This is a genomic window from Hymenobacter cellulosilyticus (genome assembly GCF_022919215.1).
In the GTDB taxonomy this organism is placed as follows: domain Bacteria; phylum Bacteroidota; class Bacteroidia; order Cytophagales; family Hymenobacteraceae; genus Hymenobacter; species Hymenobacter cellulosilyticus.
This window is the reverse complement of sequence record NZ_CP095046.1, coordinates 2,524,202-2,578,996: the sequence shown is the minus strand read 5'-3', so window position 1 is coordinate 2,578,996 and position 54,795 is coordinate 2,524,202. Positions and strand designations below refer to the sequence as shown.

Genomic DNA, 54,795 nt, shown 5'->3' with positions numbered 1-54,795 from the left:
GGCTGCCGGTGCTGGAAGTGGCCGTAGATGCTCAACCCCTGCACAGCTCCAACGGCGCCACGCCCGACGATGCCCAGAAGCTTTTTCAGCTGGAACTGCAGCGCAACCTGATGGATGCCAAGGACACGACCACCTACGGCACGGTCCGGCTGCACATTACCAAGGCCACGGCCAAGCGCACGGCCCGCGGCCTGCACATCGTGCAGCTGGCGACCCTACTGACGCCGGCCATGCTGGGCATTCCGATTGAATACTTCCAGGCTACGGCTCAGGCAGAGCTGCAGATTGTAGATGTCAAGGGCAACGTGCTGGCTACTTACAAGGGCAAGGGCGCTTCTAAAATCCGGGTGGCCTTCTACCACGGCTACTCCCAGAAAGGAGCCCCTCGTTTGGCTGATATCGAGGCAGTTCGGCAGGCGCTGAACGAAATCCGGCCCCAGCTGGCGGCCGACGCCGGTACCTTGCGCGAGCAGCTCATTCTGGTCAGAACGGCCGGGGTTGTTACCATCAGCGACGTGCCGGGCTCTATTCTTGCGGCCCCGGATCCGGCCGCAGCCGACTCGACCAAAACCAAGTAAACGGGTTGGTTTCCCAATTCTCCAGCCCAGTATAAGCGCAAAGGCGGCCCCGACGGGCCGCCTTTTCTGTTAGGTCCCTGCTACCAAAAAAACGGCCGCCGGGAAGCGCAAAACAACGCGGCGCAGGTGCAACCTTTGGGTCAGTAACGGTTCCTTTGGCGCGTAGCGCGCCTCCGGGAAGTGTTACGGCTCATTCACTTACTTTTCCTCGCATGAAACACTCCGTCCAGACCTGGCTGCTCGCTGCCGGTCTTCTGGCTGCGCCCCTGGCTCAGGCGCAAAAAAAGGCTGCTCCGGCAGCCGCTACGCCGGCCGCAGCCTCCGCTACTGCCCCGGCTTTTCCCTACCCCATGCAGCAGAAGCAGTTGGCCAACGGCATGAACGTGGTGACCGTCCCGTTCGACTCGCCCGGCCTGGCATCCGTGTTCCTGGTGGTGCGGGCCGGCTCCCGCGACGAAGTGGAGCCCGGCCACACGGGCTTTGCCCACTTCTTTGAGCACGTCATGTTCCGGGGCACCGAGAAGTACAGCAAGGAGCAGTACGACCAGGTTCTCAAGTCGGTAGGTGCCTCGGCCAACGCCAATACGTCGTTGGACCGCACCGTGTACCACATGACCGGCAACGCCACCATGCTAGAGAAAATGCTGGAAGTGGAAGCCGACCGGTTTCAGCACCTCAAGTACGCCGAGCACGACTTTAAGGCCGAAGCCGGCGCCGTGAAGGGCGAGTACACCAAGAACTCGGCCTCGCTCTACACCCAGCTCAACGAGAAAGTGGCCGATGCCGCCTTCGACAAGCACACCTACGAGCACACCACCATGGGCTTCTTTAAGGATGTGGTGGACATGCCTAACCAGTACCAGTACTCCCTGCAGTTCTTCGACCGGTTTTACCGCCCCGAATACACCACCCTGCTGGTGGTCGGCGACGTGAAGCCCGAGCAGGTAAACCAGCTGGCCGACAAGTATTTCAGCATGTGGAAGCGTGGCTCCTACCAGCCTGCCATTACCCAGGAGCCCGAGCAGACGGCCCCGCGCTACGTGCACATTCAGAACGCCAACTTCCCGCCCCTGGTAAGCCTGAGCTACCGCGGCCCGGCCTTCAACGACCAGAGCAAGGATTTGCCCGCCCTGGATATTCTGACTACAATGCTGTTTTCGGACAACTCCCCGCTGTACCAGAAGCTGGTGGTGAAAGAGCAGAAAGTGCGCTTCGTGGGCGGCTCGCCCAACTATACCCGCGACCCGTACCTGACTTCTATCCGGGCTTCGGTGGTAAAAGCCGCCGACATGGCTTACGTGAAGGATGAGATTACCAAAGCCTTGGAAGACTTGAAAACCACGCCCGTGGACGCCAAGCGCCTGGCTGATACCAAGTCGGCGCTGAAGTACAGCTTCCTGATGGGCCTCGACTCGCCCGACCAGATTGCCAATGGCCTGGCCGAGTTTATCTGGCTGACCGGCAACCCACAGAGCCTGAACAACTTCTACGCCCTCTACGACCAGGTAACGCCCGCCGACATTCAGGCCGCAGCCAAGAAGTACTTCGTGCCCGAGCACCTCACCGTGGGCACCATTGGGCCCAACGCTACCGGCGGCGTGCAGTAAGGCGCGGGTTTACATTCTCTCTTTCTCCTCGATTCTTCTTCCAATGAAACATACTTTTTCCCGCCTGCTGCTGGCGGCCGCCCTGCTGGGCCCAGTTGGGGCGAACTTGGCGCAAGCCGCCGATGTGGTAGAGCTGCGTCAGCCCAATGCCTCGAAAGTGGTAGTGAAGCTGCAGTTCCGCAACGGCTCCTCCGCCGACCCCGTGGGCAAGGAAGGCCTGACGTTTCTGACCAGCCAACTCGTAACGGAAGGCGGCACCAAGGCCATGACGGCGGCTCAGCTCAAGGACTTCCTCTACCCGATGGCCACCAATTACTACGCCACCACCGACAAGGAAGTCACGACCTTTACCTTCGAGTTTCACAAGGACTTTACCGACAAGTTCTACCCCGTGCTCCAGGGTCTGATCCTGACGCCCAGCTTCACCCAGGAAGACTTTGACCGGCTCAAGTCCAACCAGCTCAACTACGTGGAGCAGGTAATCCGGGCTTCGTCGGATGAGGACTACAGCAAGTTTGCCCTCGAAGACCAGCTCTTCCGCGGCACCCGCTTCCAGCACATGACCCGCGGCACCGCCGCCGGCGTGCGCAGCCTCACCCTGGACGACGTGAAGAAGCACTACGCCGCTGCTTTTGGCAAAGACAACCTGACCATCGGTATTGCCGGCAATTACCCGGCTTCCTTTGCCAAAAAGCTCAAGGACGACCTGGACAAGCTGCCCAAGAGCACCGCTAAGCCCGTAGTACCCACCGTGGCCGCGCCCAAAGGCATCCAGGTAGAAATTATCAGCAAAACCGACGCCCTGGGCTCGGCCGTGTACGCCGGCTTCCCCATTCAGACCACCCGCGCCAATGACGACTTCGCGGCTTTGATGGTAGCCAATTCCTACCTCGGGGAGCACCGCAAAAGCTACGGCCGCCTCTACGACAAGATCCGCACGACCCGCTCGATGAACTACGGCGACTACAGCTACATCGAGTGGTACGAAAACGGTGGCCAGAACATGCTGCCCGTACCCGGCGTGCCCCGCCACGCCAACTACGCCAGCCTGTGGCTGCGCCCGGTGCAGATTGCCGAAGGCCTGCGCAAGCAGTATCCCACCGAGTTGGGCGGCCTCACCGTGGGCCACGCCCGTTTGCCCTGCGCCTGGCCGTGCGCGAAATGGATAATCTGGTCAAAAACGGCATGAGCAAGGAAGACTTCGAAATCACCCGCACCTTCCTGCGCTCCTACGTGAAGCTCTACGGCACCACGCCTTCCAAGCAGCTCGGCTTTCTGCTCGACTCCAAGTTTTACGGCCGCAAGGACTACCTCAAGGAGCTCGACGGACAGTTTGCCAAGCTCACTCTGGACGACGTGAACAAGGCCATCAAAAAGCATTGGCAGACGCAGAACATGTACGTCACCATCGTCACCGACGACAGCGAGGTCCAGCCCCTGGCCGACGTGCTCAAGCAAAACACCCCCTCGCCCATGAGCTACGCCAAAGTGGTAAGTGAGGGCCTACCCAAAGAAGTAGTAGCTGAAGACGCCCAAGTGGCCAACTACAAGCTGAACGTGACGGAGGTGAGAATTATTGATACCAAAGACACGTTCAAGCCCGCCGGTAAGTAGCCAGCATCTTGAATTCCGAATATAGCAAAACCGCTCCGGCATAAGCTGGAGCGGTTTTTTTCGTTTCTGATTAAACGTTGCCGGCCCCCGGCCATCTATGAATCTGAAAACAGCAACAACGGCTCATTCTCTCATTATGAAAGCAACCCTGCTTAACTTTCTGTCCCTGCTATTACTCGTGCTGCTCACGGGTGCTACTGCCCAAGCCCAAGGCTCCCGCCCCGACAAGCCCGGCCGCCAGGAAATTCAGGCCTACTACCAAGCCAACGTGCTGCCTGTGGTGCGGCAACAGCGCCAAAAGCTGGAAACCCAGCTCGCTGCCGATGATAAAGCTCAGCTGGCTACCTACCGCAAAGAGCTGCACGATCTGCGCCAGCGCCGCCAGGGACTTGTCCAAAGCCTGAAAGCTGCCGGTACCCCCAAAGCCCCCTGCTCTGACCCATGCCCAGAAGCAGCAGTTGCAGGAGCTACGCTCAGCTAACCGCGAAATTATGGTGAAAGTGGGCCTGCTCGCCAAGAAGTACGAGGCGCCCCTGAGCCAGCTCAGCCAGGAAATTCAGCCCCAGAAAGACAAGTGGGCCGCCGACCTCAAGGCCATTGCCGCCAAGAATGCCACGCCTGGGCAGCTGGAGAAGCGCCAGGAGCTGGGGCACGGGCTCCGCGGCCACGGCCAGCTCAGCCAGTTTTTCCGGCCCGCCAAGTTTTTGCTGCTAGACCCCAACGCCCCCACTCCTTCTGCCTCCGCTGGCGCCGGAGCCGGCCTGAACGTGTATCCAAACCCCGCCGTAGCCACCAACCAGCTCGAGTACTCCGTGAAAAAGGCGGGCCCGGTGACTATTGAAATTCTGGACGGGCGTGGTAATACCTTGCGGCCTGTGGTGCAGAATGAAGAGCAGGAAAAAGGCAGCCACACGCTGAGCACCAACCTGAGCGACTTGCCCGCCGGCACGTATTTCTACAAAATCACGACCCGCAGCGGCACCGAAACCAAGCGCTTCGTAAAGCAATAACACGGCTCCTTTCGTCGTATACAAGCCAGCTCCGCTCCGGGGCTGGCTTTTTTGTCGGGCTTGATTTCTACTAACGCCGGGATGCTGCCCGCCGGACGTTACCTTTACGGCTGCTATGCTACGCTCCTCCTTTACCCGGTTACTTCTGCTCGGCTCCACTCTGGCGCTGGGTGCCTGCTGCGCCAACAAATCCTGCTTCTGCCAGGACGCCTACGACAACGTGGTGTTCTTCCGCTTCAACGTGAAGCCGGGCACTCCAGGCGCGTTTACCGCCGCGGAGCTGGCTACCATCATCATTACCCGCACGCCGGTATCCCCGCGCAGTACCTTCAAGCCCGACACGGTGCGCCTGACCCGCACGCTGGCCCAGGTCGACGACTCCATTGCCCTGGGTACCAGTCTGACGTTTCCCAGCGCCGGGCTGCGCTTTACCCAGTACCAGTACAAAATCTGGCCCGCCAGCTTACCCAAACAGACGTTCGTGATTGACTCGTTGCGCGTGCAAAGCCGCCCCGACGCGGTAGACGGCTGCTGCACCTGCTACCAAGTGACGCGCAAAGACCTGCGGCTGGATAAGGATAGTATCAACGTCATGGACCCAACCGGGCAAGATAAGCCGGTGTATGTGCTGCTGAACAAAAAGCCTTAAGCTCAACCGTAGAGTATTTGAAGTTGCCGGCTTCTTGTCGACGTCCGGGCGGCCCTGGCCTGCGTATAGAAAGGCAGCAGCCGTTAGGCCTGGTAGATGAATCAATCTGCTGTGCCTTGCTGTTATACCGGCACTTATGTTACGAGAACCCACTAGAAAACCTGTTGCGGCACCTTCCTCCCTGGCTTTTCCCTTCAAGACGACGCTAAGTCTGGAGCCGATTATCAGCTATTGGCAGGCCCACGAAAATGACTCTAACCCCGGCGTAGCTTTGCTGGCTCGCTCTATCGGGAGCAGGTGGCGGCCGCACCCTGGTGCCGGGGCCCGATTACCGACCTGAGCGTGCTCGACTGCAGCTGCGACCTGGTCGAGACGCTCCTGATGGCCGTGTTTCCACCGGCTTCCTTTGATACCGACATCAGCGGCGCGGTAGCTCCATTTCAGCGCCTGAGCTTTTACCACACCCCCAAGTTTGCCGAAATCCTGCTCAATGGGAATAAAACCATCAAGCAGCCTCTGAACTTCGACACCCGCACCATGGACATCTACATGGCGCGCATGGTGTATCAGCTGATTCTGGACAAGGTATACGGCGTGTATCTGCCCTTGCAGGGTACCATCATCTTCACCGTCCCGGATTACAACATCGGTTCCTACCGGCACTACGGCGTGGGCTACCACTCCTCTTTCGTGAACGTGCGTGTGGTGGGCGAAAAGCCCGACCTGACGCCCGAGCAGATTGAGCACCTGAGCCACAACCTGCACCGCGCCGACCTCTGGCACGAGCTGCTGCCCCCGGAACGCTTCGAGCTGGAAGGCTTCAACATCCTGCACCTGGTGGACGTGACGGAGCAGGAAATTCTCTCGGAGCTGAAGTACGACCTGCTGGAACGCGACGTGCTGCAGGCCTCCGACCGCCTGGAACAGATCCAGGAAAAGCTGCGCGTACTCTTCGGCCGGCCGTTTCTGCAGCTGGGCATTGCCGCCTACGACGAGAAAAAGCAGGCTTTCGTGGATTTTGGCCGCAAAATCAACCACAGCTTCCTGACCAAGCAGCTCAACAACCAGGACGCCGGCTCGGGCTTCCGCCGCATCTATAACCAGCTCTTGCAGGACCGGCAGCCGCTGGTGCTCCAAAACGTGGAGCAGGCCGACATTCCCGAGGATTTGCGGGAGCAGATTCTGGGTATCGGCATCAAAAGCACCATTCTGGCCCTGCTGCCCTACGGCGACGACACCGTGGGCCTACTGGAGCTGGGCTCCCCCAACGTGGGCGACCTGGACGAGTTCTGCATCGAGCAGGTGGCGCATTTTGTGCCCTTGTTTGCCGTGGCCGTCAAGCGCAACTCGGAGGAAATCCAGACCCGGGTGCAGGCCATCATCAAGGAGAAGTTCACGGCTATTCACCCCACCATGGAGTGGCGCTTTACGGACGCGGCCCTGAACCTGCTCAACAAGATTGAGGAAGGCAACAAGGGCGCCGAAATGGAGGACATTATCTTCCACGAAGTGTATCCTCTGCACGGCGCCAGCGACATTCGGGGCAGCAGCACGGCCCGCAACGAGGCCATTCAGGGCGACCTGATTGAGCACCTGACCCTGGCCAACAAGGTCTTGAAAAAGGCTTCGGACTTCCAGCAGCTGCCCATTCTGGATGAGCTTAAGTTCTACGTCAACAAAAACCTGCGCCGCCTGCGTCAGGGCATCCTGACCGGCGACGAGGTCAGCATCTTCGAATCCTTGAAGACGGAAGTAGAGCCGCTGTTTGAGTACCTGGGCAATAATACGCCCGAGCTGCGGGCCGTTATTGCCCACTACTGGAGCAATATTGACCCCGAGCTCGGCATCCTCTACAAGCGCCGCAAAGATTTCGAGCAGAGCGTGACGCTGCTTAACGACACGGTCAGCGACTATCTCGACGAGGAAGAGGCCAAGGCCCAGCAGATGTTTCCGCACTACTTCCAGCGGTTCAAGACCGACGGCGTAGAGCACAATATCTACGTGGGTGCCTCTCTGGTCGAGAACAAGCCGTTTGATCTGGTATTTCTAAAAAACCTGCGGCTGTGGCAGCTGCTGGTCACGGTGGAAATAACCCGCCGCACTGCCGCGCTGCGGCCGAAGCTGGCCGTTCCCCTCGAAACTACCCAGCTCATCCTCATTCACGGCCAGCCCCTGAGCATCCGTTTCCGCCAGGATGAGCGGCAGTTCGACGTGGATGGGGCCTACAACATTCGCTACGAAATCATTAAGAAGCGGGTCGACAAGGCCACGGTGCTGGGCACCGGCGAGCGGCTCACCCAGCCCGGCAAAATTGCCCTGGTGTACGCTCAGCTGCGGGAAGCGGCCGAGTACATGGAGTACATCGACTACCTGCAGGACCGGGGCATGCTGGAAGACGAAGTAGAAGAGCTGGAACTCGAGGAACTGCAGGGCGTCAAAGGCCTGCTGGCTTTACGAGTGACCGTAAAGCTCTGAGTTAGGCAAGTCAAAAACCCGTGTCATTGCGAGGCCGAAGGCCGTGGCAATGCGTCCTCTGAAATGTGCCGAGTGTCCTAATATGAAAAGCCCCCAATCGTTGCTACGGTTGAGGGCTTTCTGGTAAAAGGGAGTTGGTCACTAGTAGAGGACGGCTTGACGCCGCTTGATGCTCGGAATGTCCTGCGTCCTCGCAATGACACATTTCTCACATTCATCCGCATTGTCCACATTTCCTCACATTAAGAATTTCGCCACCAGAGGTGCAGGCCGGAGCGCAGCAGTACCAGCCAGGCCAGACCGGCCACGAAGCCGGCCAGCACGTCGGTGGTGTAGTGCACGTGCAGGTAGATGCGGGTGCAGCCGATAAGCACGGCCCACAGCAGCAGGGCCACGGCCAGCAGCGGGTGACGCCGGTGGCGCCAGAGCAGCCAGGCCAGGCAGCCGTAGAGCGCCATGCCAATCATGGCGTGCCCGCTCGGAAAGCTCAGGCCCATTTGCGGAAACAGAGCCGTATCGGGGCGTAGGCGGTGAAAGTGGGTTTTGAAAATCTGGTTGAGAATGGCCGAGCCGGCCACGGCCCAGAACACCTCCAGAGCTTCGTGCCGCCTCTGGCGCCAGGCCAGCAGGGCCGGCAGCAGCACCCCTGCTCCTACCAGAAAAGGCGCGGAGGCGAAAAAAGTAATGCCTATTACCCAACTCGTCAGGCCGGGCACGGCGGCCCGCAGCTGATCCATGTAGGCAAAGCCCCACTGGTCGAGTACGGCGGAGTGCTGCACAAACACGACGCGCGTCAGGTAGAAAAAGGCGACCAAAGAGCTTAGAAAAACCAGCAGCAATACGCCTACTTCCACCACCAGGAAGGTCAGAAGCGTGAGCAGGCGCGTGATGAGCTTAGTCATGGCGCAATATACGGGGCCACGTCGGCGGCCGGCAAGCGGAGCCAGCAGCTACTGGGAAAACAAAAAAGCCGGTCCTTTCGGACCGGCTTTCGTGGTGCGCTCGGAGAGACTCGAACTCTCACACCTTGCGGAACTGCCGCCTGAAGACAGCGCGTCTACCAATTTCGCCACAAGCGCATCTGGTTGTTGAAGGGCGAAACTCCCTGTCGGAGTGTCTTTCAACGATGCAAAGATACACGGCTGCGAAGTAGTTTATCAAGCTTTCGGTGAAAAAAATTGCGAAAAAACTTCGCCAGAACGCTATTCAGGCTGTTTTTCAGCCAATTGCGGTGCGTATTTATATCGTTTTTTTACCGATTTTTCGATGTACTTCAGCATGGGAATGGCAATTAGCAGCCAAACCAGCCCCGCGGTGAAGCCCGCCAGCACGTCGGAAGCGTAGTGTACCCGCAAGTATACCCGCGTCACGCCGATGAGTAGAATCAGCAACACAAGCCCGGCCACCAGGAACCAACGCACAACCTTGTGGCGGCGCACGTGGGTGATGACCAGGTAAATCAGCAGGCCGTAAAACGAGGCGCTTATCATGGCGTGCCCACTGGGAAAGCTCAGCCCCGAAGCCGACACCAGCGGCAACAGCGGCCGGGCCGGCGGTAGGTGGTTTTCAGCACTAGATTCAGCGAGATGCTACCCAGGGCCACCACGGGCACGAGCAGGGTATACCAGCGGTGGCGGCGCACAAACAGAAAGTAGCCGATCAGCAGTAAAGCCAGTGTGGTAATGAAGTTGCGCGAGGCCAGAAACGTTACGTTCTCCACCCAGCCGCTTTGGTTGCTTCCCAGCAGGTGACGGGCCCAGTGGAAGGCCCGGGCGTCGAACACCGCGGCATCCTGGTCCAGCACTTCCCGCCCCAGCGCCAGAAAGCCTACCACGCCCAATGCTCCCAGACTCAGGGTTACGGCAAACTCGGCCGCGAATAACATGAAGCCCGCCCCGATTCGGCGTAAGTAGTTGGTCATTGTAGCGCAGCCCATTGGTATGCCTTGCTGCATACGGCCTTCGGCGGCAAATAGGTGAGTTTCGTAAATCGGGTGAACTATAGCCCGGAATTGTCGGTACACTAGTTTTCCCACCCGCCCCTTTGCGCATGGCTACCGCCGATACCGGCTTCGACCGGGTTGCTCCCTTTTATGATCCGCTGGCCCGCCTGGTGTTTGGCAACGCCCTGCAGCGGGCCCAGCAGGCGGCTCTGGCCGGACTGCCGGCGGGGCGGCCCCGGGTGCTGATTATCGGGGGCGGCTCGGGCTGGGTGCTGGGCGAAGTACTGCAGCGCCGCCCCGATTCCCGGGTGCTCTATCTGGAAGCTTCGGCTATGATGCTCGCCAAGTCGCGCGCGACGCTGCTGCACACCACCCCGGACCGCGCCGCACAGGTGGAATTCCGTCTCGGCACCGAGCAGGACTTACGCCCGACGAGTCGTTCGACGTGCTTATCACCTTCTTTTTTCTCGACCTGTTTGAGCCCGGCCGCCTGCGCACCATTCTCAGCGCCCTGAATCAGGCTCGGCGGCCGGGCGCGCCCTGGCTGCTGGCGGATTTCCGGCCTGCCCAAACCCTGTGGCAGCGCGCCTTGCTGGGGCCATGTACCAGTTCTTTCGGCTCACCACCGGTATCAGCGGCCGTCGCATGCCTGATTTGCACGCTGCCCTGCGGGCTCTGGGTCTGGAGCTACGGCAGCAGCAACTGTTTTTTCGGGGCATAGTCGAGGCGGCCGTCTTTAGCTGAGCTGCCCGGCGCCCAGGAAAAACGAGTTGGCCTGCCGAAGTAGCGCCGCCGCGCCCTATTTTTAGGCATCCATCCTTGTTTTTTCCTTTTCTATGCGGAAATCCGCCGCCACTCTTCTTCTCGCCCTGGCTCTTCCCTTCGGAGCCCTGGCCCAGACGCCCGTGCAATACACCGTCGCCTTTCCCAACGCGGTGCACCACGAGGCCCAGGTTACCGTCGTATTTTCGGAACTGCCCAGCGGGCCGCTGCAGGTGCGCATGGCCCGCAGCTCGCCCGGCCGCTACGCCCTGCACGAGTTTGCCAAGAACGTGTACGATGTAAAAGCCACCGACTCGAAAGGCAAGACCCTGACCGTCAGCCGGCCCGACCCTTACGGTTGGGACGTGAGCGGGCACGACGGCACCGTGCGCTTTACCTACACCCTGTTTGGCGACCGGACCGACGGGACCTACGCCGGCATCGACGCTATCCATGCCCACCTGAACATGCCGGCTACCCTGGCCTATGGCCGCGGGCAGGAGCAGCGCCCGGCCGAGGTTAAATTTGAGCTGCCCGCGGGTTGGCAGGTAGCCACCCAGCTGCGCCCCGACCCCACCAAAGGCACCTATTACGCGCCCCATCTGCAGTATCTGATGGATAGCCCTACTTCCTTGGGCGCGCAGAAGCTGCGTTCCTGGCAGGAACAGGGCCGCACCATTGAAATGGCCGTGCTGCACGACGGCACCGAGGCCGAGCTGGACGCTTACGTGGGACAAGCCAAGAAAATCGTGAAGGAAGCCGCCGCTATTTTCGGGGAGTTGCCGGCCTATGATTTCGGCCGCTACACCTTCGTGGCCAACTACCTGCCCCAAACCAGCGGCGACGGAATGGAGCACCGCAACTCCACGTCGCTCACCAGCAACCGGCCCCTGCGCGGCCCCGGCGCCATCGACAACCTGGGCACGGTGTCGCACGAGTTTTTCCACGCTTGGAATGTGGAGCGCATCCGGCCCCGCGACCTGGAGCCCTTCGACTTCGACCGCGCCAATATGAGCAACTCGCTCTGGTTCGCCGAGGGCTTTACCCAGTACTACGGGGAGCTGCTGCTGCGCCGGGCCGGGGTGTACAATGACGACCAGTATTGCCAGGAAGCCTTGAGCGGGCTGGTAGGCGCCATGCTCAACTCGCCGGGAGCAGCCCGCTTCTCGCCGGTGCAGATGAGTCAGCAGGCCCCTTTCGTGGACGCCGCCGCCGCCATCGACCCCAACAACCGTGGCAACACTTACCTCTCCTACTACTACATCGGCGGGGCCAACGCCCTGGCCCTGGACCTGCTGCTGCGCCAGAACCGCAAGACCACGCTCGACGCCTACATGCGGGCCGTGTGGCAGCAGCACGGCAAAGAGCAGCAAAACTACGCCCGGCCAAGCCCTACACCCTGGCCGATTTGCAGCGCGTACTGGGCGAGGTCAGCCGGGACACGGCCTTTGCGGGCGACTTTTTCCGCCGCCACATCCTGGGTCACGAGCTGCCCAAGTTTGACCAGCTGCTGGCCCCGGCCGGCCTCACCGTGCGCCGCGTCCGGGCCGGGCAGGCCAGCCTGGTCAGCCGCCTGAGCTTTAACCCCGCCGACAGCACCGCCAGCATTGGCAGCACGCTGGTCGGCAGCCCGCTCTACCAGGCCGGCCTCGACCGGGAAGACGTGCTGCGCAAGATTGACGGGCAGCGCCTGAGCAGCGCCAAAGCCGTGCAGGAGCTGCTGGCCGCCCACAAGCCCGGCGACGTAGTGCCGGTGGAGTACCGCACCCGCGGCGGCATTCGCACGGCCCAGGTGACGCTGGCTGAAGACCCGACCCTGGAAGTGGTAACCAACGAAACCGCCCAGAAGCCAGTGACCAAGGCCATGAAGAAATTCCGGGCCGACTGGCTCAGCGGGAAAGCCAAGTAGCAGATACGCCGCCGACTTAAACAGAAAGGGCCGCCCACAGTGGGCGGCCCTTTCTGTTTGTCGAGGATGACCAACCTTACTTGCGGCGGCCGAAAAAGCGCAGCAGGTAGAGGAACAGGTTCACAAAGTCGAGGTAGAGCGTCAGGGCGCCCCAGACGGCGGCTTTGCGGTCGGCGCCTTCGTCGCCGTAGCCAATAAAGGCCATGTCTTTTACTTTCTGGGTGTCGTAGGCGGTGAGGGCCACAAACAGGGCCACGCCGATGAAGCTGGTAATCCAGTACAGCATCGAGCTGGCCAGGAACATATTCACCACCGAGGCAATGACAAGGCCAATAAGTGCCATGAACAGTAGGTTGCCCCAGCGGCTCAGGTCGGTGCCCGTCAAGTAGCCGTAGAGACTCATCACGCCGAACGTGCCGGCCGTGATAAAGAAGGTGGAGGCAATGGACTCGGCCGTGTACACCATAAAGATGATACCCAGCGTAACGCCGTTGAGCAGGGCATAGCTGGCAAAAGCGCCGACGGCCTGGTTGGGCGACATCTCGAACAGGTTGCGTCCCAGGTAGCCCACCACAAATATTTCCAGGAGTATCAGGCCGAAGAACACCAGCCGGTTGCCGAATACCAGCTCCTGAATTTCGGGGGAGGCGCCTACCAGCATGGCTACGCCGCCCGTGAGGGCCAGGGCCCCGGCCATCCAGCCGTAGACCTGGGTCATAAACCGCACCTGAATCTGGGCGGCTTCTTCGGCCGGAATCATCAGCTCGGGCTGCTCGGATTGATTTTCGGGTACTAACTCTTCCATAAAAGGGAATTGGGGTAAAAAGTAAACAATAGGGTCGGGCTAAAATACAGGTACAGGCCCATAAACCCAATTCCGGGGCCTACATTTGTCTTCCACCCGTTTGGCCGCCTGGCCCGTTGTATGCCCAAAGATTTCCGGCTCGTATTGCTCTACGCCATTATTCTGCTGGACGTGGTGGTGGGCGCGGCCATTGGGCCCATTATGCCCGAATTTGTGCGCGGCCTGCCCAAGCCCCAGCTGTGGCTGTCGTTGGGCACGGCGCTGTTCTTGGGCGTGCAGCTGTTTGCCGCCCCGGTGCTGGGCAAGCTCTCCGACGGCTTCGGGCGCCGGCCCATCTTGCTAGTATCGGCGGTGGGCACCTTGCTGGCCAACTGCCTGCTGCTGCCGGTGCGGGCCAGTTTGTACTTCGCAAACCGCCTGAGCGACGGGTTTACTAACGGCATGTACGCCACCGTACGCTCGGCCATTACTGACATTTCGCCGCCCGAAAACCTGTTTAAAAACCTCGGGCTGGAAGGCGCCATTATTTCCCTGGGCTTCGTGCTGGGGCCCATGGTGGCCGGCACCCTGCTCACGGTGGCGGCCGTACCCGCCGGGGAGCAGGCCCGCTACGTGGTGGGACTGGCCGTAGGCTTGGCCGCGCTGAACATCGGGCTGACTTTCCTGCTGCGCGAAACCCATACCCAGCGCAACGGGGTGCGGGGCGCCGAGCTGCGGGCCGAGCTGAGCCGGGCCGTCAACGTGCTGACTATCTGGAGCCGGCTCCGGGAAAAGGATGCCGACGGCCGGCTGCGCACCATCGTGCTGATGCAGGTGGCCCTGACCATGAGTACCGGCTACTATTTCTACTTCGTGCCTTTCGCCAGCTTGGGCCCGCAGCAGATGGACGCCCGGGCTCTGTCCTACTTCTTCATGTACTTCGGCCTCTTGAGCATTGCCATCAACTATGGCTTCTACACCTTCCTGGCCGACCGCCTCAACAAGCCCAAGACCATTTTCTGGCTGGCCCTGGCCAGTGTGCCTATCCTGGGGGCCTACGGCTTGATTGGCGCTTCCCGCCCGGCTCTGTACGTGGTAGTCACCCTCGACTGCTTCACTATTTCCCTGATTCAGGGGCTGCTGGAAGGGCTGCTGGCCCAGCGCACCACCGAAGCCGACCGGGGTGAAATCTTCGGCCTGAACCAAGCGGTGCAGGGCTTAGCCAGCTTCGCCACGATTCTGGTGGGCGGGGCCCTGTCGGTGCTGGGACTGGAGCTGCCGTTTGCCTGGTTTGGCCTGTGCGCGGGAGCCGTGGCCTGGCAGGCCTGGCGCATGCTGCAAACTGCTGATCTGAACTGGAATCAGCTTTTGGAATAAATCCGCAGGCACACTAGCAGCACCAGCATTACGGCGCCGAGTACCATGATGCGCAGGCCGTGGAGCCGGTCGGGAGCCGTAAAGGCGTGGACCTTACGGCCGTCGGGCAAAGTTTTGCGGTGAGTGTACAGGTGCCAGCCGATGAAAAAAGCAAACAGGCCGCCCAGCAAGGCTGTAGCGTAGCCCCACAGAATCCAGGCTTTCTGGGAAGGCTCGGGCTGGGCCAGGTCGGCGTTGCGCTGCTGCCGCAGGAGGCGGGCCGCTTCGGGGCTGATAACCGTGCCGCGGTCCTGCAGAATCTGCCGGGCCAGGGTCACGTCGAAGCTGTTCCACTCGTCGGGCTTGAGCAGCACGTCGGCCAGCTCCGTATCGGTAAAAGTGAACAGGTAATGGCTTGGGTCGACCTGGCGGATAAGCTCCTGGTTCTGGGCTTCTTCCAGGGCGCGGACCTTTTCGAAGTCGGCCGCTTGCAACTTTACCACGTAATGCGTACTCGTCTCGTTATGGGCAAAGCTGGGGTCGAAGCTGGGCTTGTCGAGGCTGGTTTCGAACGGCACCTCGTGCTGGCGCAGCAGTTCCAGCAGCGGAGCGGCAACTTCCGGGTTGGGAAACTGTTGGTAGAAAACGAAGTCAGCCATAGCAAGTGCCGGGAAAGGGCCCGCTAAATAGAGAAAATTTACCGTGGAGCCCGGGGCGGGCATTCTTTTTCCGGCCTCATCGTTTCGTATCTTGTTGAACCCTTTCAGTTCTTACCACCCATTTTTGCTTAGGCTATGCTACGTTCTACCCTCGCGCTAACGGTACTGCTGGGCTTATCGGCCGGAGCGGCCCGGGCCCAAACGGCCACCCTTCCCACCTCCCCGGTGCCCGCCGACGCGGCCCCAAGCTGGGCCTGGTGGGGCCGCGGGCGTCCTACAGCGTCAGCGCCGGCTTTATGACGGCCGGGCGGTTTGGGTCGGCTTCCTACCTCACGCCCCTGGCCTCGTACCAGCTCACCAAGCGTTTTTCGGTGTTTGCGGGCCTTACCTACATGCGCATCGTGCCCGGCATGGGGCTGTTACACCCGAGGGGGCCCGCACCATCGGGCTCAGCGGCATAAACCGCTACGTGGTGCAGGGCGGCGGCGCCTATGCTCTGTCGCCGCGCGTGACGCTGGTGGGCTCGGCCTGGAAAGACCTGACGCCGAACACCTTTAGCAACGGCGTAAACCCATATTCGGGCTTCACCAACCAAGGCTCGGGCGTAAACATGCGGGCCGACTTCAAAATCACCGAGCACATGACCATTTCAGGCGGGGTGCGGATGTCGAACGGCGTGGCCCCGGGCTACTCGCCGTTTTCCATCGGCCCCTACGGGTATTAACTCCCACCGTTTTAGCAGCTGCCACCACAAGCCCGGGAAGTTTCCGGGGCTTTGCTGTTTCTTTGGCTCCCGTCTTTCTACTCTCTTACCTGCCCCCATGGCCCGGATTACTTACCTGCGCAACGAGGCGCTGCCCACCGTCAAGGCTGATTACCCGGCAACAAGCTCTTCGGCAGCCAGTTTGCCAACGGCGAGGAGCTTTATACGCCCGAGTTCAGCAACGTCTTCCGCTGGAAGTTCATGACTGAGAACCCACAAAAGGAGGAGAAGAAAGCCGATACCTGGGTGCCGGAAGTCGTGAACTGCTCGGAGTTTCTGGCGGGGCAGGAAGATGGGCTGGTGTGGCTGGGCCACGCCACCTTCGTGCTGCGCACGGAGAACACCACCTTGCTCTTCGACCCCCTGCTGTTCGATTCGGCGTTTCTGAAGCGGCGTCACCCCCTGCCCTGCCGACCCGAGGAGCTTACCAACATTGACCTGCTGCTGCTCAGCCACGGCCACCGCGACCATCTGGATGAGGCCTCCATCAAGCTGGTAGCCAAGCAGAATCCGGAAGTACAGGTGCTGACTTCGCTACGAATGGCGCCACTGCTGCGCGGCATGGCCTCTTCCCTGCGGGTGCAGGAAGCCGGCTGGTGGCAGCAGTACAGCATTGACTGGGAGAGTATGGGGTTGGAGGACCCTGCGTCGCCGCCCCTGGAAATCTACTACCTGCCGGCTGCCCACTGGCACCGCCGCGGCCTTACCGACCTGAACAAGGTGCTCTGGGGCAGCTTCCTGATTCGCACCCAGGACAAGCTCATCTACTTCGGCGGCGACTCGGCCTACGCCGGCCATTTCGAGGACATCGAGCGGCAGTTTGGTCCCATTGATATCTGTATGCTGGGCATCGGGGCCTACAAGCCGGCCTTTATGATGCAGCTCAGCCACACCAACCCCCACGAAGCAGCCAAGGCGGCCAACGTGCTGCGAGCCGGCCACATGGTACCCATGCATCACGGCACCTTCGACTTGAGCGACGAGCCAGCCTCCGAGCCCATCCGCATCCTGCAGGACGTGGCCCACGGCAACATGCTGCGCGGCGAACTGCACGTGCCTAAAGTCGGGGAAGTGTTGCCCTGGACGCAGTGGGAATAACCACCGATGTCTTACAAAAACGGCCGGCTCCCTGCGCAGGGAGCCGGCCGTTTGGCTATTGAGTACTTCAGGTTTTCCTATTGCCGCACTACTTTTTTCACGACCAAACCTGCGCTGGTATATAGCTGCACGGTGTAAAGACCGGCGGGCTGGGCGCTTAGGTCCAAGGTGGCGTGGCCCTGCCGCACCGGCAGGACCAGGCGCTGCACCACCTGGCCCAGGTTGTTCACTACTTCGGCCCGCACGGGTGCCTGCTCCTGCAGGCCAGCTAACTCCAGTGTTACGTTACCGGCGGTAGGATTAGGATACAGCTGGATATGAGCCAAGAGGGCGGCGCTAGGCTTCGCCCCAGGGTAATGCTCTGATAGTCGCCGTAGGTGTTTTTGCTGATGTTTTCGTAGACCTTGGTCGTAGTATTATAGTACTGCCATACACGGCTTACCAGGTCGTTACTGGCGTTGTAGCGGGTCAGATAACGATAGGCATTCGAGATAATCCAGGCACCATCTATATAGCTTTCCTGTGTGTAGCCAGTTTCGGTGCTGAACTGGTCGTAGCTGTACGTAGAGCGGTAGGTAGGAACCCAGGCGTTGTTCACGCGCTGCTCCAACAACCCTTGCGTATCCCTATTCGGCAGATACGTAGTGGAGTAGCGCAAATTAGCTTCCCAGGCCCCATACGACCAGCTTTCCAGTTCATACGCCGCGTGCTGACCCTGGCTGTCACGGACGATGTTACTGATGCGCCCCTGATTTACGTAGGCGCCGTTTCGCCACTCCTGGGTAATCCGGACGCTATAGACCAAGGAAGTCGGGCTGGGGTAGGTATACTGGCGGCGCGGCCCGGGATATAGGTATTGGTCGAGGGGTCCAGCGCATCCTCGGTTTCCTGTAGTATGGCGCCGGCGGCGTTGTAGGTCACAGTCGCGCGGCCGCCGGAGGTTGCAACCCAGGCATTGTTACGCCAGGCCTCATTCAGGTACTGCAGGTAGTGGTTGCGCGCGTCGTAGCTGATGGTCACCCGGGAATCGTTCTGCCAGGTCCCGTTTTTCCAGATCTGCTCCAGGTATTCGGTCATGGACCCTAAGCTGTTGTACGTACTCAACGAGCGGTAGCTGTTTTGCCAGGTCGCTCCGTCCCATGTCTCCTGTAGGCGGTCGGTTTCCAGGCCCGCCGCATTGTAGTTGGATCTGATGCGCCGGTTGGGCCGCTGCGTGGCCGAGTCAGCCATCAGTAGCTGACTAATACGGCCCTGATTGTCATAGGTACAGCGCGTTTGCTCGCCGATGGTGCTCCAGGTGCCGGTAGTATCTACCGGGTAGTAAGCTGTTATCGTGCCGGGCCTGCGCACCGTCGTGCTGGGCCGGGCCATTTGCGGCTCGTTCAGGCCTAGCTTTTGCCGCAGCGCCTGGGGCAGGCCCAAGGAGCTTTGGAAATCGGCACCGGGTATGAGTTGAGCCTGCGCGCTCGTAGCACCGAGTAGCACGGCCAGACTGAGTAGATAATGCTTCATGCAAGCAAGAAGTAGTTGTTAAAAACAAGTTTCAAAGGTAATCCATTTACCTGCCTGGTTTATTGCCAAAAGCTAGAACCCCACTGTTTCAGGCTTGGCTCACCTGGCGCCACTATACACGCAAGCCAGGCTGATTTCTCAACCTGGCTTGCGGCAATGTCGGGAAGAACTTTAGCGACGGTTACTGGCGCACCACCTTCTTCACCACCAAACCTGCGCTGGTTCGCAGTTGCACGGTATAGAGTCCGGCGGGCTGGGCGCTCAAATCTAGGCTAACGCGGCCCGGCTGCAGCATCAGGCGCTGCACCACCTGACCCAGGCTGTTCACTACTTCGGCCCGCACGGGTGTCGGCGCCTTCAGGCCAGCCAGTTCCAGCGTCACGCTGCCAGCAGTAGGGTTAGGATACAGCTGAACCTGGGCCGAGAGGGCGGCGTTGGCTCCTACCCTAATGTGATGCTCTGATAATCACCGAAAGTGGTTTTCATGCTGTTGACATAGACCTTTCCGTTGGGGTCATAGTTCTGGCGGACCTGACTGACCAGGTCATTGGCAGCGTTGAAGCGGCGGAAAGTGCGGCTGCCATCCGTAATGCTCCAGGCATTATTGGTCCAGAGTTCCGCCGTGAAGCCCAGGTCCTGCCCCTCACCAAAGAGTTGAGTGTAGCGGCTCACATTTACCCAGGCATTGTTTACCCAGTTCTGGCTCAGGCCTTGGTAGCCATCATTGGTATAGGTAGTAACAAAACGGGAGCTAAGCTGCCAGGCATTGTTCTCCCAGCTTTCGGCCTCCGAATACGTTTCGCGGCCTTGGGCGTCGCGCACTATGTTGCTGGTGCGCTGCGAATTATAGTAGGCTCCGTTTCGCCAGCCTTGCTCTACGCGCACCGAATGCTGCATGGAAGCAGGCGTGGGATACGTATACTGAACTCGTCTATAAGGGTAGAACTGGTTCGTCGGAGCGTCCAGTAGGTCTTCCGTTTCCTCCAGTATAGCCCCGGCGGCCGAGTACGTGACGGTGGCCCGGCCGCCATTGGTAGCTTCCCAGGCATTATTTACCCAACGCTGACTTAGATACAACACGAAATGGTTGCGCGCATCATATTCGAGGCTGATACGCATGTCATTTTTCCAGGCCCCGTTTTCCCACACCTGCCCCAGATATTCGGTCAGGTAACCGGCGGCGTTGTTGGTGATCAGCGCCCGACTGTCGTTTTGCCAGACCGAGCCAGTCCATTTCTCCGCCACGGTACCGGTTTGTACGCCGGCCGCGGTATAGGTGTAGCTCCGGCGGGTAGCGGGTAGGCTGGTAGCCGAGTCGGCTTCCACCATCTGAACAATGAGGCCCGCAGCATCATACGTGAAGGAAGACACAGTTCCGGTAGTCGACCACTGGTTGGCAGAACCCGTTGCCTGATAAAGAGTCGACTTGCCGGGTTTACGCACGGTGCTTTGTGGGCAGCGGCCAACGTCACGCCTTTTTGGGCCAGTTGCTCCCGCAAGGCCCGTGGCAGCTCATAGGCGGCCTGCGCCTTAGCGGTACGCACGGTTTGGGCCTGCACTGCCGTAGCTCCCAGAAGAACGGCCAAACCGAGTAGATAATGTTTCATGCAATAAGGAAATGGTAGTTAAAAACAGCCTCAAATATACTCTATTTACCTCGCGCCCAGCCTGCTTGCCGCCTGCCAAACAGGTCTTTTTCCGGTCTTGGCTCTTGGTACAGCAGAAAAGCCAGGCTGATTTCTCAACCTGGCTTTCTAAAACTTCCCTCCCGGTGTGGTGCTACTGGCGCACTACTTTCTTCACTACCAACCCGGCAGCGGTGTACAGCTGCACGGTATAGAGGCCGGCGGGCTGGGCGCTGAGGTCAAGCTCCGTGCGGCCCTGCTGCGGCCGAAGCACAAGACGCTGCACTACCTGGCCCAGGCTGTTCACTACGTCCACCGGCACAGCCTCCCGCAGCCCGGCCAGCTCGATCATGACTTTGCCCGAGCTGGGGTTGGGGTAGAGCTGGATTTGGGCGGCCAGCGCGGCGTTGGCCTGCCCGCCCAGCGTGATGCTCTGGAAGTCGCCGTAGGTAAACTTTTCCGTGTAATTGTCTTCTGGCGCTCCGTTTGACTCACTGTAAAAATGGTCTACCCGGGCTACTAGCTCCCCGGCGGCCGAATAGCGCAGTACTCTTCGAAAAGACCCGTTCACGCGCCAGCGGTTATTCATCCACTGCTCGACGGTGTAGCCGACCTCGTTACCGGCGTTGTCGAAGGCTTGGGTGAAGCGCGAGAAAAGTACCCAGGTGTTGGCCTGCGTCCGTTCTTCTGCCAGGGCTTGCCGCCCACCATTGGCTAAATATGCAGTAGTCAGCCGGTTAGTCAACTGCCAGGCACCGTTCAGCCACCGCTCCTCCTCCACGTAGGTCTGCCGGTGCTGGGTGTCGTAGCGAATGTTGCCGGTACGGTAGGCGTTGAGGTACACGCCGTTGTCCGCCACCTGATACAGTTCAGTAGCATAGTCGCGGGAGGTAGCCGAGGGGTAGGTATAGGCCCACCGCAGGTGGGGCAGCCAAACGCCGGTAGCGACGTTGAGATGCTCCCGCACGATTTCCAGGGGCGCATCGCCCGCGTTGTACGTGGTAGACAACCGCGTACGGGCCTGCGTGACCCACGCCCCGTTTTGCCACGTCTGCTGCTCTTGCACCGTTTGCCCGCTCAGTGCCTGGCGGGTATGGTTGCTGGTCCAGCGCGACGTGTTTTGCCACGCGCCATTCTGCCAGGCCTGCACCAGCTGCTCGGTTATCTCGTTGTCGGCGCTGTAGGTAGTCATGGTGCGATACCAGTTCTGCCATGCGCCATTCTCCCATTGCTCGTGCAGCATCAGCGTGGGATTACCGGCCGCGTTGTAGGCAATGCTGCTGCGCGTTTGGCCCTGCCCGGTAACTGAGTCGCTCAGCACTACCTGCGTCTCGCGGCCGGCCGCGTCGTAGGCTTTAGTGGTAAGCATGGGCGTGGCGGTCCAACCATTCAAGCCCTTGTCCCAGGTGTAGGTCACCGTGCGGCGGGGCTTGAATACTAGCCCATTCCGGTTTTTCAGCGCCGCCGGGGTCTGCGCCAATAGTAGGCTAGCCGGCCGGGGAATAGTTGCCAGCGGCAGGGCCGGTCGTTGTTGGGCCAGCAGCTTGCCAGCGCCCAGCCCGAGGGCCAATAGGAGTAAATAGTATTTCATGCAAAATCAGCAAAGGGTAGGAATCTGGATAAGTCTCTCAAAGTAAATAGCTAACCGGCAATTCTCCGCACTTTATCGGCCACGCTGGCTCGGTCTGCCTCCTTCCCCGCCAAAATCCAAAAACCCTTCCGTCGCCTACCTGCCACTTTCCAGCCACCGAGTTGGGACCTTCTAGCCATCTCCCGCCTCACTTCTCTAGTCTTTGCCGCCACCTGCTGCCTTGGTTTTATCCTACCCTTAGCCCGCCACCCCAACTTTTCCTGCCAGTCCAAAGCAGCGGCGTATCTTTACCCCTCCATTTGCTGCCCGTTATGTCCCCTACCCTGGTTCTGAGCCTGATTGCCGGCTACTTCACCATCCTCATCGTTATTGCCCTGCTCACCTCGCGCAAAGCCACCAGCGCCAGCTTTTTCGTGGCCAACCGCAACGTGCCCTGGTACATGGTGGCCTTCGCCATGATTGGCACCTCGCTCTCGGGCGTTTCCTTCATTTCGGTGCCCGGCATGGTACAGGACAAGGCCTGGAGCTACATGGCCGTGGTCATGGGCTATTTGGTCGGGTACCTGGTAATCGGCACGGTGCTGCTGCCCCTATATTACCGGCTCAATCTGGTGTCCATCTACACCTACCTGGAGCAGCGCTTCGGCTTTTGGAGCTACAAGACCGGGGCGGCGCTCTTCCTGATTTCAAGGGCCATCGGGGCAGCCCTGCGCCTCTACGTAGTGGCGGGCGTGCTGCAGGTAGCCGTCTTCGACGAGCTGGGCGTGCCCTTTGCCGTGACGGTGGCCGTGAGCATTCTGCTGATTTACCTCTACACCTTCCGCGGCGGCCTCAAAACCATTCTCTGGACCGACACCTTCCAGACCCTGGCCATGCTCACCTCGGTGGGCATCTCGGTCTACCTGATTTCGGATGAGCTCAACCTGGGCTTCCAGCAGGTGATTACCACGGTGCGGGAGTCGGAAATGTCGCAGGTGTTTTTCTGGGAGTGGACCGACTCGCGCAAGTTCTGGACCCAGTTCATTTCCGGCATGTTCATTACCATAGTCATGACCGGCCTCGACCAGGATTTGATGCAGAAAAACCTGAGCTGCCGCTCCCTGGGCGACGCGCAGAAAAACATGTTCTGGTTTGCCCTCATCCTGGTGCCGGTCAACGTGCTGTTCCTGTCCCTGGGCGTGCTGCTCTACCAATATGCTGCCGCCAAGGGCATTACCCTGCCCGTGAATGCCGCCGGCAAGGTCATCGGCGACGACGTATTTCCGCTGCTGGCCACCGAGCACTTCTCCGTGTTTGCCGGCATCGTGTTTATCCTGGGCATCATTGCCGTTACCTACTCCTCCGCCGACTCGGCCCTGACGGCCCTGACCACCTCCTTCTGCGTCGACTTTCTGACCATCAGCAAGTACCCCGAGGCCCGGCAGAGCGTGCTGCGCCAGCGCACCCACCTGATGTTTACCGTGGTGCTGGTCATCATCATCCTCATCTTCCGGATGCTGAACGACCAGAGCCTGATTTCGGCCGTGTTCAAGGCCGCCGGCTACACCTACGGGCCATTGCTGGGCCTCTTCAGCTTCGGCATCTTCACCCGCCGCCAGCTCCACGACACCTACGTGCCCTGGATGTGCGCCTGGCCGCCGGTGTTCTGCTACATTCTCAACGCCAACTCCAAGGCCTGGCTGGGCGGCTACGAGTTCGGCTTCGAGATTCTGCTCGTCAATGGCCTGCTGACCTTCCTGGGCTTGCTCGCCATTTCGCGCCAGCCCGCCGCCGAATTGAACCCAGCGTAGCCTAGGTTGTTTAGGCATAAGCCGTTGGCTTGGGCTTTCTGTGCGTACCTTTGCGCAGCCGAAATCCGTGCGGCTTTTCCTTTCCTAAACGGGCGGTTTTCCGGCACTTCGCTTTCATGAAACAACTCTTCACTTTCTTGCTGGCCCTGGGGCTGGCCGCTCAGGCGCAGGCCCAGCAGTCGGTGCCGGCCAAGCAGCCCATTGTGCTCAAGCCCGGCCGCATGCAGGCCCAGGCCCGCCCGGCAGCCAACCGCCCCGACGTGCCCCCGCAGTTTGTGGGCGGGGCCCAGAAGCTAAGCGAGTTTTTTCAGCAGAACGTAAAGTATCCGGAGGCGGCCAGCGTCAATAAGGTTACCGGCACGGTGCTCACCAGCTTCACCATCGAAACCGATGGGCGGGTAGCCAGTCCAACAGTAGTGAAAAGTCTCAGCCCGAGTGCGACGCCGAAGCCCTGCGCGTACTCAGCCTAATGCCGGCCTGGAAGCCGGCCACCCGCAAGGGCCAGCCCGTGGCCATTCAGGTGCAGCTGCCCGTGCCCTTCGGCGACACCAGCACGCTGAAGGTAGAAAAGGGCAAAACGAAATTTGAGTAACAAGTTAAGCAGCTAAGAGTCCGGAAGTAAGAGCTCAGAGCCTAGTCTACGGCTCTCAGCACTCAACTCTGAGTTCTATGATATAGAATACATGGCCAGAAGTGGAATGAATACCAGCGGCACGACCCTTGATCCGGATGTGCCCAAAAAGAAAATAACCAAGGAAAGCTTCCGGCACGGCCTGCGCATTTTCCGCTACGTGCTGCCTTACCGGGTCAAGTTTATTATCGGTCTGGTACTGCTCACGCTGTCCAGCGCCACTACCATGGGCTTCCCTTGGGTTATCGGCAAGCTCACCGACGCCGCCAATGGCAAGCCCTTCGTGCTGCCCAACGGCCTCACGCTCAGCATCACCCAGATTGCGCTGGGGCTGTTTGCCGTTATCCTGCTTCAGGGCACCTTCTCGTTTGGCCGCATCTGGTTTTTCACCCAGGTCAGCGAGTTTACCGTGCGCGACATTCGCCAGGCGCTCTACCGCAAGTTTGTTACCCTGCCCATTCCATACTTCGAGAAGCACCGCGTGGGCGCCATCACCTCCCGCATCACCTCCGACGTGGGCATGATTCAGGACTCATTTTCCCTGACCCTGGCCGAGCTGTTCCGGCAGGTCACGACCCTGGTGGTAGGCATCGTCTTCATCATGATGGTATCGGTGAAGCTCTCCTTGTTCATGCTGCTCACCTTCCCGCCCATCGTGGTAGTAGCCATGGTGTTCGGCCGTAAGATCCGAGTGCTGGCCAAAGCCACCCAGGAAGAGCTGGCCAAGACCAACGTCATTGTGGAGGAAACCCTGCAGGGCATCAATACGGTGAAAGCCTTCACCAACGAGATGTTCGAAACCAACCGCTACGGCGTTTCGCTGAACCGGACACTGCAGTCGGCCCTGCGCAGCAACCTCTACCGGGGCGGCTTCGTGTCGTTCGTTATTATCGGCTTGTTTGGCGGCATCATCATGGTGCTGTGGCGGGCGGCTTCGCTGGTAGCAGCGGGCCAGATGACCATCGGCGACCTGACGTCCTTTGCCCTCTACACTATCTTCATCGGCGCTTCGGTCGGCGGCTTGGGCGAATTGTATGGTAAGGTGCAAAGCACCCTGGGCGCTTCCGAGCGGATTCTGGAGATACTCGACGAGCCATCCGAGCCCACGCACCGGCCCCGCCTGGCAGGCACGGCTCCCCTGCAGATCCGTGGCGACATCGACTACCGCAACGTGGCCTTCAGCTACCCCACCCGCCCCGACTTGCCGGTGCTCAAGAACATCGACTTTGACATCCAGGCCGGCGAGAAGATTGCCCTAGTAGGCCCCAGCGGCGCCGGCAAGAGTACTATTGTGCAGCTGCTGATGCAGTTTTACGAGCTCAGCGGCGGCAAAATCCTTATCGACGGCCGCGACCTGCAGCAGTACGACCTGACCGAGCTGCGCCGCCATATCGGCATCGTGCCCAGGAAACCCTGCTCTTCGGCGGCTCTATCCGGGAGAATATTGCCTATGGCAAAATCGAGGCTACCGACGAGGAAATCACGGTCGCGGCGCGCAAGGCCAATGCCTGGCAGTTTATTTCCACCTTCCCCGAAGGCCTTGATACGCTGGTGGGCGAGCGGGGCGTGAAGCTTTCGGGCGGGCAGCGGCAGCGCATTGCCATTGCGAGGGCCATTCTGAAAAACCCCGCCATCCTGATTCTGGACGAAGCCACCTCCGCCCTTGACTCGGAAAGCGAGCAGCTGGTGCAAAGCGCCATGGATGAGCTCATGCAGAACCGCACCAGCATCATCATTGCCCACCGCCTGAGCACCATTCGCAAGGTGGATAAAATCCTGGTTATCGATGGGGGCCGCATCGTGGAGCAAGGCACCCACGACGAGCTCAGCCACAGCGAAAACGGGCTGTACGCCAATTTGCTTAAGCTGCAGCTCCAGCCTAGCTAAACAAGTAAGAAGTTATTCCGTCGAGAAGGGCGAAGCGCAGGCTTCGCCCTTTTTCGTTATTATGTAGGCTATATACTATCCTTAAGGCCATGACTACTCCACCCCGGCGCATGCCACGCCCTACGCTTGGTGCACCCGACCTCGGCCTCTGGGGCGGCGTACTACTGCTGCTTTCGGCCTTTTTTCTAACCTCAAGCCACTTTGCCCCGCTTGCTCCGGCGGTGCGGCTACCTTTTTCTTTTACTCCAACGGGACGGCTGCCGGAAAGTCATGCGCTGGTTGTGTCAATTGACAGCCGGGGTCGTTTTTACCTCGCCACTGATAACGCCGATTTCCAGACAACCCTGCTTGAGCAGGTGGCCCGGCAGTATGGCGTGGCCCTTACACAGGAGCAACTCCGGGAGCTGCGGCACAGTCCTTTTCTAAGTCAGGACATCCACCAGTTGCACGCTTGGCTTGCTGCGCCCCCTCGATTGCGTCATACCTTTGCCGTCGGCATCCCCAGCCGAGCCGGTAACGATCAGCTGGCGGACTATCTGACGGCCGGCTTGGCCGTGAGTAGCCGTTTGTATGGCAAAAAGCCCTTCGTGTTTATTCGGGCCGACCAGACGCTGCCCGCCGCACGCCTCATGAGGGTGTTTCGGCTTTTGCAGCAACATGGTATTCACCGGCTCAATCTGGTAGCCAACGAAAAGTCCTTTGCGACCACATATCAGAACAAACCTGTTACTCTTGACTGACTTGCCTGCGGTAGAACTCATCCACGTAGCGCCAACTGCCGTTTCCTTTGTCGACTTTCAGGCCATTCACCAGCAGCAGCAGCGGCGGCGCTATCCCGAGCAGCCCACGCCCAAGCCCGAAACTGCCGACTCCTGGAAAGTGAAAGTGCAACGCTGGGCGGCCGTGGTAGTAAGCGGCTTGGCCGGTGGCCTCTGGTTCGGGCCGGGATACCGGGTAACCTGGCTGGTACTAGTGACTCTCTTCACGGTGCTGGGCCTGGCCCATCAGTGGTGGGAGTACCGCCGGGCCTACCGGCAAGACCCCGTCCGGCAGCGGCCGACTAGCTTCGTGGTAGAACAGGCCGGCGTACACGTCACGCAGAATGGCATGCAGCGTTTCTTTTCCTGGGCGGGGTTTTACAGCGTGCAACCGGTAGGCAACTGGCTGCTGCTCTATACTTCTCCCGAACATTGCTACTACCTGAACTTAGATTTAGTACAGCCGCCGGCCACGGCGGCGCAGGTACTGGCCTTGCTGCCAACGCCGGGCAAATCGGCAGATTGAGCATCTTTGCCGCATGCACAGCATTACTTTCCTGCCTGTTACCCTGTCGGAAAACGATTACCTGACCATCAACTACGGGCTCTGGAACAAGCGCCTGGGTACGCGGCGCAGCAACTGGCTGCTGGGCGGCGGGCTGACTCTGCTGGCAATAGGCTTTGTACTTACGCTGCATCAAAACCACTGGCGGCTGAGTTCCTGGACCACTCCGGTGCTGCTCATGGTGGGATTTCTCTTCCTGGTTGGCCGCGCTTCGGTGGTACGCTGGCTGATGCGTCGGGGCTACAAGAAGAGCCACGCCGCGCTCAGTCGCCCTACGGTGTACACCCTTACGCCCGATGAATTTCAGGGCCAGAGTGAGTTGGTGCAGTTTTCCCTGCAGTGGTCGGCCATCAAGAAAGCGGTGTGGGTACAGCCCCACTGGCTGCTGCTGTATCCCACGGAAGTGGCCTGCTACTACCTCGACCTGCGATGCCTGCCGGCCCCAGCCACCACGGCCGACATCCGCCAGATCCTGGCGGCTCATCAGATTCCGCAGCAATAAATCAGGCCAAGCCCATGAGCATTTAGGGCCAATATTTTTAGCAAAGACAATTCAAAAACATAGTTGGTGTGTTAGATTTCCCTATTTTTACCCGGTCTAACCTCCACAATCCCTTTTGTATGCACTCTACTTCTCTGCTGAAGTCTTTTTCCCGCACCCTGGGCGCTACGCTGCTCGTGGGTGGTCTGCTGTTGAGCGGCGCGGCTCAGGCCCAGATTTCAACCCCGGCGGCCAGCCCTAAAAGCACCGTTACCCAGCGCGTGGGCCTCACCGACGTGACCATCACGTATTCCCGCCCCAGCGCCAAGGGTCGCACCATCTTCGGTGACTCCACGACCAAAGCCATAGTGCCTTACACCAAGCGCTGGCGCACGGGTGCCAACCAAACCACGACCATCAAGTTTTCGGATGACGTGATTCTGGAAGGCAAGAAGATTCCGGCCGGTGAATATGGCCTGTACACCATTCCGGGCAAAACCGTCTGGACCGTGGTGCTCAGCAAGAATACCAAGCAAGGAGCTGATGTGGCGGGCTTCAAGGCCGACGACGACGTAGCCCGGATTTCAGCCAAGCCGCTCAAGCTGGCCAATAAAGTCGAGACATTTACCATCAATTTCTCGGACCTGACCCCTTCCACGGCCAACGTGGATATGCAGTGGGAGCTGACCAGCGCCAAGTTTAAGATCAGCACCTACGTGGACTCAAGGGTAATGGCCCAGATTGACGAAAAGGTGGTTAAAGGCACCAACGTCAGCGCCAACGACTACGCTGCCGCTGCCGTGTACTACCTCGACAACGACAAGGATATGAAACAGGCCCTGGCCTGGATTCAGAAGGCCAACGAGAAGGACCCCAAGTTCTGGAACGTCCACACCGAAGCCAAAATCCGCATGAAGATAAAGGATTACAAAGGTGCTACTGCCGCTGCCGAGCAGTCGAAGAAGCTGGCCCTGGACGGCAAGAATGCCGACTACGTGAAGATGAACGAGGAGCTCATTGCCCAAGCTAAGAAAGGCAAGTAGTCAGCCACGAATAACGAGCAGAAAGCCCTGGTCAACGCTGTTGGCCAGGGCTTTTTTTAGGTGCGTCATTGCGAGGCGCAGCCGTGGCAATCCGTCCTCTGAAATGTGCGGAGCAACCCTAACTGAAAGGCTCTTTACTCCAACAGGAATAAAGGGCTTTCTGAGTAAAGAACGTTGGCCACGAGTAGAGCACGGATGGCCACGGCTGCGCCTCGCAATGACACTTGGTTTATACCTGATGGGCCAGGGCTTTTCGGGGTTCGGGGCGGAGCTTCTGGCTGAGCAGGCTCAGGAGCATGACCAGGGCGCAGCCGATGATATTGTACCAGAGGTAGGCTACGTCGGTGGTGAAGAAGAGCAGGAAGATGAGCAGCTGGGTGATGATGGCGGCCTGGAAAACAGCGCGGCTTCCAATGCTCTTCAAGAAAAAGGCTACCACGAAGATGCCCAGGATAGTGCCGTAGAAGATGGAGCCCAGGATGTTGACGGCCTGAATCAGGTTTTCGAGGCGGGCGGCAAACAGGGCGAAGCCGATGCCGAGCACGCCCCAGCCGATGGTGGCCCAGCGCGAGGCCCGCACGCAGTGCAACTCGCTGAGGTGGGGCCGGGTGGGTCGGTACAAGTCGATGATGGTGGTGCTGGCCAGGGCGTTGAGGCCGGCGGCGGCCGAGCTCATAGCGGCGCTGAGCACGACGGCAATGAGCAGGCCGACCAGACCGTGGGGCAAGTACTGGAGCACGAAGGTGAGGAAGACGTAGTCGGTGTCTTTGGCTTCGGCGGTGGGGCGGCTTGCTTGAGGAAGTCCTTGGTTTCGGCGCTTAGGCCCTGGGTAGCGGCCTCGGTGGTTTGCAGGTGGGCCTGGGCGGCAGCAATCTGCTCGGGGTTGTCGGTTTGCAGGGCCGCTACCAGGTCGGTGGTGGCCTGGCGGCGGGCGGTGAAGAGCAGGGTGTGGCGCTGCTCCAGCTCCTGCAACTGCGGGGCGTACTGGGGACTGGCGGCTATCTGCTCCCGGATGGGAATGTTGAAGGTAAGTGGGGCTGGTTGAACTGGTAGAAAACGAAGAGCAGCACGCCGATGAGCAGGATACCGAACTGCATGGGCACTTTTACCAGGCCGTTGAAGAGCAGGCCCAGCCGGCTTTCGGTGATGCTTTGCCCGCTGAGGTAGCGCTGCACCTGGCTTTGGTCGGTGCCGAAGTAAGACAGGGCCAGGAAAAGGCCGCCGGTCATGCCGGTCCAGAAGTTGTAGCGGTCTTTGGGGTCGAAGTGGAAGTCAATGAGGTTCATCTTGCCGTGGAAGCCGGCGACTTGCACGGCTTCGCGGAAGCCGACTTCGGCGGGTAGGTAGTGCACAAGCAGGTAGCCGGCCACGACCATGCCGGTGAAGATGACGGCCACCTGCCACTGCTGGGTAACGGCCACGGCGCGGGTGCCGCCGGCCACGGTGTAGCTAATCATCAGGCCACCAATAAGCCAGACGGTGAGGCTCACGTTCCAGCCCAGGATGGCGGATAAGACCAGGGCCGGGGCATAGAGGGAAAGGCCGTTACTCAGGCCGCGTTGAACCAGGAACAGCACCGAAGCCAGGGTGCGGGTGCGGCGGTCGAAGCGGGTTTCGAGGTATTCGTAGGCGGTAAAGACTTGGAGGCGCTGATAGATGGGCACGGCCACAGCGGCAATGAGGACCATGGCCAGCGGCAGGCCGAAGTAGAATTGGATAAAGCGCATCCCGTCGTCGTAGGCCTGGCCGGGGGTGCTAAGGAAGGTGATGGCCGAGGCCTGGGTGGCGACGATACTTAGGCCGATGCCCCACCAATTGGCCTGCCGGCTGCCGAGCAGGTAAGCGTCGAGGGTTTGGCTGCCGCGGGTGCGCCAGGTGCCGTAGCCGACGATAAACAACAGGGTGCCACCGAGCACCAGCCAATCGAGGAGGCTCATGCGAAGAGGCGGGTGAGGTAGAGGAACAAAGCCAGCTCCAGGGTAAGGGCGGCGAGTACCAGGGCGTACCAGGCCCGCCAGGAGGGCAGCAGCGGGGGCTTGTCAGTTTCGGGGCGGCGGGCAAGGAAGGCAACGTTAGAGGGCGGATTGGGGAAGCAAGTTAGGCGGTGGCGGCTGGATGTGGGCAGGAACTTGCTGGCGGCTTGCTGCTGCTACGTGGCGGGCGGTGGGAGAAGGCTGTCAGTCGGTAGGGAACAGGTGGCGGGTGGTAGTTGATGTCTGGCGCATGGTAGGTGCTACCTGGCGGGCGGTAGTTAATGTCTGACTGACGGTAGTTGATGGGTGGCGCTTGGAAGATTACAAATGGCGCATGGCAGAATGCAAGTGGCGGTTGGCAGCTGATAGGTGGCGCCCGGCAGATGACGTCTGGCGCATGGTAGTTGTTATCTGACTAGTGGTAGTTGATAAGTGGCGGACGGTAGTGGTTACCTGACTGATGGTAGATGATGTCTGGCGGGTGGTAGTTACTTGCTGATTGATGGAAGATGGTAGCTGGCGGGTGAAATCAGGGATATTACAAAGGACATCTGATAAGTAGCAGAAGCTGCGTGTGGAGTAGCTATTTGCTTTTCGGCTGAGGCTGGGCTTATGCAAAAAGCCCTTTACCAGGGGTGTGGTAAAGAGCTTTTGCACGCTGAATCAGGTTTGGTCACTTAATTGAGGAAGGTCCTTCGCTCTGCTGCGCGCCGCTCAGGATGACAGAAGAAGCGGGTGCGGGACCGGCCAGGGCGGGGAGTTGGGCGAGGCGGCCGGCGAGGAAGGTGAAGAGGACGACGAGCCAGATGGAGAAAAGTACGTCGGAGAGGTAGTGCATGTCGAGGGCGAGGCGGCCAAGGCCGATGAGGACGGGAAAGACCAGCAGCGGCAGGCGGTGGCGGGGAAACGCCAGGGCCAGGGGCAGAAACAGGCTCCAGTAGACGGCGGTGTGGGTGGAGGGAAACGAGCCGGTATGGGGGCATCGTGCCAGAAGCCGGAATCGGAATAGGAGCCGGCAAAGAGGGCGGCGGGACGCAGGCGCAGCAGCACGCCCTTGAGGACGCGGGCCGCTACCATGCTGAGCTCGTGGGTGAGCAGCAGGACGAGAAAGAGGCCGGCGGTGGGACTTTTGAGCAGGTAGCGGCCAAGAACGAAGCCGAGGCCGAGGAGGAGGAAAATCAAGGGAATGCCGAGCAGATGGGTTTTGCTCAGGTCGTGGAGGTAGTCGGCGCGGCTGGTGAGGGTTTCGAAGAAGGGCCGGACGGGGCACAGTGCTGGTGCAGAAACAGGGCCAGGGGCTGGTCGAGGAAGAGGATGAGCAGCAGGCAGGCGGGCAGCAGCAGGGCGGTGAGCTGCAGGAACCGGCGCGGGGTAAGCGGCATAGGCGGGGCTAGGTGGCGGAGCCTGGCAAACTGTGATTGGCAGGTGGTTCGTTCCTTTGGGAGGGCGTGGTTGGGTCATTGCGAGGACGAAGGACGAAGCAATCCGTCCTCTACGAAGTACGAAGTGACCTTTACCCAGAAAGCCCTATATCTTAACGGGCTATGCTGTACTATATCTATATTCTGACCAACCTTAACCACGCCGTGCTGTACGTTGGTGTTACCAATGACTTAAAGCGTCGTGTCTACGAGCACAAAACCGGCTTGCACCCCGGCTTTACCAGCAAATACAACCTGCATAAGCTGGTGTACTGGGAGCAGTTTACGGAGGTGAAAACGGCCATAGACCGGGAGAAACAGCTTAAAGGAGGCTCCCGGCAGAGTAAGCTGGACTTGATTCAGGCTTTTAACCCGGAGTGGCGTGAGCTGTTTGAGGAGTTGGGGTAAGACGTGTCATTGCGAGGACGAAGGACGAAGCAATCCGTCCTCTGAAATGTACTGAGTGCCCTAAAGTGAAAAGCCCTAATGCCTGCTCTGGCGTTAGGGCTTTCTGGGTAAAGGGCGTTTGTCACTAGTAGAGGACGGATTGCTTCGTCCTTCGTCCTCGCAATGACAGGAAGGAAAGGGCTTGGGTAAAGGGCGGGGCGTGCTGCGTAGAGGACGGATTGCTTTGGCTACGCCTCGCAATGACACGGCTTCTACTTGCCCAGGGACACCATGTTGGTGAGGAGGCGGTAGGCGCCGGGGACGCCGGCGGGCAGCTCGCGGAAGAGGGAGAGGCCGGTGTAGATGTAGTGGCCTTTGCCATAATCGGCCACGAGGATGGCGCTTTCCTTGGCCGATTCGCCGGGGTCGTGGCTGCTGATGACGGTTTGGTATTTGGGGTCCCAGGAGCTGGGATAGTAGAGGCCCTGCTCCTGCTGCCAGCCCTCGAAATCCTTGGTGGTGATTTTGTTGGGAGTGTTCAGCAGGGGCTGCTTGGGGTTGAGGAAGGTCACGGCGGCGTTTTCGACGGTGACCCGGTCGGCCGAGAGCTTGAGCGGGTACGGGCCGATTTCGGGCAGCACGGTGCCGCGGTTCACCACGTACTGCACCACCACGTTGCCGCCGTTTTCGACGTATTTGAGCAGGTTGGGCTGGAGGTTGCGGAGCTGGCCGACGGTGTTGTAGGCCCGCACGCCGAGCACCACGGCGTCGAAGCGGCGCAGGTAGTCGGCGTTGATATCCTCGGGCTTGAGCAGGGTCACGTTGTAGCCAATCTGGCGCAGGGCGTCGGGCACTTCGTCGCCGGCCCCCATGAGGTAGCCGATTTCCTGGCCCTTGCGCTTGAGGTCCAGCTTGACGAGCGGGGCTACGGCTTCGGGGAAGAGCGTCTGGGTTGGAATGTGGTTGTACTGGATGGCCTGGTAGCCGCGGGAGTACTGCTGGCCCTCTACGGTGGCTACGGCTTTTACCTCGGTTTTACCTTCTGAAGCACCGGGGCCGGGCTGGACCTGGAAGAACACCGTTTGCTCGGCGTCTTTGGCGGCGAGGTCGAAGGCGGCGGTGGCGGGCTGGGCTTTCCAGCCGGCGGGCAGGGTCAGGGCCAGGGAGCCTTTCACGCCGGCCTTCCCGGCGCGCAGGGTCACGGGAATGGTTTTAGGGGTGTTGTCGGCGAAGACGTAGGCCCGGCCGCCGATGTTGACGGCCACGGGCGGCACCACGGTGAGGGGGCGGTACTTCTCCCCTTCTACCGGGTCGGTGCTTTTGTATTGGACGGGAACGAATAAAGTCAGCAACTGCCCTTCAACTGCAAGTAGGATTTTAGCAGTTGCGACTCCCATTTCAGGCTGACCGCGGTCAATTTGATTAGCTACTGTGTACATACCCACAGAGCCTTGTTCGTAGAGCCAGTATGGTGCGCTTGTCGGCGTTATTCTTGGTAATTCGACCCTTTTGCGAAAGGAAAATAACTGGTTAGGCAGAAGTGTTTTATTGATTGTAGTATCTGTATCGGTTCTGCCACCCGTGGTTAAAACACCGAGTGAAGACAACTCAACTTTCGTACTACGACTAATAATATTGATTGTCAGAGAAGCTGGTTGTCCGGGAGAGACTTCCGGCTCAAGAGCTACAGCTTCCAGATATAGCCCTAAGCAAGCTTGAATCAAGGAATCCAAGGCTTTGAGCTTTTCTTGCCGCCAAAAATTCAAATGGCGCTGCTCCCCTTCAGTTGATGGGAAAGGTATTTTATTCATAGCCAATGCCACCGCCTGTAGTCCAGCCACACTTGCGCTAGGATTAGCCGCGTCATACTTCCGAATTACCTCGTCAATCAGCTTGCCCACGGCCGCGCCACCGGGTACCCGGTTCCAGCTTTGGTCGATGCCTTCGAAGGGGTCTTTGCTGGCCTTATCACCTTTCACCTGCTGCAAGTATTCCAGGGCCTCGCCACGGGTAGCGGCCGAGCCGAAGCCCTGGCTTTTGTGCTGGGAGCGGCTGCGGGCGGCAATTTCGCCGTAGCTCTGGCCCAGCAGGGGGTTGTAGCCGCCGGCGTCGAGCTTGAGGTAGCTATCCATGCTTTCGCCGGGCTTCACGAAAAAGGAGCCGGTGTTCCAGAACAGGCGCTTGGGCTGCCACACCTGCACGTACTTGAGCTGCTCGGGGAACCGTTTCGGGTCCCGGCGGCGTCGAAGGCTTCGGCGGCCAGGATGGCGGAGGCAGTGTGGTGGCCGTGGCCGGCGCGGGCGTCGGGCGGGAAGCGGGTGATGAGCACGTCGGGCCGGCGCTGCCGAATCACCCAGACCATGTCGGCCAGCACCTGCTCCTTGTCCCAGATGGTGAAGGTTTCCTCGGCGGTTTTGCTGAAGCCAAAGTCATTGGCCCGGGTAAAGAACTGCCGGCCCCCGTCGATGCGGCGGGCCGCCAGCAGCTCCTGGGTGCGGATAACGCCAAGTCCTTCGCGCAGCTCGGGGCCGATAAGGTTCTGGCCCCCGTCGCCGCGGGTGCAGCTCAGGTAGCCGGTTTCCAGCAGGCGGCCGTTGGCCATGTAGGCAATCAGGCGGGTGTTTTCGTCGTCGGGGTGGGCGGCCATGTACATCACCGAGCCCAGCACGTTGAGCTTTTTGAGGCCCAGCAGGATTTCCGAGGAGGTGTAGGTTTTGGGCGCCTGGGCCCGGGCGGCGGGCAGCAGGGAGCCGCAGGTCAGAAGCAAAGCCGTGGCGCAGCGGGCTACGGAAGAGGAAAAGAAGCGCATAAGCGAACAAACCGAATTAGGGCCGTGAAGTTAGCAGACGACTGGGCACCGTGGTGATTTTGAGCTCGGGCACTTACAACGTGCTGAGTCGGGCGCTGTCAATGATTTTCCAGCCCTGGGCCTGGCGCTCGTAGATGAAGATGGAGTCCCAGCCCAGGCTTTGCTGGGCCTGCCCGCGCACGATGAGCACATAGCGCCCATCGGCCGAAAACAGCGGCAGGCTGGCGTAGCTCACCAGCCGGTCTTGCTGCGGGCCGCGGTTCCACTCCCCTATTTCCCGGCGGATCTGCTCCTGCCGCGCCGGGGTTACGAAGCGTACCTGCCGGGCCAGGTCGGGGTTGAGGGTATCGTCGGTGCTGTTGACAAACACAAACTTGCCCAGCAGCTCCGGCTGCCAGACAAAGCGGCGCTGGGCGGCAGTATCAAGCTGCAACACCTGCCTCCGAAACTCACGGATTACGGCCGGGGGCGTATCCATAAAATAAGCCGATGCGCTGGTTGAGTCGCGGCCAGGGGCCAGCTTCCCGGCAGTGCGCTCATCGAGGCCATAGGGCTGGCGGCTGAAAAACGCGCCGCCGTCGCTGCGCACGTCGTAATGGTCCTGGATAGAGAGGCTGATGGTGGCGCGCAAAAAGGCGTGGCAGGCAGCTGGGTCGGGCGTGGTCAGGGCGGGCTTGCGGGCCGGGGCGGGCTGCTTGGCTGGCTGGCTTACAGGCGGTTCGGGCCCGGAGCAGGCGCCGAGCAGAGCAGCGGTACCCAAGGCGTATAACAGAATTTTCATGGCGAAATAGGCTTTCTACAGGCTGGACGGGCCGGTAAGATAAACCTTGCGCCGAACGAAGTAATCCTCCCCGGTTCGTTAGAGCCAAGGAAGCGAACTATCCTATTTTAGCTAACCTCCGCCCTGCCAACCCTTGAGAAGCTGATGACCCAAAGTTGCTGTTGCCCGCCGGGAACATATAGCGGTACGATTATGGTTTGGAGCTGAAAACCGGCTGACGCGGCAACGATTCCAGCGAATTAGCGTCAGTAGCCTATCTTTCTCCGCATCTTCTCTCTGATCCTTATTGCCGCATGAGCGCATTTCCCCATTCATTTCTGACTTCTTTGGGTCTGGCGCTGCTCGTGCCGGCCGCCTCTTTTGCGCAAAGCGCGGCTTCGGCTACTACGCCCCGGCCGTGGTGCAGCAGTGGACCCACCTCGACCCGACCAAGGACAAGGTGATGGGCATCAGCACCCAGCGCACCTACGACGAGCTGCTCAAAACCCGCACCGCCTCGCCCGTCATCGTGGCCGTCATTGATGCCGGCATTGATACGACCCACGAGGATCTGAAGCGGGTGCTGTGGAAAAACCCCAAGGAAATTGTGGGCAACGGCATCGACGACGACAAGAACGGCTACGTGGATGATATTCACGGCTGGAACTTCCTGGGCGGCAAAGACGGCCGCAACGTGGACATCGATCTGTATGAGGAAACCCGCCTGGTAGCCAAGCTCAAGCCGCTCTACGAGGGCAAGGTCCGCACGGCGGTGCCGGCGGCCAAGCGCGCTGAGTACGACCTCTACCAGAAGGTAAAAAAGGATTACGCCGAGAAGGTGGCCGATGAAAAGCAGCAGTTGGAAGACATTGACATGACCCTGGGCAACCTTGCGCCCCTGGCTGCCCAGCTGAAAGTGCTGCTGAAGGTGGAAAAAGTGGACACGGCCGCGCTGAGCAGCATGAAAACCGATGACCCGCGGATAAAGCAGCTTCAGAAAGCCATGTACGACTACCTGGTGGTAACCGGCGCCCCGGACCTGGACGCGGCCATCACCCAGATCAAGGAAGCCGGCACCGAAACCAAGAAACACCTCGAATACTCGCTCAACCTGGACTACAAGCCCCGCGCCATCGTCGGTGACGACGAGGACAACGTCAAGGACCGCAACTACGGCAACGCCGACATTACCGGTCCTGATGCGCTGCACGGCACCCACGTGGCCGGTATCATTGCCGCCGACCGCGACAATAACCTCGGCATTCAGGGCGTGGCTGGCTCTTCTATCCGAGTGATGGGCGTGCGGGCCGTGCCCAACGGCGACGAGCACGACAAGGACGTGGCCAATGCCATTCGCTACGCCGTCGACAATGGGGCTCAGATTATCAACATGAGCTTTGGCAAGTACTACTCGCCCCACCGCGACGCGGTAGAAGATGCTATCCGCTACGCCGGCTCCAAGGGCGTGCTGCTGGTGCACGCGGCCGGCAATGAGTCGAAGAACGTGGATGTAGTGACGCACTACCCGGCCCCGGTACCTTTGAGTGGAACTGCCTACCCCAACTTCCTGACCGTGGGCGCATCGGGCAGCACCAACGACGCCCAGCTCACGGCCAACTTCTCTAATTATGGTAAGAAGGTAGACGTTTTTGCGCCCGGCGTCGCTATTTACTCGACCATGCCCGGCAGCAAGTACGGCAACGAAAGCGGCACCAGCATGGCCGCGCCCACGGTAGCCGGCGTAGCCGCAGTACTTAAGTCGTACTTCCCCAGCTCACCGCCACCGACTTGAAGCGCATCATCATGCAGTCTGCCGCGCCTGTGCACACCAAGGTGCCCGTGCCCGGCGACAAGAAAACCGTTGATTTCGCCCAGCTTTCCAGCACTGGCGGCGTGGTCAACCTCTACAAAGCCGTGCAGCTAGCCACCCAGCAAACCCAGAAAGGCAGCAGCTCCGGCCAGTAGTTTATGCGTTGATTGCCGTGTCCTTGCGAGAGAAGCGAAGCAATCCGTCCTCTGCGTAGTACGACCTGATCCTTTACTAGAAAGCCCTTTTCCTGTTGTTACGGGAGAGGGCTTTTTACTTACTGTAGCTCAGCATATTTCAGGGAACGAATTGCTTGGTCATTCTTCTCTGCAAAGACACAGGCTTTTAGCTCAGCACAGCGGTACTTCTGCATTTTACCCCGCATTCCCCGCATTAGAAATTACCTTTGCGGCATGACTGCTGCTTCTCTCGTCCTTTCCGACCTGTATATATATCCCGTTAAATCCTTGGGCGGCATCCGCGTAACGGAGGCCGTTGTAGAGCCCCGGGCCTGCGCCACGACCGGCGCTGGCTGATTGTGGACGAGCGCAACCAGTTCATGACCCAGCGGCAAACCGCTGAAATGGCCCTGCTGAAGGTACTGCCGGCTTACAACGGCTTTCTCATCGTCCACTCGGCCCGGCCCGAGCTGCTGCCGCTCTATATCCCATTTGCAGCCACGCCCGAGCGGACGCTGTTTGTCACCATCTGGGACGATATGGTCTTTGCCTGGCGCGGCACGCCCGAGGCCGACGCCTGGCTGAGCGAGGCGCTGGGCCGCAAGTGCAAGCTGGTGTACATGTCGGATATGGTGATGCGCGGCACCGACGACGGGGCAGTACCCGGCCACGTGAGCTTTGCCGATGCGTATCCGTTTCTGCTCATCGGGCAGTCGTCCCTGGACGAGCTCAACAGCCGCTTGCCGGAAGCCGTGCCCATGGACCGGTTTCGGCCTAATCTGGTGTTTCGCGGCGGCCACCCCTACGAGGAAGACACCTGGCAAAACTTTCTGATTGGCGATGTAGCCTTCCAGGGCATACGGCCCTGTGGCCGGTGCCAGGTTACGACCATCAACCAGCTAAATGCCCAGAAAGGCACCGAGCCCTTGCGCACCATGGCCCCCTACCGGACTCAGGGCGGCAAGGTAATGTTCGGGCAGAACGTGACGGGTCCCGGCAGCGGTACCCTGCGCCTCGGCGACCAGCTAATCGTGCGGAGTACGCTGGCGTAAAAGGGGATTATAAGGGTTTTAACCGGCTTAAAGCCAGGAGACAGAGGCCACCAGAGTACTATAGACTTAAAAACGGGCCTGTCAAAAAGTTACCTTAAAGCATTGTTGATTCGTAAAAAACCTGCTAGCTTTGAAAATCAATTAAAACCGTAAATAATTCAAATACAATTTGATTGGCCTTCCTTCCCGACGGCCTTTTGCTTACGGTTGAGTTGCATTTTTGCTGGTTCTTTGAGCTGCCTGCCCCGCCCTGTCCCTCGACACCTATCTGCGCATGAATAAGTCTTCTGCTTACGCCTGTTTTTGGGTGTTTCTACTGTGCTTTGCCTGCTTACTGCCCGTGGCTGGCCTTCACGCAGAGGATCCAAAGTCGCCGCAGGTGTTGCATGCCCCTGGACGGACCTGCTGCGCCGGCACGTTACCCCGGAAGGCTACGTAGACTACGAAGGCTTCTTAGAGGAAGAGGACCAGCTCGACGCTTATCTGCAAATCATCCGCAAAACACCGCCTGCCGCTACCTGGTCGGCCGCCGACAAGGAAGCCTACTGGATTAACGTGTACAATGCCGCCACGATTTATACCGTGCTGCAGTACTTCCCGGTGACCAGCATCAATGAAATCAAGGTTAAGGAGCTTAAGGGCTACAAGTCGGTCTGGGAAGCGGGTTCGGTCAACGTGGGCGGCAAAGTGTACTCGCTCAACACCATTGAAAAGGAAATCCTGCGGCCTGAATTCAAAGACCCCCGGGTGCATTTCGCCCTGGTATCGGCGGCCATGTCGTACCCGCCCCTGCTCAACGAAGCTTACGACGGAGCCCGGCTCAACCAGCAGCTCGACGCCCAAGGCCGCCTGTTTTTGAGCCGCACGGCTCTCAACCAACTAGCCGCCGATGCCGTGCATTTGTCCAGCCTGTTCGACTGGTACGCCGCCGAGTTTGGCGAAGGCACCAAGCTGATTGCCTTCCTGAACCGCTATTCGGCCATTAAAATCGAACCCACGGCTACCATCGAGTTCCTGCCTTTCGACTGGTCACTCAACAACCGCCCCCGCGGCACTGATACCCAGGCCCTGCGCCAGCGGTAGCCGACATTATACATCCCTAGATACTAGGCGTAAAAAAGCCCTGAAGACGCTGTTTTCAGGGGCTTTTTGCGGCACGATAAAAGGCTGTATCAGCCTTCGTAGTGGTTTGGAGAAGAACCAGTAATCCTAATGGGAACTTGGCAGCCGGCTATACGCCGGTGAATTTCACCGTCACGATAGGCTGGGTCTCGTCGCACAAGATCAGGTGCGGCTGGGTAGCCAGCAGGGCAGCGGAATCCTTGTAGGCAAAGTCGAACTCCTGCAAAATGCTGCTGTCAAAGTCGCCCTGCCGGTTGAGCAGCTCCGCAAAGCGTTGGCGGTAGGCATCCTTGTCCGCTTTCTTGAGCGAATGCCAGAACTTAAGCGTATCGGTGCGGCTGTACTGCCGACCAGCTCCGTGCGCGCAGCTCCAGAGCGTCTGCTCCAGCGTGGGGCTCCACCGGTTGGGCTTGACAATCAAAGAGCCCCGGCTCATGGAAAGCGGAATGACGACTTCACTTTCCGCCACTAGCTGGGTGCTGCCCTTGCGGTGAATCACGCGCCCATTGCTGAACTCCAGCAGATTGTGGCAGCTGTCGGCAAAAACGGGCGTGCCGGCTCCCACGTACTGATTGCGCTGCAAAAAGTCGTAGGTTTTGGACACAAACTCCCGCCGGCGGCTGGCCGCGTAGCGTAGCACCCGCTCATACTCCCGGCGGTAGTCGGGCGTGGCCACTTCGATGGGCAACCAGTCGTTGCCTGGGCTGTGCTCTTGCAACAGGCGGCAATTTTGCTGGTACATGTAAATGCCCAGGTTGCGGCTGCCGGTGTGCACGATGATGTAGAGGTACTCGGCCGAGGCCTCCAACGACAGAAAGTGGTTGCCGCCGCCCAGGCCTTCTTCCGTCATGCGGTGCACTTCCCGTTCCAGAGCGCGGTAGTGCTTAGCTTTATCGAAAGGGCGCAACACATCCTGCCGGGGAATGCGCAAATAGGCCACGCCGCAGCCCATATCCTTCCCGATTACGAGCGGATAAAAAACGTCGGTGGTTTGAAAGGCCACCCCGACTGGGATGGAACGTTCGGAGCAGTAGTGAATATCGGGGAATACGGCAATCGGCCCGATGTTTTGGTTTTCCTCGAAGGCGAGAAGGGACTGTAGCGCGTTCTGCTCCACGACGCTACGATCCGTAAAGTAGACTGTTTGCACGGGGTCTTCTTTAGGGAATAAGTGAAAGGGCGCGCACGGGGAGCAGCCGCAAATAATGCGCGCGAATTATAGGGCCTCAGCATAGGCCGCGACAAAGGTAGAAAAATCTGTGGTTCAGGCGCCTTGGCTTTCGAGCGGCATTTTCCGTGGTTTTTCTTCCTGCTCAGGCAGCTTTTTTGCGCCTGCTGGTGTTAGCCTATCCTATGAATCGAGAATTTCTGCTGTCCTTTCTGCGCGATTTAGCGGCCAACAACCACAAAACCTGGATGGATGCCCACCGCAGCGACTACCATAAAGCCCGGGCCATTTTCACGGAGCTTACCACCGAGCTGCTGCAGCGGAGCCAACGCTTCGAGCCCAGCCTGATCGGCCTGACCTCATCCGACGTGATGTACCGCATCAACAAGAATGACCGGTTTCAGCAAAGCGACGAGCCCTACAAGCGCCACATGGGCTCGGGCCTGAAGCTCGGCGGCCGCCAAAGCCCTGGGCGGGCTACTTTGTGGCCGTGGAGCCCGGCGGTGAAACCTACGTGGGCGCCGGCCGCTGGCAGCCCGAACCCGCGCAGCTGGCCCGGATTCGCCAGGAAATTCACTACTCGCCGGATACGTTCCACGCCCGCCGCCAGGACCCGGCTTTGCTCCGGGAATTTCCCGAGGGTCTGGACATGAGCCAAAGTTTGCGCACAGCACCTAAAGGTTACGACCGGACCGACCCTGACATCGAGTGGCTGCGACTGAAAAGCTTCTTCGTGTGGCGCACCTTCTCCGACGCCGAAGTGCTCCGCCCCGACTTCCCGGACCGCGTGCTACAGGCCTGGCAGGCCGCTCAGCCCTGGGTACAGTTCCTGAACGAAGCCATGACCGAAGGCTAACCTGCGCAATTAGTATACTATAAAAAAAGCCCCGCTGAAGTTATCAGCGGGGCTTTTTCGTGATAAGGCAGATGCTAGAACAGGCCAAACAGGGTGCTGTTAATCTTCTCGATGATAACGCCCAGGTCCTCGGGGTTATTCACGTAGTCAAGGTTGTTGACGTCCACAATCAGCAGCTTGCCATACTTGTAGTTGCTGATCCACTTCTCGTAGTGCTCGTTGAGGTTTTTGAGGTACTCAATCTTGATGTTGTTCTCGTAGTCGCGGTTGCGCTTGTCGATCTGCTGAATGAGCTTGGGCAAATCGGCTTTGAGATAAAGCAGCAAGTCGGGCGCATCCACCATGCTGATCATGGACTCGAACAGGGCCAGGTAGTTCTGGTAGTCCCGCTCGCTCATCAGGCCCGACTCGTGCAGGTTGGCCGCAAAGATGTGGGCATCCTCGTAGATGGTGCGGTCCTGGATAACGCCTTTGCTGGCACTCTGCAGCTTTTTGATGTGCTGGGTCTGGCGGAAGCGGCTGTTCAGAAAGTACACCTGCAGGTGAAACGCCCAGCGCGGCATATCGTCGTAGAAGTCCTTCAGGTAGGGATTATGGTCGACATCCTCCAGGAATACTTCCCAGTTGAAGTGATGCGCCAGTTTATTAGCCAGCGTGGTCTTGCCGGCGCCAATGTTGCCGACGATTGCAATATGCATGAGCGAGGTGCGGTAGCGAAACGAAAAAAGAGCCTACAAAAGTAGCGGAAACCGGCCAACTGCCCGCATCTAAGCTGGGCTCTGGATTATGCTAGTTTTCCCAGGCAAAATTATGTATCTTCCTAGCTGCTTGATTTTTCGCCGGTGGTTTCCGGGCTATTTCCGGCTGCTACTGCCTAAAGCCGAACCCGCACTTTTAGCGTAGGTTTTCTCGAACTCCCATTTCTGCTACTGCTCCGCTTTTCGCTCTTCCCACCTGCTTGCTTATGGCCCTGCTTTCTACTCAGTACACCGACCTGGAAACCGTCACGGATGCGTACGGTCAGCCTATTGCTACCTTTCGCCTGTACCCGGAGCAGCAACTGCTTTACGTTCGCTGGACAGGCAATGTGACGGGTCCGGAAGTCATTAAAGTGGCTATGGCTGCCGGGCCCATTCAGGCCCAGTACCGCTGCCCGCTCTTGCTCAACGACAAAACCGACTCGACGGGCGAATGGTCGGAGGCTTTGCCCTGGCTGGAGTATGAGTGGCTGCCCGCGGCGCTGCAAGGCGGGCTGCGGGCCTTTGCCTACGTGTTTTCGCCCGACATGCAGAACCAGATTATCAGCCTTGAATTTGCGGAGCGCATCGCCAAACAGCTCCCGATTCAACTCTTCTACGACGTGGAAACCGCGCTGGAATGGCTGCGCCGCCAGTATGTAGCGGCCTAGTGCCCTAATAAAAAAGCGGCGCTCAGTTAGTCGGGCGCCGCTTTTTTCTATCGAGGCAGGGTAGGCTAGCCTACTCTTTCATGATGTCTTTCACGTCCCGGGCTTTTTCCAGGGTGCGAAACTCGGCCTGCAAAGACCGGATGCGGACCCGCTCCTCCAGGGGCAGCTGCTCGCGCACCTGCTCGTAGCGGGCATTCAGGCGTTCGAGCACGGCACTGGCGGCGCTCCAGTCGGCCTGGGTCCAAGCCAGGCGCTGCTCCCGGGTGCTTTCCAGCAGGTGCAGGTACAGCTCGGGCAATTCGTTGGCCCGGGCCCGACTGATGGTCACGTTCTCGTTGAGCAGGCGGCGCTGGGCCGAGCTGGCTGCTTCGGGCTGCCGGGCCGTGGCATCAAGGCTGTCCTGCTTGGATTCCCAGTTCTGGTAGCGCTTTTTCTGGGTGTTGTACTCGCGCTTCGACTGGCTGGAGAGGCTATCAACGGCCTTGTCGAGGCGCTTGCTCTGCCGTTCGAAGTCTTCCTTGATGCGGGGCAGCTCGCGGCGCACGCCCACTTCGGCGCGGTCCAGCTTATCGTTTACCCAGTCGCTGAATACGTCCAGATCCCGCTCGATGGCCGTGGGCGTGGAGGCGGAAGGCTTCTTGGCCGGAGTAGATTTTTGCTGGGCCGTAGCCTCCAGCATGGTAGCGCCGAGACTGGCCGTTAGGAAGCTCAAGGAAAGCAGGAATCGTTTCATAAAGGAGGGTGCAGGGCGAAAAATATACGAACGACGGGGAAAGGAGCCGTGGTGTGCCTATTGGCAATTTCTGACCCAAAACGTGGTCCGGCGCGGCCGGGGTTCGTTTTTTCGCTAAAAAATGCCGTTTTTGCACCTTATGTCCGCTTCCATTCCATCAGCTATTACCATTCAGCCCGCCACGCTGGCCGATATTCCGACGATTATTCAGCTGGCCGAGGCTACCTGGGAGCCGACCTACCGCTTCATTATCTCGAAGGACCAGATTGAGTATATGTACCGCGTGATTTACACGCCAACCTCCCTGCAGCGGCAGATGAGCGAAGACGGGCATACCTTTCTGCTACTCTACGCCGAGGGCCACCCGGCTGGCTACGCCTCCTTCTCCCGCCTGCCCGCCGGCGACGAGGTCTTCAAGCTGCACAAGATTTATATTCTGCCCTCCCACCAGGGGCAGGGCCTGGGCCAGAACCTGATTCAGGCCGTGGAAGATGCCGTGCGTCAGATCAATGGTAAAACCCTGGAGCTGAACGTAAACCGCCACAACCCGGCTATTTCCTTCTACGAGCGGCTGGGCTTCCAGCGCCACCGTGAGGAAGACATTGCCATTGGGCCTTATTGGATGAACGACTACGTAATGCGCAAAGAACTGGCGTAATTGCGCCATCTTTTGCCTTACCTCTATTCAGTACCCGCATGGGCCTTTCTACTTCTTTGCCGCTGCGCCGCCTGTTGGGCGCAGCCGCCCTCGTTCTGGTCAGCCAGCTCAGCTTTGGCCAGATTCTCAAGCAGAAGCACCTGGAGCTGATCAAGGCCCGGAGCGAAACCTGGAACCGCGCCTTCAACAGCCGCGACACTACCGCCTTCTACGGCCTATTCAACTCAGGCATCACGGTGAGCACAGGCAGCGGCAGCCGCAGCAGTGAGGCTGCGGCCCGGCAGTGGTTCCGCTCACGCTTCCGCCAGCGCCCCGACGTAAGCTGGATGAACCGCACCATGAACGTGGAGCTCAGCGACCAGGGCCAGTTGGCTTACGAAACCGGCGAGTGGGCCGAAGCCTGGACCGACACCCAGGACAAAACCAAAAACCGCATCATTGGTAAGTATTGGCTGATGTGGAAGTTCGAAAACAACGCCTGGACCATTCTGTCGGCTACCTACACGCCCCTCTCCTGCGCCGGCCGCTCCTGCCTCGACTAAGCCATTCCTTGTTTCTCTTCTTCCTTCACTTCCTGACTTTTACCTCATGGCTACCAAACTAACTGTACTCAGCAACGGCTCCCTGCGCGTGGAGGGTGATTTCGAACTCGTGGATGCTCAGGGTCAGCCCTACGGCCTGGCTGGCCGGGAGCGTATCAGCATCTGCCGCTGTGGCCTCTCGAAAAACAAGCCCTTCTGCGACGGTTCGCACAAAGGCCACTTCGAGCACAACGCCGAAGCCTTCGACCTACCCGCGCCCAAGGTGATTTAAGGAGCTGAATACCTGACAAATGCTCTTTTACCAGAAAGCCCTGACGTTGTTCTAACGTCAGGGCTTTTCGATTTAGAGAGGTAAGGACCTTGAAGAGGACGAATGGCTTCGTCTTTCCTCCTTGCAAGTACCTGCCTTTTTCTTGTCGACAGGCTTACCTACGCGCCCTGGAACAGGGAATTCACCAGCTCCACGTATTCCTGGCGGGCAGCGTCTTTGCTTTTGCCGCTAAGGCTGGCCCAGGCGTCGTATTTGGCAATGCCTTTGAAGTCGAAGCCGCCGGGCCGGTCGCCGGATACGTCGCCTTCGGAGGCTTGCTTGTAGAGAGCATACAGTTGAAGCAGCACCATGTTGTTGGGCTTGGAGGGCAGTTGCTGGGCGCGGGCGGCGGCGGCTTCGAATTCTTCGTGAGTGGCCATGAGGTAGAGAAAGAGTAGTTTGAAGGAATAATCGGCCCGTAGCAAGAGGCCGGCATCAAGGTACGTAATCCGGCGGATTTAGGCGGCATGCAGCGTTTTTCTATGTTGTACCTTGAGGCCTTCATCCACGCCCACTTCTACTCTATGCTGCTTTCTACCCGCTCTACGTTTACCGCTCTCGTCTTTTGCCTCCTGCCACTGGCCCCGGCCTGGGCCCAGAAAACCTACCTGCACTGCGGCCGCCTGCTCGATATGCGCGCCAGCAAAGCCCAGGCCCAGACCGAAATGACCATCGTAGTGGAAAAGGGGCGGGTACTGGCCGTAGAGCGCGGCTACACCACTGGCAGCGGCATCGACAAAGTCATCGACCTGAAAAACAAGACGGTGCTGCCCGGCCTCATCGACTGCCACGTGCATCTGGAAGGCGAGACCAGCAAGGACGGTTTTCTGAAGGAGCTAACCGAAAACCCGGCCGATGTGGCCTTCGGCTCCCTCGACCACGCCCGCAAAACCCTGCTGGCCGGCTTTACCACCGTGCGCGACCTGGGCGGCTCGGGCGTGAATGTGGCTTTGCGCAACGCCGTAAACCGCGGCCAAGTAGTAGGGCCGCGGGTGTTTACCGTCGGTAAAGCCATATCGGGCACCGGTGGCCACATGGACCCCACCAACGGTTACCGGCAGGATTTGATGGGCGTGCCCGGCCCGGCCGACGGTGTGGCCAACGGCCCCGAACAGTGTCGGCAGGCCGTGCGCGAACAGTACAAGCGCGGCGCCGATTTAATCAAAATTGCCTCTACCGGCGGGGTGCTCAGCGTGGCCAAGGACGGCAGCAGCGCCCAGATGACCGAGGAGGAAATCAAGGCCGTAGTCGAAACTGCGCGCGACCTGGGGCTGAAAGTGGCCTGCCACGCCCACGGGGCCGAAGGCATGAAGCGCGCCATCCGGGCCGGGGTGGTCAGCATCGAGCACGGCACTTTGATGGACGACGAGACCATGAAGCTGATGAAGAAGTTCGGGACCTGGTACGTGCCTACCATCACGGCTGGTAAGTCGGTGGCCGACTCGGCCAAGATTCCGAACTACTACCCGCCTCTGGTGACGCCCAAGGCCCTGGCTATTGGCCCCAAGCTGCAAACGACTTTTGGCAAGGCTTATAAGGCCGGGGTAAAAATTGCGTTTGGCACCGACGCCTCCGTGTACCGCCACGGCGTAAATGCCCTGGAGTTTCAGTACATGGTAGAAGCCGGTATGCCCGCTTACGAGGCCCTGCGCGCAGCCACCTTTTCGGCGGCCGAATTGCTGGGGCAGACCGAAAACCTGGGCACCCTGGAAGCCGGCAAGCTGGCCGACGTAGTGGCGGTAGATGGCGACCCGACCCAGGACATCAAAGTGATGCAGCAAGTGCGTTTCGTGATGAAGCAGGGCGTGGTGTACCGGCAGGAGTAAAAAGTTAGCCTTGGCTGCTGGTTGCAAGCTTCGGTAAGCTAGCTGACTAAGACGCTACCGTCGAGCATATTGCATTATACTCACAGTCGAGCTTAGCTAGGCAGGGCTTAACTTAATGTTGGAAACGCAGTATAGGACTCAGCACGCCTCTTTCTGACCTATGAAACCAGCCGAAATATCTGCTCTCGTAAAACGCTTTATCCAATACAAGCTAACCTTGGCCTTTGCTGAGAGTTGCACGGCTGGTATGCTGCCCTCGGGCCTGGTAGAGGCTCAGGGCGCCAGCAGTGTGCTGCTGGGCTCCATTGTGACCTACCACCCCGAGGCCAAGCAAAAGCTGCTGGGCGTGAGCAAGCAGACCCTGGAAATGTACACGGCCGAGTCGCAGCAGGTAACCAACGAGATGGTGATGGGGCTGCACAAGAAAATCGGGGCCGACGTGTGCGTGGCCGTAACGGGCCTGTGCGCCGCCGGGGGCTCCGAAACCGAGGAAAAGCCGGCCGGCACGCTGTTTTTCACCTTTCTCTACCAGAACCGGGCCGAGGAGCACCGCGAAGTATTCCAGGGCGACTGCCTGAGCGTGCGCCAGCAGGCCGTCGACTTTGTATACCGCAAGCTCAACGAGCTGCTGGACCGCTTCCCACCTGATCAGGAAAAGATGACGGCCTAATCGGGCCTTGGGCGGGCCAGCAGCATTATTTTCAGGTTCTGGTGTACCACGTCGCCCATGCTGCGGCACCGCTCGAAGGCGTTGGAGCCATAGTGGGCATTGAGCTGAGTTTTGAGTTGGGCCGTTTTCTCTTCCGTCGAGATTTCGTCGCGCCGCATGATGTCCAGCAGATTTTTAAGGCGGTAGCGCTCCAAGCGCACGCGCCGGGCAATGAGGGTCCGTTCCTCGGCCTGATACTGCCGGATGGTTTCGGTGGTTAGCAGCTTGCTGCACATCTGCACCACTTTGCGGTTGTCCTTGAAAAACTGAGGCAGGTACATGTTTTTCTTGCCCTCGTAGCTTTGCTGATCGAAGTCGATGGCGCGCACGCGGTATTGCTCATCCTCGAAGTCGGGGGTGGCAATGATGACGTAGTTGTAGGCCCGCATATCACCGAGCAGGCGGGCAAAGCACCGCTCGTTGAACTTGACGAACTCCTTGGCAATGCGCACCTGGTTGAGGTGGGGCCGCTGCAGATGGTCCCGGATAAAATCGTCGCCGGGAATGCCGGCAATGTGCTCCTCGATGAGCGAATCGCCGCAGACGAGGTAGTTGATGCGGTTGGGCGACAACAGGTGCTCCAGCTCCAGGCCGTATACCCGCGAGGCATCGGCCCGCTTCACGTAGAAATAGTCGTAGTTGTCGTTGAGCTGATTGACGATGCGCACCCGAAACGGGTTGCTGTTACCGAACTGGCAGTAGTCGATGCGGTCGGCAATGAGGTGGTCGGTAAACGAAAGGTCGCCGTCGGTGCGTAACAGGGCGTACACCTCGGCCAGGCCCGCCGACAGTTCGACCAGGGTACTGGGCTCGTAAAATACCGTCTGCCAGAGTGTGTCGCGGCCGTTGCGGTCCATGAGCGGAAACGAGCCGCTGTAGCGCAGCAGGTCGCGGTAGGTTACCGGTAGCTTGCTTTCCCGGTCGTACTCGTGCAGGTATTCGCGCAGTCGGGGGCTGATGCCGTAGAAAAGCTTCTTCTTGGAAATAAGCGTCATGGGTGGTGGGTTGGTGGAAGTTCGGGTGGGCGCAAAGGTCGGCTGCTCTTGACCGGCTAAATGTAGAAGCTCGGAACGAGTAAGATGGCAGGCTGACCAGCTCCTTGGGCTGACAGCGGAAAATCAGCAACCAAAATCGAACAACGGACAACTACCTCATACTTTATTAATCCAAAATCCCGAACTTGCGGAGCCTGCTTTTTGGGCTTTACATCTTCTTATGAAAAAGCAAGTACTAACGCTGGCCCTCGTGCTATTATGCCCGATTTTGTCGTCGGGCTGGGGTTTTTTGGCCCACCGCACCATCAATCAGATTGCGGTGTACACCTTGCCTAAATCCATGCAAGGGTTCTATTACCGCCACCTGGGTGAAATTGTGCGCCTGTCCACCGCTCCTGACGAGCGGCGCGAAGACGACCCCAAGGAAGCGCCCAAGCACTACATCGACATGGACCATTACGGCGACGACCCGTTTGGCTCCATGCCCAAGCTTTGGGAAAAAGCCGCGGCCAAATATTCGGCCGATACCCTGCGCAAGTATGGCACCGTGCCGTGGATTGTGCTCGAAACAAAGGAAGCCCTGACTGAGGCCTTCCGGCAGCGCGACTCGGTGGCCATCGTGCGCCTCTCGGCCGAGCTGGGCCACTACGTGGCCGATGCCCACGTGCCGCTGCACACCACTGAGAACTACGACGGGCAAATGACCAACCAGCACGGCATGCACAGCTTGTGGGAGTCGAAGATACCGGAGCGCCACCTGGCAGAGTGGAAGCTGGACAGCGAGAAAGCCGAGTACCTGAAAGACCCGCTGCGGGCCGTCTGGACGGCCGTACAGCAGTCGTACGGCTTCCTGGGCGACACCTTCGACAAGGAAGAAAAAGTAACCCGCGCCTTTACCAACGAAACCAAGTACACCTTCTCCCATAAGTACGGCAAAACCCGCCGGGCCTACTCCGATGCCTTTGCCGACGCCTACTACAAGGAAGTGGGCGGGCAAGTAGCCTACCGCCTCAAGCAGGCCCCTACCCTGGTAGCCTCCCTGTGGCTGACGGCCTGGCAGGACGCGGGCAAGCCCGACCTGGATCAGCTTCTGGGCAAGAAGCCGAGCAAAGAGGAAAAGGAAAAGTTGGCCCTTGAGCTTAAAGCCTGGGACAAGAACGAGCTGATGACCCAGGACCTGCTGCTGGCAACTCACAAGGAAAAAGCGGTGGAACGGCCCGACCAGATCAACTCGGCCCAGGACATGGCCCCGCCACCAGTTGAAACGCCGGCCCCGGCTGCCCCGGCCGCTACTCCCGCTGCGGAGCCCGAAAAGGTGAAAATGAAGACCAAGTCGGACGAGGGCAGCAGTAAGCGCAAGGAGAAGAAAAAGAAAGACGACAAAAAGGAAAACGACGGCTGGAACTAAGCCCAGCGGGCAGGCTTGGCTACAGTCGAGCTGCCATATCTTGTACAATCAGCAAAGGCTGAGTTACGTAGGCAAATAGCAGAGCCGGTAGGAACGGGCACAACGCCCGACCTGCCGGCTTTGTTTTTTATCCACTTATAACCCTTGCCCGATGATTTTACGCATGGACCGGCTGCCGATTGAGCTGCCAACCCCCAAAAACGCTTCCCCAACGATGCCGCCGCTATTCAGGAGCTGCTCGGGGGCAAATTCGGCGAGATGTCGACGCTGATGAACTACACGTTCCAGTCGTTCAACTTCCGGGGACGCAAGCGCCTACGGCCCTTCTATGACGTTATTGCTAGCATTGCGGGCGAGGAATACGGGCATATTGAGGTGGTATCCTACGCTATAAATTTGCTGCTCACGGGCCAGACCAAGCGCGGCCACGACCCGGTACCGGCTCCGCTGGCCCCTGCCGCCGACGCCCGGATTTCCTACCACTTCTCGGCCAGCGCCCAGGCAGCCTTACCCATCGACTCGCAGGGCAATTTCTGGAACGGGCAAAACGTGTTCAGCAGCGGCAACCTCAAGCTGGACTTGCTGCACAACTTCTTTCTAGAGTGCGGTGCCCGCGCCAACAAGATTCGGGCTTACGAAATGGTGAGTGACCCCTGCGCCCGCGAAATGGTGGGCTATCTGCTTGTGCGCGGTGGCCTGCACGTGGTGGCCTATGCCCGGGCTCTGGAGCATCTCACCGGCGTGGAAGTAACCAAATTAGTACCCGTGCCGGAGCTGAGCAACAAGGCTTTCCCGGAAACCCGGAAGTACGAGGAAAACGGGTTGCACCGCAAGCTCTACACCTTTAGCCAGAATGATTACCAGAAGGCGGGCCTGATCTTCAACGGACCTCACCCCGAAGACGGCAAGCCCCTGGAAGTGGTATTTGGCGCGCCCGAAGGCTACCCCGTTCCGGATTTGGCCGAAGAGCCCCAGCTCAATTCCCCCGGGGCCGACAATATTGACATGCAGATGTTTATCGACATGGCCAAGAAAATGGGCATCAAGTATTAAACGGGCCGGCGCCGCGTGTGCGGCCAACGCTTTACATTTGGGTTGCTGCCTGCGTACCAGTGGGCGGCAGCCCATTTTGCTTTTAAGGCACGTTGCTACTCCTTTCTTCCGCTCTGACTTTTCTGCCCATGCTTTCTATCTTTTGGCTTGCCCGCCGGCCTGCTCTGCATCTGCGGTATAGTATTTTGCTGACGGCCGGCCTGGCTCTGGGCAGCTGCAACCAGACCCCGCCCCCGGCCGAAACCGCCGCGCCAGCTGCTCCCACGCGCCCACCCGTACCGGGCCCCGACCTGATCAGCCTGAGCGACAGCAATGCGGTAGCCCTGCTCACGGAGTATGGCAAAGCGTATCCGGCGTCGGAAGTCATTGTGCACACCCGCCTCGGCGACTTACGCGTGAAGCTCTACGACGACACACCGATTCACAAAGCCAACTTCCTGCTGCTGGCGCGCAAAGGAGTATTTGATGAGACAGTGTTCAACCGCGTAGTCAATGGGTTTGCCATTCAGGGAGGGCAGTCCGACCACCGTACCATTCGGATAGCCCCTACCACTTGCCTCCCGAAGTGCGGCCGGGTCACTTCCACAAGCGCGGGGCCCTGGGCATGGCCCGCTACGACGATGATAAAAACCCCGACAAGCTGTCCTCAAACACGGACTTTTACTTTGTACAGGGCGAAAAGCTGACGCCTTACCAGTCCCAGGCCATGGCTGGGCGCAAGCTCACGCCCGAGCAGCTAAAAACCTATGCCACTGTAGGCGGCGTGCCTTCCCTGGATGGTAAATACACCGTATTTGGCGAAGTAGTGGAAGGCCTGGACGTCATCGACAAAATTGCGGCCGAGCCCGTGGACCCCTACAAATGGCCCAAGAAGGACGTTGACATCAAGATTGAAATCGTGAAATAACTGGGTTACTCGGGGCGGCGCACCTGCACCACTTGGGTTTTGAGCACGTCGCCGGTTTGGGGCTTCAGCAAGTCCGATAGTTCGTCGCGGGTGTAGGCAATGGAGGTGGAGGAGGCCTGAAAATCAGGCTGACTGAGGTCGGCGGCGGGGTCGGTGGCTTCCTTGCGGGCTGGGTGCAGGTAGGCGCTGTCGGGCGTGAGGCGATAGAGATGATAGAAAAAATACCGCTGCTCTTGGGTATCCTGGGGCTGGAATTGCACCACCAGCACGTCGCCCACCTGCGGGTTGTCGACCCGGAGCTTCACCTCGGAGGGTGGCGGCGGGGGCACCTCAGTAGTGGCAGCGGCCGGTTCCTGGGGTACCGTTTTCGAATCGGAAGACTGGCAGGCGCCGCACAGCAGCAACGACAACAGAAAAGCGGGAGGCAGCGTGTTTTGCATGCCGCAAGATACGGGCCGACCGGTAAACCGGCCCTAACTCCCTCCTACCGCCCACCAAGCGCGTTTCAGGCGCTGCCAACCCGTTGGCAGGCCCTCTCCTGCAGCCCGCCCCCCAACCAACGAGGCCGTAACCGGCTTCGCAGCCCTAAGCCGGTGCCCCAAAAAGCCAGCCGGTTGACCCTAAAAGCTGGAATTAGCTCTTTTTATTGCTTCGGTCGTCCTTTCCAACGCTTCGGTCAGCCTTGCTACGGCTTAGGGTGGCCTGGGCGTGGCTTCGGGCGCTCTTGCTACGCCGTCGGACGTTCTTTCCAGTGGTTTGGGTGGTGTTTTTACCTCTTCGAGCTCTCTTTCTAGTGTTTCGGGCAGGCTGGGTTGCCTCGCCCAGGGTGTAACGCGAAGTTCTACTTCGCGAGGCGTTGAACGACCATCATTGAGACGGCGCCTACGCCTCGCGAAGTGGAACTTCACATTACAACACAAAGCCCCTTCCTACACGCGGTAGAAAGGGGCTTTGGGGTAGAAGGGAGTTTGTCACTGTGCAGAGGACGGATTGCTTCGCTTCGCTCGCAATGACAGGTGGAGCATTAGCACATCAGCACATTCCACCACATTCGCACATTAAATTCACCACTACCAGATTTTGGCGCGCTGGGCTTGGGCGCGCACCATCTTGGCGTCTTCCTTGCAGCCGAAGGCCTCGTAGAACTGGGGCATGTTCTGCAAAGGGCCGTTGGTGCGGTACTGGGCCGGGGAGTGCGGGTCGGTCAGTATCTGCTGGCGCACGGCCTCGGGGCGGGCGTTGGTGCGCCACACCTGGGCATACGACAGGAAGAAGCGCTGCTCGGGCGTGAAGCCGTCAATCTTGGTTTTGGGCTTGCCAGCCATGGCCTTTTGCAGGGCGGTGTAGGCAATGTTGAGTCCCCCGAGGTCGGCCAGGTTTTCGCCCATCGTGAGTTTGCCGTTCACGTGTACCGAGTCGAAAGGCGTGAAGGCGTCGAACTGCTGGCCCACCACGTCGGCGCGCTTGGTGAAGTTGTCGGCGTCTTCCTTGGTCCACCAGTCGCGCAGGTTGCCTTCGGAGTCGTACTGCCGGCCCTGGTCGTCGAAGCCGTGGGTGATTTCGTGGCCGATAACGGCGCCGATGGCTCCGTAGTTAACCGCATCGTCAGCTTTAGGATCGTAG

General features: G+C 59.5%; 64 protein-coding genes, 1 tRNA gene and 3 pseudogenes (2 of these 68 only partly in view). 41 read left to right on the top strand and 27 right to left on the bottom strand.

What is annotated here, in order from left to right; genetic code table 11:
• From MUN79_RS12640 to MUN79_RS12605, 8 genes are all read left to right on the top strand, one after another.
• Positions 1–578 carry the 3' portion of a hypothetical protein gene (locus MUN79_RS12640; RefSeq protein ID WP_244677974.1) on the top strand. 109 nt of this gene lie to the left of the window's left edge, so the window shows 578 of its 687 coding nt (coding positions 110–687); the start codon falls outside the window, past its left edge; the stop codon is at positions 576–578.
• Positions 579–790: 212 nt separating this feature from the next.
• Positions 791–2,185, top strand: coding sequence for a M16 family metallopeptidase (locus MUN79_RS12635; protein ID WP_244677973.1), 1,395 nt, complete (start codon positions 791–793; stop codon positions 2,183–2,185).
• A gap of 43 nt (positions 2,186–2,228) precedes the next feature.
• Positions 2,229–3,374: a M16 family metallopeptidase gene (locus MUN79_RS12630; RefSeq protein WP_244677972.1), complete on the top strand. Its 1,146-nt coding sequence runs from the start codon at positions 2,229–2,231 to the stop codon at positions 3,372–3,374.
• Positions 3,338–3,799, top strand: a complete 462-nt coding sequence (locus MUN79_RS12625) for a peptidase M16 family protein (RefSeq protein WP_244677971.1) — start codon at positions 3,338–3,340, stop codon at positions 3,797–3,799. The genes MUN79_RS12630 and MUN79_RS12625 overlap by 37 nt, the downstream gene beginning before the upstream one ends.
• A gap of 136 nt (positions 3,800–3,935) precedes the next feature.
• Complete coding sequence (locus tag MUN79_RS12620; RefSeq protein WP_244677970.1) at positions 3,936–4,280, top strand: hypothetical protein; 345 nt, start codon at positions 3,936–3,938, stop codon at positions 4,278–4,280.
• Positions 4,281–4,290: 10 nt separating this feature from the next.
• The gene (locus MUN79_RS12615; RefSeq protein ID WP_244677969.1) at positions 4,291–4,809 is read left to right on the top strand and encodes a T9SS type A sorting domain-containing protein; all 519 of its coding nucleotides are present in this window, start codon (positions 4,291–4,293) and stop codon (positions 4,807–4,809) included.
• A gap of 115 nt (positions 4,810–4,924) precedes the next feature.
• On the top strand, positions 4,925–5,458 hold the full coding sequence (locus MUN79_RS12610; protein ID WP_244677968.1) for a hypothetical protein: 534 nt from the start codon (positions 4,925–4,927) through the stop codon (positions 5,456–5,458).
• Positions 5,459–5,755: 297 nt separating this feature from the next.
• Positions 5,756–7,933: a GAF domain-containing protein gene (locus tag MUN79_RS12605; RefSeq protein WP_244677967.1), complete on the top strand. Its 2,178-nt coding sequence runs from the start codon at positions 5,756–5,758 to the stop codon at positions 7,931–7,933.
• A 242-nt stretch (positions 7,934–8,175) separates the two neighbouring features.
• Here the strand turns inward: MUN79_RS12605 and MUN79_RS12600 are convergent, their stop codons facing one another.
• The 4 genes from MUN79_RS12600 to MUN79_RS12585 form a co-directional block, all read right to left on the bottom strand.
• Positions 8,176–8,835, bottom strand: coding sequence for a phosphatase PAP2 family protein (locus MUN79_RS12600; protein ID WP_244677966.1), 660 nt, complete (start codon positions 8,833–8,835; stop codon positions 8,176–8,178).
• Between the two features lie 92 nt (positions 8,836–8,927).
• Positions 8,928–9,012: transfer RNA gene (locus tag MUN79_RS12595), tRNA-Leu, on the bottom strand.
• A 123-nt stretch (positions 9,013–9,135) separates the two neighbouring features.
• Positions 9,136–9,462 (bottom strand): phosphatase PAP2 family protein, encoded by a 327-nt coding sequence (locus MUN79_RS12590; RefSeq protein WP_244677965.1) that lies wholly within the window; start codon positions 9,460–9,462, stop codon positions 9,136–9,138.
• Positions 9,444–9,854: a hypothetical protein gene (locus tag MUN79_RS12585; RefSeq protein ID WP_244677964.1), complete on the bottom strand. Its 411-nt coding sequence runs from the start codon at positions 9,852–9,854 to the stop codon at positions 9,444–9,446. Before MUN79_RS12585 ends, MUN79_RS12590 begins: the two co-directional genes overlap by 19 nt.
• A gap of 128 nt (positions 9,855–9,982) precedes the next feature.
• On the opposite strand from MUN79_RS12585, the gene MUN79_RS12580 reads away from it, so the two are divergent.
• The 4 genes from MUN79_RS12580 to MUN79_RS12565 all read left to right on the top strand — a co-directional run bounded on the left by MUN79_RS12580 (position 9,983) and on the right by MUN79_RS12565 (position 12,546).
• Entirely contained in the window at positions 9,983–10,390 is a 408-nt protein-coding gene (locus tag MUN79_RS12580; protein WP_244677963.1) for a class I SAM-dependent methyltransferase, read from the top strand.
• A gap of 61 nt (positions 10,391–10,451) precedes the next feature.
• The gene (locus MUN79_RS12575; protein ID WP_244677962.1) at positions 10,452–10,619 is read left to right on the top strand and encodes a hypothetical protein; all 168 of its coding nucleotides are present in this window, start codon (positions 10,452–10,454) and stop codon (positions 10,617–10,619) included.
• Between the two features lie 92 nt (positions 10,620–10,711).
• Positions 10,712–12,214, top strand: coding sequence for a M61 family metallopeptidase (locus MUN79_RS12570; RefSeq protein WP_244677961.1), 1,503 nt, complete (start codon positions 10,712–10,714; stop codon positions 12,212–12,214).
• On the top strand, positions 12,169–12,546 hold the full coding sequence (locus MUN79_RS12565; protein WP_244677960.1) for a PDZ domain-containing protein: 378 nt from the start codon (positions 12,169–12,171) through the stop codon (positions 12,544–12,546). The genes MUN79_RS12570 and MUN79_RS12565 overlap by 46 nt, the downstream gene beginning before the upstream one ends.
• Before the next feature lie 76 nt (positions 12,547–12,622).
• Here MUN79_RS12565 and MUN79_RS12560 read toward each other — a convergent pair whose 3' ends face one another.
• Positions 12,623–13,351, bottom strand: a complete 729-nt coding sequence (locus tag MUN79_RS12560; RefSeq protein WP_375378224.1) for a Bax inhibitor-1/YccA family protein — start codon at positions 13,349–13,351, stop codon at positions 12,623–12,625.
• A 120-nt stretch (positions 13,352–13,471) separates the two neighbouring features.
• On the opposite strand from MUN79_RS12560, the gene MUN79_RS12555 reads away from it, so the two are divergent.
• Positions 13,472–14,707, top strand: a complete 1,236-nt coding sequence (locus MUN79_RS12555; protein ID WP_244677959.1) for an MFS transporter — start codon at positions 13,472–13,474, stop codon at positions 14,705–14,707.
• Here MUN79_RS12555 and MUN79_RS12550 read toward each other — a convergent pair.
• Positions 14,692–15,345 carry a hypothetical protein gene (locus MUN79_RS12550; RefSeq protein WP_244677958.1) on the bottom strand — a complete coding sequence of 218 codons (654 nt, stop codon included), beginning with the start codon at positions 15,343–15,345 and terminating at the stop codon, positions 14,692–14,694. The genes MUN79_RS12555 and MUN79_RS12550 overlap by 16 nt on opposite strands.
• Positions 15,346–15,480: 135 nt before the next feature.
• Here MUN79_RS12550 and MUN79_RS12545 point away from each other — a divergent pair, with 135 nt between their 5' ends.
• The 4 genes from MUN79_RS12545 (at position 15,481) to MUN79_RS12530 (ending at position 17,206) form a co-directional block, all read left to right on the top strand.
• Positions 15,481–15,645 (top strand): hypothetical protein, encoded by a 165-nt coding sequence (locus MUN79_RS12545; protein WP_244677957.1) that lies wholly within the window; start codon positions 15,481–15,483, stop codon positions 15,643–15,645.
• Positions 15,603–15,806, top strand: a complete 204-nt coding sequence (locus tag MUN79_RS12540) for a hypothetical protein (RefSeq protein WP_244677956.1) — start codon at positions 15,603–15,605, stop codon at positions 15,804–15,806. Before MUN79_RS12545 ends, MUN79_RS12540 begins: the two co-directional genes overlap by 43 nt.
• Positions 15,807–15,814: 8 nt before the next feature.
• A complete protein-coding gene (locus MUN79_RS12535; RefSeq protein ID WP_244677955.1) occupies positions 15,815–16,069 on the top strand; it encodes a hypothetical protein in 255 nt (84 codons plus the stop codon).
• Positions 16,070–16,309: 240 nt separating this feature from the next.
• Positions 16,310–17,206 carry an MBL fold metallo-hydrolase gene (locus MUN79_RS12530; RefSeq protein WP_244677954.1) on the top strand — a complete coding sequence of 299 codons (897 nt, stop codon included), beginning with the start codon at positions 16,310–16,312 and terminating at the stop codon, positions 17,204–17,206.
• Positions 17,207–17,283: 77 nt separating this feature from the next.
• On the opposite strand, the gene MUN79_RS12525 is transcribed toward MUN79_RS12530, so the two are convergent.
• From MUN79_RS12525 to MUN79_RS12500, 6 genes are all read right to left on the bottom strand, one after another.
• Positions 17,284–17,532, bottom strand: a complete 249-nt coding sequence (locus MUN79_RS12525; protein WP_244677953.1) for a T9SS type A sorting domain-containing protein — start codon at positions 17,530–17,532, stop codon at positions 17,284–17,286.
• A complete protein-coding gene (locus tag MUN79_RS12520) occupies positions 17,487–18,011 on the bottom strand; it encodes a hypothetical protein (protein ID WP_244677952.1) in 525 nt (174 codons plus the stop codon). The genes MUN79_RS12525 and MUN79_RS12520 overlap by 46 nt, the downstream gene beginning before the upstream one ends.
• Complete coding sequence (locus tag MUN79_RS12515; protein ID WP_244677951.1) at positions 17,960–18,718, bottom strand: hypothetical protein; 759 nt, start codon at positions 18,716–18,718, stop codon at positions 17,960–17,962. Before MUN79_RS12515 ends, MUN79_RS12520 begins: the two co-directional genes overlap by 52 nt.
• Before the next feature lie 181 nt (positions 18,719–18,899).
• On the bottom strand, positions 18,900–19,127 hold the full coding sequence (locus MUN79_RS12510) for a T9SS type A sorting domain-containing protein (RefSeq protein WP_262923061.1): 228 nt from the start codon (positions 19,125–19,127) through the stop codon (positions 18,900–18,902).
• 32 nt (positions 19,128–19,159) lie between these two features.
• A complete protein-coding gene (locus tag MUN79_RS12505; protein WP_244677949.1) occupies positions 19,160–20,089 on the bottom strand; it encodes a hypothetical protein in 930 nt (309 codons plus the stop codon).
• Positions 20,090–20,497: 408 nt separating this feature from the next.
• Positions 20,498–21,934, bottom strand: a complete 1,437-nt coding sequence (locus tag MUN79_RS12500) for a T9SS type A sorting domain-containing protein (RefSeq protein WP_244677948.1) — start codon at positions 21,932–21,934, stop codon at positions 20,498–20,500.
• Between the two features lie 311 nt (positions 21,935–22,245).
• On the opposite strand from MUN79_RS12500, the gene MUN79_RS12495 reads away from it, so the two are divergent.
• The 7 genes and pseudogenes from MUN79_RS12495 to MUN79_RS12465 all read left to right on the top strand — a co-directional run bounded on the left by MUN79_RS12495 (position 22,246) and on the right by MUN79_RS12465 (position 29,089).
• Entirely contained in the window at positions 22,246–23,724 is a 1,479-nt protein-coding gene (locus MUN79_RS12495) for a sodium:solute symporter (protein WP_244677947.1), read from the top strand.
• Between the two features lie 116 nt (positions 23,725–23,840).
• A pseudogene (locus MUN79_RS12490) lies at positions 23,841–24,316 on the top strand (energy transducer TonB).
• 91 nt (positions 24,317–24,407) lie between these two features.
• A pseudogene (locus MUN79_RS12485) lies at positions 24,408–26,242 on the top strand (ABC transporter ATP-binding protein).
• Positions 26,243–26,463: 221 nt separating this feature from the next.
• Positions 26,464–26,982: an ExbD/TolR family protein gene (locus tag MUN79_RS12480; RefSeq protein ID WP_375378223.1), complete on the top strand. Its 519-nt coding sequence runs from the start codon at positions 26,464–26,466 to the stop codon at positions 26,980–26,982.
• Positions 26,975–27,526: a hypothetical protein gene (locus MUN79_RS12475; RefSeq protein ID WP_244677945.1), complete on the top strand. Its 552-nt coding sequence runs from the start codon at positions 26,975–26,977 to the stop codon at positions 27,524–27,526. Before MUN79_RS12480 ends, MUN79_RS12475 begins: the two co-directional genes overlap by 8 nt.
• A 13-nt stretch (positions 27,527–27,539) precedes the next feature.
• Positions 27,540–28,067 carry a hypothetical protein gene (locus tag MUN79_RS12470; protein WP_244677944.1) on the top strand — a complete coding sequence of 176 codons (528 nt, stop codon included), beginning with the start codon at positions 27,540–27,542 and terminating at the stop codon, positions 28,065–28,067.
• Positions 28,068–28,186: 119 nt separating this feature from the next.
• Positions 28,187–29,089 (top strand): DUF2911 domain-containing protein, encoded by a 903-nt coding sequence (locus MUN79_RS12465; protein ID WP_244677943.1) that lies wholly within the window; start codon positions 28,187–28,189, stop codon positions 29,087–29,089.
• A 229-nt stretch (positions 29,090–29,318) separates the two neighbouring features.
• On the opposite strand, the gene MUN79_RS30970 is transcribed toward MUN79_RS12465, so the two are convergent.
• The 5 genes from MUN79_RS30970 to MUN79_RS12450 all read right to left on the bottom strand — a co-directional run bounded on the left by MUN79_RS30970 (position 29,319) and on the right by MUN79_RS12450 (position 32,444).
• A complete protein-coding gene (locus tag MUN79_RS30970) occupies positions 29,319–29,828 on the bottom strand; it encodes a sodium:solute symporter family transporter (protein WP_311136732.1) in 510 nt (169 codons plus the stop codon).
• Entirely contained in the window at positions 29,762–30,061 is a 300-nt protein-coding gene (locus MUN79_RS30965) for a hypothetical protein (RefSeq protein WP_311136731.1), read from the bottom strand. Before MUN79_RS30965 ends, MUN79_RS30970 begins: the two co-directional genes overlap by 67 nt.
• A gap of 26 nt (positions 30,062–30,087) precedes the next feature.
• Positions 30,088–31,026 carry a sodium:solute symporter family transporter gene (locus tag MUN79_RS30960; protein ID WP_311136730.1) on the bottom strand — a complete coding sequence of 313 codons (939 nt, stop codon included), beginning with the start codon at positions 31,024–31,026 and terminating at the stop codon, positions 30,088–30,090.
• 709 nt (positions 31,027–31,735) lie between these two features.
• Positions 31,736–32,332 (bottom strand): phosphatase PAP2 family protein, encoded by a 597-nt coding sequence (locus MUN79_RS12455; RefSeq protein WP_375378222.1) that lies wholly within the window; start codon positions 32,330–32,332, stop codon positions 31,736–31,738.
• On the bottom strand, positions 32,271–32,444 hold the full coding sequence (locus MUN79_RS12450) for a hypothetical protein (RefSeq protein WP_244677941.1): 174 nt from the start codon (positions 32,442–32,444) through the stop codon (positions 32,271–32,273). Before MUN79_RS12450 ends, MUN79_RS12455 begins: the two co-directional genes overlap by 62 nt.
• A 162-nt stretch (positions 32,445–32,606) precedes the next feature.
• Here MUN79_RS12450 and MUN79_RS12445 point away from each other — a divergent pair, with 162 nt between their 5' ends.
• Positions 32,607–32,891, top strand: a complete 285-nt coding sequence (locus MUN79_RS12445; protein ID WP_244677940.1) for a GIY-YIG nuclease family protein — start codon at positions 32,607–32,609, stop codon at positions 32,889–32,891.
• A 251-nt stretch (positions 32,892–33,142) separates the two neighbouring features.
• Here the strand turns inward: MUN79_RS12445 and MUN79_RS12440 are convergent, their stop codons facing one another.
• From MUN79_RS12440 to MUN79_RS12430, 3 genes are all read right to left on the bottom strand, one after another.
• Positions 33,143–35,071 (bottom strand): NEW3 domain-containing protein, encoded by a 1,929-nt coding sequence (locus MUN79_RS12440; protein WP_244677939.1) that lies wholly within the window; start codon positions 35,069–35,071, stop codon positions 33,143–33,145.
• Positions 35,017–35,679, bottom strand: coding sequence for a PIG-L family deacetylase (locus MUN79_RS12435; protein WP_244677938.1), 663 nt, complete (start codon positions 35,677–35,679; stop codon positions 35,017–35,019). The genes MUN79_RS12440 and MUN79_RS12435 overlap by 55 nt, the downstream gene beginning before the upstream one ends.
• Before the next feature lie 73 nt (positions 35,680–35,752).
• Positions 35,753–36,460 carry a hypothetical protein gene (locus MUN79_RS12430; RefSeq protein ID WP_244677937.1) on the bottom strand — a complete coding sequence of 236 codons (708 nt, stop codon included), beginning with the start codon at positions 36,458–36,460 and terminating at the stop codon, positions 35,753–35,755.
• A gap of 286 nt (positions 36,461–36,746) precedes the next feature.
• Between MUN79_RS12430 and MUN79_RS12425 the strand changes: the two genes are divergently transcribed.
• From MUN79_RS12425 to MUN79_RS12405, 5 genes are all read left to right on the top strand, one after another.
• Positions 36,747–38,231, top strand: coding sequence for a S8 family serine peptidase (locus tag MUN79_RS12425; RefSeq protein WP_244677936.1), 1,485 nt, complete (start codon positions 36,747–36,749; stop codon positions 38,229–38,231).
• Positions 38,228–38,404 (top strand): hypothetical protein, encoded by a 177-nt coding sequence (locus MUN79_RS12420; protein WP_244677935.1) that lies wholly within the window; start codon positions 38,228–38,230, stop codon positions 38,402–38,404. Before MUN79_RS12425 ends, MUN79_RS12420 begins: the two co-directional genes overlap by 4 nt.
• Positions 38,405–38,659: 255 nt before the next feature.
• A complete protein-coding gene (locus MUN79_RS12415) occupies positions 38,660–38,782 on the top strand; it encodes an MOSC N-terminal beta barrel domain-containing protein (RefSeq protein WP_244677934.1) in 123 nt (40 codons plus the stop codon).
• 2 nt (positions 38,783–38,784) lie between these two features.
• Entirely contained in the window at positions 38,785–39,477 is a 693-nt protein-coding gene (locus tag MUN79_RS12410; RefSeq protein ID WP_244677933.1) for an MOSC domain-containing protein, read from the top strand.
• 303 nt (positions 39,478–39,780) lie between these two features.
• Positions 39,781–40,560, top strand: coding sequence for a DUF547 domain-containing protein (locus MUN79_RS12405; RefSeq protein WP_244677932.1), 780 nt, complete (start codon positions 39,781–39,783; stop codon positions 40,558–40,560).
• 148 nt (positions 40,561–40,708) lie between these two features.
• Here MUN79_RS12405 and MUN79_RS12400 read toward each other — a convergent pair whose 3' ends face one another.
• The gene (locus tag MUN79_RS12400; protein ID WP_244677931.1) at positions 40,709–41,749 is read right to left on the bottom strand and encodes an RtcB family protein; all 1,041 of its coding nucleotides are present in this window, start codon (positions 41,747–41,749) and stop codon (positions 40,709–40,711) included.
• A 203-nt stretch (positions 41,750–41,952) separates the two neighbouring features.
• Between MUN79_RS12400 and MUN79_RS31835 the strand changes: the two are divergent.
• A pseudogene (locus MUN79_RS31835) lies at positions 41,953–42,623 on the top strand (DUF2461 domain-containing protein).
• A 74-nt stretch (positions 42,624–42,697) separates the two neighbouring features.
• Here MUN79_RS31835 and MUN79_RS12385 read toward each other — a convergent pair.
• Positions 42,698–43,321 (bottom strand): deoxynucleoside kinase, encoded by a 624-nt coding sequence (locus MUN79_RS12385; RefSeq protein ID WP_244677929.1) that lies wholly within the window; start codon positions 43,319–43,321, stop codon positions 42,698–42,700.
• 266 nt (positions 43,322–43,587) lie between these two features.
• Between MUN79_RS12385 and MUN79_RS12380 the strand changes: the two genes are divergently transcribed.
• On the top strand, positions 43,588–44,031 hold the full coding sequence (locus MUN79_RS12380; protein WP_244677928.1) for a hypothetical protein: 444 nt from the start codon (positions 43,588–43,590) through the stop codon (positions 44,029–44,031).
• Positions 44,032–44,101: 70 nt separating this feature from the next.
• Here the strand turns inward: MUN79_RS12380 and MUN79_RS12375 are convergent, their stop codons facing one another.
• Positions 44,102–44,764: a DUF6565 domain-containing protein gene (locus MUN79_RS12375; RefSeq protein WP_244677927.1), complete on the bottom strand. Its 663-nt coding sequence runs from the start codon at positions 44,762–44,764 to the stop codon at positions 44,102–44,104.
• Positions 44,765–44,903: 139 nt separating this feature from the next.
• On the opposite strand from MUN79_RS12375, the gene MUN79_RS12370 reads away from it, so the two are divergent.
• From MUN79_RS12370 to MUN79_RS12360, 3 genes are read left to right on the top strand one after another with little or no spacing between them, the layout of a single operon-like run.
• On the top strand, positions 44,904–45,422 hold the full coding sequence (locus tag MUN79_RS12370) for a GNAT family N-acetyltransferase (protein WP_244677926.1): 519 nt from the start codon (positions 44,904–44,906) through the stop codon (positions 45,420–45,422).
• A gap of 38 nt (positions 45,423–45,460) precedes the next feature.
• On the top strand, positions 45,461–45,964 hold the full coding sequence (locus MUN79_RS12365; protein WP_244677925.1) for a YybH family protein: 504 nt from the start codon (positions 45,461–45,463) through the stop codon (positions 45,962–45,964).
• Between the two features lie 46 nt (positions 45,965–46,010).
• Entirely contained in the window at positions 46,011–46,235 is a 225-nt protein-coding gene (locus MUN79_RS12360) for a CDGSH iron-sulfur domain-containing protein (protein ID WP_244677924.1), read from the top strand.
• Between the two features lie 158 nt (positions 46,236–46,393).
• Here the strand turns inward: MUN79_RS12360 and MUN79_RS12355 are convergent, their stop codons facing one another.
• Entirely contained in the window at positions 46,394–46,654 is a 261-nt protein-coding gene (locus tag MUN79_RS12355; protein ID WP_244677923.1) for an acyl-CoA-binding protein, read from the bottom strand.
• Between the two features lie 144 nt (positions 46,655–46,798).
• Here MUN79_RS12355 and MUN79_RS12350 point away from each other — a divergent pair, with 144 nt between their 5' ends.
• Both MUN79_RS12350 and MUN79_RS12345 read left to right on the top strand, forming a co-directional pair.
• Positions 46,799–48,100, top strand: coding sequence for a metal-dependent hydrolase family protein (locus MUN79_RS12350; RefSeq protein ID WP_244678324.1), 1,302 nt, complete (start codon positions 46,799–46,801; stop codon positions 48,098–48,100).
• Between the two features lie 160 nt (positions 48,101–48,260).
• Positions 48,261–48,770: a CinA family protein gene (locus tag MUN79_RS12345; protein WP_244677922.1), complete on the top strand. Its 510-nt coding sequence runs from the start codon at positions 48,261–48,263 to the stop codon at positions 48,768–48,770.
• Here the strand turns inward: MUN79_RS12345 and MUN79_RS12340 are convergent.
• On the bottom strand, positions 48,767–49,804 hold the full coding sequence (locus MUN79_RS12340) for a hypothetical protein (RefSeq protein ID WP_244677921.1): 1,038 nt from the start codon (positions 49,802–49,804) through the stop codon (positions 48,767–48,769). The two genes, MUN79_RS12345 and MUN79_RS12340, sit on opposite strands and share 4 nt — an antisense overlap.
• A 220-nt stretch (positions 49,805–50,024) precedes the next feature.
• Here MUN79_RS12340 and MUN79_RS12335 point away from each other — a divergent pair, with 220 nt between their 5' ends.
• From MUN79_RS12335 to MUN79_RS30025, 4 genes are all read left to right on the top strand, one after another.
• Positions 50,025–51,212 (top strand): zinc dependent phospholipase C family protein, encoded by a 1,188-nt coding sequence (locus MUN79_RS12335; protein ID WP_244677920.1) that lies wholly within the window; start codon positions 50,025–50,027, stop codon positions 51,210–51,212.
• Positions 51,213–51,437: 225 nt separating this feature from the next.
• On the top strand, positions 51,438–52,265 hold the full coding sequence (locus MUN79_RS12330; protein WP_311136779.1) for a manganese catalase family protein: 828 nt from the start codon (positions 51,438–51,440) through the stop codon (positions 52,263–52,265).
• Positions 52,266–52,393: 128 nt separating this feature from the next.
• Positions 52,394–52,951, top strand: a complete 558-nt coding sequence (locus MUN79_RS12325; RefSeq protein WP_262923030.1) for a peptidylprolyl isomerase — start codon at positions 52,394–52,396, stop codon at positions 52,949–52,951.
• Entirely contained in the window at positions 52,864–53,172 is a 309-nt protein-coding gene (locus MUN79_RS30025; RefSeq protein ID WP_375378255.1) for a peptidylprolyl isomerase, read from the top strand. Before MUN79_RS12325 ends, MUN79_RS30025 begins: the two co-directional genes overlap by 88 nt.
• A gap of 5 nt (positions 53,173–53,177) precedes the next feature.
• Here MUN79_RS30025 and MUN79_RS12320 read toward each other — a convergent pair whose 3' ends face one another.
• Together MUN79_RS12320 and MUN79_RS30955 are read right to left on the bottom strand one after the other, a co-directional pair.
• Positions 53,178–53,612 (bottom strand): hypothetical protein, encoded by a 435-nt coding sequence (locus MUN79_RS12320; protein ID WP_244677919.1) that lies wholly within the window; start codon positions 53,610–53,612, stop codon positions 53,178–53,180.
• A 630-nt stretch (positions 53,613–54,242) separates the two neighbouring features.
• Positions 54,243–54,795: the 3' portion of a M13-type metalloendopeptidase gene (locus tag MUN79_RS30955; protein ID WP_311136778.1), read on the bottom strand. Its footprint extends 44 nt past the window's final position; the window shows 553 of its 597 coding nt (coding positions 45–597); the start codon falls outside the window, past its right edge; the stop codon is at positions 54,243–54,245.

Coding starts and splice junctions, on each gene's coding strand:
- MUN79_RS12615 (WP_244677969.1), top strand. CDS start 4,291: ATGGTGAAAGTGGGCCTGCTCGCCAAGAAGTACGAGGCGCCCCTGAGC.
- MUN79_RS12560 (WP_375378224.1), bottom strand. CDS start 13,351: ATGGAAGAGTTAGTACCCGAAAATCAATCCGAGCAGCCCGAGCTGATG.
- MUN79_RS12450 (WP_244677941.1), bottom strand. CDS start 32,444: ATGCCGCTTACCCCGCGCCGGTTCCTGCAGCTCACCGCCCTGCTGCTG.
- MUN79_RS12470 (WP_244677944.1), top strand. CDS start 27,540: ATGCACAGCATTACTTTCCTGCCTGTTACCCTGTCGGAAAACGATTAC.
- MUN79_RS12370 (WP_244677926.1), top strand. CDS start 44,904: ATGTCCGCTTCCATTCCATCAGCTATTACCATTCAGCCCGCCACGCTG.
- MUN79_RS12500 (WP_244677948.1), bottom strand. CDS start 21,934: ATGAAATACTATTTACTCCTATTGGCCCTCGGGCTGGGCGCTGGCAAG.
- MUN79_RS12350 (WP_244678324.1), top strand. CDS start 46,799: ATGCTGCTTTCTACCCGCTCTACGTTTACCGCTCTCGTCTTTTGCCTC.
- MUN79_RS12600 (WP_244677966.1), bottom strand. CDS start 8,835: ATGACTAAGCTCATCACGCGCCTGCTCACGCTTCTGACCTTCCTGGTG.
- MUN79_RS12495 (WP_244677947.1), top strand. CDS start 22,246: ATGTCCCCTACCCTGGTTCTGAGCCTGATTGCCGGCTACTTCACCATC.
- MUN79_RS12630 (WP_244677972.1), top strand. CDS start 2,229: ATGAAACATACTTTTTCCCGCCTGCTGCTGGCGGCCGCCCTGCTGGGC.
- MUN79_RS12635 (WP_244677973.1), top strand. CDS start 791: ATGAAACACTCCGTCCAGACCTGGCTGCTCGCTGCCGGTCTTCTGGCT.
- MUN79_RS12555 (WP_244677959.1), top strand. CDS start 13,472: ATGCCCAAAGATTTCCGGCTCGTATTGCTCTACGCCATTATTCTGCTG.
- MUN79_RS12545 (WP_244677957.1), top strand. CDS start 15,481: ATGCTACGTTCTACCCTCGCGCTAACGGTACTGCTGGGCTTATCGGCC.
- MUN79_RS12335 (WP_244677920.1), top strand. CDS start 50,025: ATGAAAAAGCAAGTACTAACGCTGGCCCTCGTGCTATTATGCCCGATT.
- MUN79_RS12355 (WP_244677923.1), bottom strand. CDS start 46,654: ATGGCCACTCACGAAGAATTCGAAGCCGCCGCCGCCCGCGCCCAGCAA.
- MUN79_RS12345 (WP_244677922.1), top strand. CDS start 48,261: ATGAAACCAGCCGAAATATCTGCTCTCGTAAAACGCTTTATCCAATAC.
- MUN79_RS12435 (WP_244677938.1), bottom strand. CDS start 35,679: ATGCGCTTCTTTTCCTCTTCCGTAGCCCGCTGCGCCACGGCTTTGCTT.
- MUN79_RS12515 (WP_244677951.1), bottom strand. CDS start 18,718: ATGAAGCATTATCTACTCAGTCTGGCCGTGCTACTCGGTGCTACGAGC.
- MUN79_RS12365 (WP_244677925.1), top strand. CDS start 45,461: ATGGGCCTTTCTACTTCTTTGCCGCTGCGCCGCCTGTTGGGCGCAGCC.
- MUN79_RS12430 (WP_244677937.1), bottom strand. CDS start 36,460: ATGAAAATTCTGTTATACGCCTTGGGTACCGCTGCTCTGCTCGGCGCC.
- MUN79_RS12445 (WP_244677940.1), top strand. CDS start 32,607: ATGCTGTACTATATCTATATTCTGACCAACCTTAACCACGCCGTGCTG.
- MUN79_RS12385 (WP_244677929.1), bottom strand. CDS start 43,321: ATGCATATTGCAATCGTCGGCAACATTGGCGCCGGCAAGACCACGCTG.
- MUN79_RS30960 (WP_311136730.1), bottom strand. CDS start 31,026: ATGAGCCTCCTCGATTGGCTGGTGCTCGGTGGCACCCTGTTGTTTATC.
- MUN79_RS12585 (WP_244677964.1), bottom strand. CDS start 9,854: ATGACCAACTACTTACGCCGAATCGGGGCGGGCTTCATGTTATTCGCG.
- MUN79_RS12375 (WP_244677927.1), bottom strand. CDS start 44,764: ATGAAACGATTCCTGCTTTCCTTGAGCTTCCTAACGGCCAGTCTCGGC.
- MUN79_RS12610 (WP_244677968.1), top strand. CDS start 4,925: ATGCTACGCTCCTCCTTTACCCGGTTACTTCTGCTCGGCTCCACTCTG.
- MUN79_RS12325 (WP_262923030.1), top strand. CDS start 52,394: ATGCTTTCTATCTTTTGGCTTGCCCGCCGGCCTGCTCTGCATCTGCGG.
- MUN79_RS12415 (WP_244677934.1), top strand. CDS start 38,660: ATGACTGCTGCTTCTCTCGTCCTTTCCGACCTGTATATATATCCCGTT.
- MUN79_RS12570 (WP_244677961.1), top strand. CDS start 10,712: ATGCGGAAATCCGCCGCCACTCTTCTTCTCGCCCTGGCTCTTCCCTTC.
- MUN79_RS12360 (WP_244677924.1), top strand. CDS start 46,011: ATGGCTACCAAACTAACTGTACTCAGCAACGGCTCCCTGCGCGTGGAG.
- MUN79_RS12340 (WP_244677921.1), bottom strand. CDS start 49,804: ATGACGCTTATTTCCAAGAAGAAGCTTTTCTACGGCATCAGCCCCCGA.
- MUN79_RS12620 (WP_244677970.1), top strand. CDS start 3,936: ATGAAAGCAACCCTGCTTAACTTTCTGTCCCTGCTATTACTCGTGCTG.
- MUN79_RS12550 (WP_244677958.1), bottom strand. CDS start 15,345: ATGGCTGACTTCGTTTTCTACCAACAGTTTCCCAACCCGGAAGTTGCC.
- MUN79_RS12580 (WP_244677963.1), top strand. CDS start 9,983: ATGGCTACCGCCGATACCGGCTTCGACCGGGTTGCTCCCTTTTATGAT.
- MUN79_RS12320 (WP_244677919.1), bottom strand. CDS start 53,612: ATGCAAAACACGCTGCCTCCCGCTTTTCTGTTGTCGTTGCTGCTGTGC.
- MUN79_RS12530 (WP_244677954.1), top strand. CDS start 16,310: ATGACTGAGAACCCACAAAAGGAGGAGAAGAAAGCCGATACCTGGGTG.
- MUN79_RS12465 (WP_244677943.1), top strand. CDS start 28,187: ATGCACTCTACTTCTCTGCTGAAGTCTTTTTCCCGCACCCTGGGCGCT.
- MUN79_RS12380 (WP_244677928.1), top strand. CDS start 43,588: ATGGCCCTGCTTTCTACTCAGTACACCGACCTGGAAACCGTCACGGAT.